Source organism: Sphingomonas sp. A2-49 (assembly GCF_025548555.1).
Taxonomy (GTDB): Bacteria; Pseudomonadota; Alphaproteobacteria; order Sphingomonadales; family Sphingomonadaceae; genus Sphingomonas.
The window spans coordinates 1-43,407 of the sequence record NZ_JAJLPA010000029.1 but is presented as its reverse complement, the minus strand read 5'-3'; the positions used below and the strand labels follow the sequence as shown (position 1 = coordinate 43,407).

The following is a 43,407-nucleotide window of genomic DNA, read 5'->3' as shown; positions in this document are numbered from 1 at the left end:
GGTCGACGACGCGCTGGTCGACGCGCTCCACGCCGCCGGCTTTACCATCGCGATCGAAACCAACGGCACCCTGCCGGCGCATCCGGGGATCGACTGGATCTGCGTCAGTCCCAAGGCGGGCAGTGTCGTCGTCCAGCGGACGGGCGACGAACTGAAGCTGGTATGGCCGCAGCCGGGTACCGATATTGACGACGTCGAACGGTGGGATTTCACCCACCGGCTGCTCCAGCCGATGGACGATGCGCGGGGGACTGCGAATGTCGAGGCGGCGATCGCGCTGGTGATGGAACGCCCGCACTGGCGGCTGTCGCTCCAGACGCACAAGCTGCTCGGCCTGCGCTGAGGCGCTCTCCCGCCGCAGGGCGGGAGAGCGCGGACGGCGTCAGCGCAGCGCGGTTTCGGTCGGTGCCGGCGGGGTCGCGGCGACCGCGACGGCGGCGGTCGGGGCGACGGGCGGCCAGGCGAAGGCGCCACACTTCTTGGTGACCCACTCGCCCTTCTTGTTCCAGCAGATCGGATCGAACCGCGGCTTGGACGCATAGTCGCGGCCGAGCACGCGGGTGAAATGCTGCTCGCCATAGGGCGTCAGGCTGTTGCGCAATTCGCGGATGCGGGAAAGCGCCAGATCGCCGAAGCCGCCACGCGGCGCGAAGATGGCGTCGCGGCCGATCTCGCTGGCGGTCTGGCAGAAGTTGAACTGCGCCGCCACGGTTGCGAACGTCGAATAGGTGCGCGTGCCGAACTGATCGAGCGCGTTCTGGCCGGCCTTCACGGTCTTGTTCGTGCGGGTGAAATATTTGGTCAGCGTGGTGAAGACGTTGGCCAGCTCGTCCTTGTGGTCGAGCAGGATGGCGTTGTAATTCTCGCGGGTCAGCAGCGTCGGTTCGAACTGGCATTGCAGCGCGGCGACGTTGAGCGCGGCGCGCATGTTCCACGCCATCGCGGCGCGCAGTTCGGCGGGGGTCGCATCGGGCAGCGTCTGGCCCAGGTTGGCCTCGACACCGGTCACCGCGTCGCCGCGGAAATCGTGCGACCGCAGGAAGAACTGGGCCGAGGCGGGCGCCGTCGCCGCCATCAGGCCGATCGCCGCGCCGCCAAGCGCCAGCGCGGTACGCAACAGGGTCATGTCACCAAATCCTCCCGGAAGGCCGTTTATCGGTCGATTCTAGATCGTTTTGGCCGGCGACCCAATCCCCGATTAAGCACGATCGGGGCGAAACCGCCAGAAATGCGCCGAAGCGTTGGCCCGCCGGGCACACGCCGGGAACCAAAAAGAAAAGGCCGCCCGGTCGCCCGGACGGCCATTTCGCGATCGCAACGACCCGACGGGCCGTTACGGCCGATTACATGGCGTTGGTGGTCGCCGTGTCGTTCGACATCATGGTGTCGTTCGACATCATCGTGTCGTTCGCCATCATGCCACCGTTCATGCTGCCGTCGACGGCAGTCATGTTGTCGCTCATGGTGCCCATGTCGTCGGTGGTGTTGAGGTCGGTGACCATCGTGTTGTCGGTGGTGGTCTCGGTCTTCGGACCACAAGCCGAGACGGCGAGGGCGGCGCCGGCGATCAGCGAGCCGGTCAGGACCTTGGAGATGAGTGCACGCATTGGAAGCTCCCTAGATAAAGGATTTGGACGGCTTGCTGGCCCTTTTAATACCCAAATCGCAGTGGACATTAATCGCATAACGCCCCGCCCTCAAGCCTCGTTTTCCCCCGGGGCGGTTCCGACGGGCAGGAAAGAGACGAAAGGAGCGCCGGCGCGCTCTCCGCAAGGGCCGCGTCGAACGTCGCGAGGCGCGTATCGCGGCCCAGCGCGGCGAGGCTGGTGACCGGATAATCGGGCAGGCCGCACGGCACGATACCGCCGAAATGCGTCAGATCGGGGGCGACGTTGACCGCGAGGCCGTGCATCGTGATCCAGCGGCGGACGCGGACCCCGATCGCGCCGATCTTCGCCTCCGGCCCGCCATCGCGCGTCCAGATCCCCACCCGCCCCTCGGCGCGAAAGGCGGCGACGCCCATCCGGTCGAGCGCGGCGATCACCCAGCCCTCGACGCCATGGACGAAACAGCGCACGTCGCGCCCGCGGGCGTTGAGATCGAGGACGAGGTAGACGATCCGCTGCCCCGGACCGTGATAGGTGTATTTGCCGCCGCGCCCGGTCGAAACCACCGGGAAGCGCGGGTCGATCAGGTCGCCTGCCTGCGCGCTGGTTCCCGCGGTGTAGATCGGCGGATGTTCCAGCAGCCAGATCAGTTCGCGCGCCTCGCCCGCGAGCACCGCCGCCGCGCGCGCTTCCATCGCCGCCAGCGCCTCGTCATAGGGGGTCAGCCCCGGCGACACCCGCCATTCGATCCCGTCGATGTCCGTCATGCCCGCCATGTGCGCGCGCCGCCGCGGGCTTGCAAGGTGGCGGGCCGCCGGGCGCCAAGGCGATGGCCAAGCCGCGACGCTTGGGCTAACCGGGCGCAAGGGGCGACGGACGGGCGCCGCGAACGGGGTTGCAGATGGTCAAGATGGGCAATGTGTGGGACCGCACGGTCGAGGTGCTCAACGGACGGGGCGGCATGCTCGCCGGGCTCGCACTGGTGTCGCTCTTCGCCCCTGCCGCACTCGCCGCGGCATTCAAATCTTTTGCCGCGCCGTCCACGGCGACGCTGCTCGCCAGCGGGCTGCTGACGCTGGGCGTGACGATCGCCGCTTTGTGGGGACAGCTGGCGATCATCGCGGCGTCGAGCGATCCCGCGACCGACCGGCCCGCCGCGATCGATGCGGCGAACCGCCGGGTGGGCCCGGCGATCGGCATCGCGCTGCTGCTGGCACTGATCTTCATGATCGCGCTGCTGCCCGCCTTCTTCCTGTTCCTGGGCGCCGGGTTCGACTGGACCGCGATCAGCAACGGCACACCACCGGCCGCGACGGCGCCGGGGATCGCCGGCGTGGGCGTGCTCTACGTCCTGGCGCTCGGCATCGCTCTGCTGTTCGTCGGTGCGCGGCTGCTGCCCTTCTATGCGGTGATTCTGCACGAACGCTGCGGGATCGGCACGATCGCGCGCTGCTGGCGGCTGACGCGGCGGCACACCTGGCGGCTGGTCGGGGTCGTGCTGTTGTTCGTGCTCGTCGCGGGGATCGCGACGCTGGCCGCGCAGACGGTGATCGGCCTCCTGTTCCGGCTGATGCTCGGGGCCGGTGCGGCGCAGGCGGTCGCGTTCGCGGCGGCGATCGCCGGTCAGGCGGTATCGACCGCGCTGACGCTGGTCGCCATCGTCTTCTCCGCGCAATTGTACCTCGCGCTGGTCGATCGCGAGCGGCGGCTGCGCGAGCGGGCGGCGACACCGGTTGCCGCGGACGATGCGTGGCGGGATCCGGCATGAAGGTGACGCTCGCGGCGCTGCTCGGCGATGCCTGGGCGCTGTTCCGGCGCGACGCCGACCTGCTGCTGCGCGTCGCCGGGCTGTTCCTGTTCGTCCCCACCTACGCCATGCTGTTGCTCGTCGGGCCGTTGCCGCTGCCCGATTCGCGCATCGTCGATACGCAGGCGCGGGCGCAGGCGTGGATGAACGGGCTCGACGCCTGGGTGGGCGATTATGGCCTGGGATCGGCGGGCGCCTATGCGATCACCTATTTCGGGCTGGCGGTGGTGTTCTGCCTGTTGCTCGACCCGATGCGGCCGACCGTCGGCGAGGCGTTGGGCCGCGGCGCGACGCTGTTCCCGCGCTTCATCCTTGCGACGGTGATCGTCTCGATCCCTGCGGGAGCGGGCATGTACATCCTGCTGCTGCCCGGATTGTGGCTGATGAGCCGCTTCATGCTCGCCGGCCCGATCGTGTTTGCGCAGGCGCCGATCGGCGCGGTCGCGGCGATCGGCCGGTCGTGGCAGGCGACGCGCCGGGCGCAGCTGTCGCTGCTCGGTGCGATCGTCACCGTCTACCTCGGCGGGCTGCTCGCGGGCCAGCCGTTCATGCTGCTCGCCCGCTGGCTAGGCAGCGAGACGGGCGGCAATCCGATCGGCATCGCGCTGGCGCATGCCGTCGCCGCGGGCGTCGCGATGCTGAGCCAGCTCGCCGGCGCGCTGATCGCGGTCGCCGCCTATCGCCGGTTGGCGGCGGCGCGCTAGAGCCGCGGCACGTGTGCGCCCGCGGTGTCGGGCAGCAGGCCGAGCGCGCGCGGGTCGGGAAACGTCTCGATCGTCCGCCGCACCGGCGTGAACCCCTGCGCCCGATAGAAGCCGAGCGCGGACGGGTGGTCGAGCGTGCAGGTGTTGACGCAGACGCGCGCAACGCCGGGACGCCATGCGCGCGCCATCGCCTCCGCCATCAGCCAGCGACCGTGCCCCCTGCCGGTCAGTTCGGGGACCAGCCCGACATAGGCCAAGGTGCAGAGCCCCGGCTGCCGCAGGTCGAGTTCCAGCATCCCGATCTCGATCCCCGCGCGGTCGATCGCGGCATGCACCTGCACGCACGGATCGTGGACGATCGCGGCCAGCGCCGCATCGTCCATCGCGAGCCGCGAATACCACAGCCACGGCCCGCCGACGCGGCGGAACAGCATGCGATACCGGTCGGGGTCGGGCCGTTCCCAGCGGACGAGGCGCAGCGGCGAGGCGGGCAGGGGGCGCAGCGGTGGCCGGCGCGTCATCTCCAGCGTGGTGACGATCGTCGCGAGTTCGGCCGGATCGACCGGGATCAGCGCCATCGCGTCATTCCCACGTCGCCAGCGGCGGCAGGCTCATCAGGATCGCGTCGATGTTGCCCCCGGTCTTCAGCCCGAACAGCGTGCCGCGGTCGTAGACCAGGTTGAATTCGGCGTAGCGCCCGCGCCACGCGAGCATCTGTGCGATGTCGGCGGCGTCGAACGGCGTCTCCATCCGCCGCCGCACGATCCGCGGATAGACGTCGAGGAACGCTTCACCGACCGCGCGGGTGAAGGCGAAGTCGCGTTCGAAGTCGCCTTCGAGGTGATCGTAGAAGATCCCGCCGACGCCGCGGTGCACCTTGCGGTGCGGAATGTAGAAATACTCGTCGGCCCAGGCGCGGAAGCGCGGATAGTAGGCGGGATCGTGCGCGTCGCACGCGGCCTTCAGCGTCGCATGGAAATCGTCGGTGTCCGCCGCCACCGGCAGCGGTGGGTTGAGGTCGGCGCCGCCGCCGAACCAGCGTTTCGTCGTCGCCAGGAAACGCGTGTTCATGTGCACCGCGGGCACGTGCGGATTGGCCATGTGCGCGACCAGGCTGATCCCCGTCGCGAAGAAGCGCGGATCGTCGCCGGCACCGTGGATCGTCTTGCCGAAGTCGCCGTCGAGCATGCCGCCGACGGTGGAGACGTTGACGCCGACCCTCTCGAACACCTTGCCCTTCATCACGCCGCGGACGCCGCCGCCGCCGGGCGCACCGGAGGGATCGGTCCGGTCCCAGGACACATAGTCGAAGGCCGCATCGGAGCCCGCCTCGCGTTCGATCGCCTCGAACGTGGTGCAGATGCGGGTGCGCAGCGCTTCGAACCAGCTGCGGGCGGCGGTCTGTTGGTCGTCGAGGGTCAGCATGCCCGCGCTGTAGCGAATGCGGCGCGGTCAAGTCGAGCATCGCGCTGGCATTCGCTGCCGCCGGCTGGCAAGCGCGCCGGCATGCGCCGCCCGACCCGCCGATCGCTGTTCCGTGGCCTGCGCGTCACCGCAGTCAGTTCGGCGTTCGTCTGCGCCTTCGTCGCGGCGGCGGGCTATTTCGATCGCGACCCCGTCCACGTCTATCCCGCCGTGCCGCCCACCGCGGACGTGGCGGTGGTCAACGTGTCGGGCGACATGGGGCTGCGCTTCCTGCTCGGCGCCTCGACGTCGCGCGGGCTGACCGGGCATCACCTGCCGGTCGTCGGCATCGCCTCTCCCGCGGTCTTCCGCCAGCGGCGGACGCGGGCGGAGGTCGACGCGTTCATGGTCGACGTGGTGCGCACGGCGCTGGCGCGGACCGGCAAGCGCCGGATCGTCGTGATGGGGCAATCCTATGGCGCGGACATCGTCCAGACCGGTCTTGCGCGCCTGCCCGCCGCGCTGCGGGCGAACGTGGCGGCGATCGTCCTCGTCCTGCCGGGCGATTCGGTCTGGTTCCGCGCCGACCCGACCGGCTGGTCCTATCGCGGCACGCCCGACAGCGTCGCCACCACCACCGCCGACACGCTGACCTGGGCACCGCTGACCTGCATCTACGGGGTCGAGGAGGACGACAGCCTTTGCCCGCGGCTGCGGGTGCCGGGCGCGCGGATCGTCGGCATGCCGGGCGGGCACAACATCCACCACGACGAGGATGCGTTGCTGACCCATGTGCTGGAGGCGATCCGGGTCGCTTCGCGATAAAGGGCGCACTCAGGCGCGGAGAGGAAATGGGTTGGCGCGGAGGTGCCGTGGGCGGCGCAGCCTCTCGAACCGCATCCAGGGTGCAATTCGGCGGTGTTCGGGGATGGCCTTGTCCGGAACGAACGCCTCCGCGTCTGATCCCTAGCCCGGCCATCCGCCCGTCTGCCGCAGCGCCTCGGCCGCGACGATCGCCGCGGACACCGACAGGTTGAGCGAGCGCAACGGCGGCGCCATCGGGATCACGACGCGCGCATCGGCGCGGGCATGGACGTCCTCCGGCACCCCCGCGCTCTCGCGCCCGAACAGCAGCACGTCGTCGCCGCGAAAGGCGAAGTCGTGCAGCGGCGTCGCGCCCCGCGTCGTCAGCAGCACCAGCCGCCCCGCCGCCTGTCCGGCGAAGGCGTCCCAGTCGGCGTGGCGGGTCAGCGCGACATGATCGATATAGTCCATCGCGGCGCGCGCGACGCGTTTGTCGTCCCACTGGAACCCCATCGGCTCGATCAGGTCGAGCGCGATGCCGAGACACGCGCAGGTGCGCATCACCGCGCCGACATTGCCGGCGATATCGGGCTGGTAGAGGGCGATGCGCAGGCCGGTGGTCATGGCGGCCGTCTAGCCCGGCCGCCGCCCGCGGTAAAATGCTGTTGGCAAAGCGCGGGCGTGCCGTCTATCAGGCCAGCAGCCCGCCGTGGGGATGGTAGGGCTCGGTGGGTGCGCGATTTCGACTCCTCACGGCGGTGAGGCGTTCCTCCGCGAATAAAAAGGTTAGGGCAGAGACGAATGGCGACTGACAGCATGGTTCCTCCCGGTGAATCGCCGGAACCGTTCCACGAGGAAGTCCACGATCCCCGCCGCCGCGATTTCATCAATATCGCCGCCGTGTCCTTCGCCGGCGTGGGTGCGCTGGCCATCGTGCTGCCGCTCATCAACCAGATGAACCCGTCGGCCGACGTGCTCGCGCAGTCGACGACCGAGGTCGATCTTTCCAAGATCCAGCCGGGACAGGCGATCAAGTCGCAGTTCCGCAAGCAGCCGCTGTTCGTCCGCAACCTGACGCCCGCGGAAATCGTCGAGGCGAACAAGGTCGACGTCGCCTCGCTGCGCGATCCCCAGACGCTCGCCGACCGCACCAAGCCCGGCAAGGAGAACTGGCTCATCACGCTCGGCGTGTGCACGCACCTGGGCTGCGTGCCGCTGGGCGCGGGCGAGGGCGAGAACAAGGGCCCGTTCGGTGGCTATTTCTGTCCGTGCCACGGGTCGGCCTACGACACCGCGGCGCGCATTCGCCAGGGGCCGGCGCCCAAGAACCTTGCCGTTCCGAATTACACGTTCAATTCCGACACCGTCGTGACGGTGGGTTGAGGTAGCAGCAGATGAGCTTTCCCTGGGCCAAGCACTACGAGCCGAAACAGCCGCTGATGCGGTGGCTCGACGAGAAGCTGCCGCTGCCGCGCCTCGTCTACAACGCGGTCGGCGCGGGCTATCCCGTGCCGCGCAACCTCAATTACTTCTGGAACTTCGGCGTCCTCGCCGGCGCGGCGCTCGCGATCCAGATCATCACCGGCGTCGTGCTGGCGATGCATTATGCCGCCAACGCCGGCGTCGCCTTCGGCTCCGTCGAAAGCATCATGCGCGACGTCAACGCCGGCTGGTTCCTGCGCTACGCGCACGCCAACGGCGCCTCGATGTTCCTGCTGGTCGTCTACATCCACATCGGCCGCGGCCTCTATTACGGGTCGTACAAGGCCCCGCGCGAGATGGTGTGGCTGCTCGGCGTCGTCATCTTCCTGCTGATGATGGCGACCGCGTTCATGGGCTACGTGCTGCCCTGGGGCCAGATGAGCTTCTGGGGCGCGCAGGTCATCACCGGCTTCTTCTCGGCGATACCGCTGGTCGGCGAGACGATCCGCATCTGGCTGCTGGGCGGCTTCGCGCCGGACAATGCCGCGCTCAACCGCTTCTTCTCGCTCCACTATCTGCTGCCGTTCGTCACCGCGGGCGTCATCATCCTGCACATCTGGGCGCTGCACATCCCGGGGTCGAACAACCCGACCGGGGTCGAGGTGAAGGGCGAGCAGGACACGGTGCCGTTCCACCCCTATTACACCGCGAAGGACGCGGTCGGGCTGGGCGTGTTCCTGCTGATCTTCGCTAGCCTCATCTTCTTCAGCCCGAACCTGCTCGGCCATCCGGACAATTACATCGAGGCGAACCCGCTCTCGACGCCGGCGCACATCGTTCCCGAATGGTATTTCCTGCCGTTCTACGCGATCCTCAAGAGCTTCACCGCGGACTTCATCCTGCCGGCCAAGCTGTGGGGGGTGCTGGCGATGTTCGGGTCGATCCTGCTGCTGTTCTTCCTGCCGTGGCTCGACACGTCGCCGGTCCGCTCGGCCAACTTCCGGCCGAAGTACCGCGTCTTCCTGGGCGTGCTGCTGTTCGACGTGCTGGTGCTGGGCTATGTCGGCGGGGCGGAGGCGAATGCGCGCAACGTCATCCTGGGGCAGATCGCCTCGGCCTATTATTTCGCGCACTTCCTCATCATCCTGCCGTGGGTCGCCCGTTCGGAGCGTCCGCGCCCGTTGCCGAACTCGATCACCGAGGCGGTGCTGGCGAAGCATGGCGGCACCAGCCCGGCGCACAGCGCCGTCACCGCCTCGGCGCACGCCTGAACCGACTGGGGACCTTCAGACATCATGCCTCGCATCATCGCATCCCTGGTCGGCGCAGCCTTCGTCTTCGTGCTCGCGATTGCGCTCTTCGGCACTGCCAAGACCGCGATCCAGGAGCCCGCGGCGGAAAGCGCCGAGCACGTCTTCCACCTTCACCCCGAGGATATCGGGCTGCCCTCCAACGGCTTCTTCGGCAAGTTCGACAACCAGCAGCTGCAGCGCGGCTTCCAGGTGTACAAGGAGGTCTGCTCGGCCTGCCACAGCCTGAAGTACGTCGCGTTCCGCGACCTCTCGAAGATCGGCTACACCGATCCCGAGATCAAGGCGATCGCCAACCAGTGGGTGATCGAGCAGCCGAGCGTCAACCCGGAGACGGGCGAGGCGGCGACGCGCAAGAACGTGGCCAGCGATCACTTCCCGTCGCCCTTCGCCAACGAGGTCGCCGCCCGCGCCGCCAACAACAATGCGCTGCCGCCCGACCTGTCGCTGATGTCGAAGGCACGCCACGACGGATCGAACTACATCCACGCGCTGCTGACCGGCTATCGTGCGCAGCCCGCCGCGCTCATCAAGGAATTCCCCGGCGCCAAGACGCCCGAGGGGCTTCACTACAATCCGTATTTCGCGAACCTCAACATCGCGATGCCGCCGCCACTGACGTCGGATGGTCAGGTGACCTATTCGGACGGGACCAAGGCCACAAAGGACCAGATGGCGCGCGACGTCGCCGCCTTCCTGACGTGGACGGCGGAGCCCAACCTCAACGCCCGTCATGCGGCCGGTGTCGCCGCCGGGATCTTCCTGCTGATCTTCTGCTTCCTCGCCTGGGGCGCCTATCAGAACGTCTGGCGCGACGTGAAGCATTGATCGACCGCCGCCCCGTCGCGAAAGGCGGGGCGTAGGATCGTGTGACCTGAAGGGGGGAGTGCCATGCGGCGCTCCCCCCTTTTGCTTGCCCGCGTCGCGGAACCAGGGCCCGGCCTTCCGTCAAGGCCGGAAGGCTGGCGCATTCGCTTACTGCTACGGCGCGGCGTTGCGGGGGCCGGTAAACATCAAGCGGTCGGCAGGCCGCGCCAGCCCTGACGCCCACCGCGCTGTGGACCGCAGACCCGGTGCAGCGTGACGGTGCGGATGATGGAGGCGCGGCATGCCCGCATGCCGATCGATGCGTGCAAGGGGCGAGGGTACACCCCGTCGGCCATGTCGGCGAAGGCGCGGCGCGGACCGTCGTGCATGCTGCTTGCTCCGCCATCGAAAGGGTTGATTAACCGGAAACGCTCCGCAGACTCGTCGTTCGCTGACCTGGCAGCTCGCCCGGAGATAGTCGACGATCTCCTGAGCTCGAGCACGCCCTACATTTTTCGGCGGATGACGTCGTGGCAAGCATCTCCTCGTTCGGGCTGAGGTTCGCCACCAGCCGCCTCTGCCTAACGTGCTCCTCCTCCAGAATTTCAGGCGCTTCATCGCCGACGGCATTAGCCCCGCCCGTACTTGCTACGCTATCGGTAATAAGTCCGGATCGACATGCCGGGCTTCCGGCACACCTCTTCTACGGTCGTACCATCCTCAGCCTGCTTGAGGATCAACGTTATCTGCTGTGCGCTGAACCTCGACTTCTTCATCGGCGGCTTCCGTCGTCCGGCGCCTGCCAAACCTAACCGGGAATTGCTCACAAAGAATGGACTAATCCGAAGGGCTTAGGTCACCAGCAAAGTACAGGGTTTCAAGCAATCACAAAAACGCCATCGACTATCGCGCCGCTCTCGATCGCGCAGCTCTTGCAAACGGCGCGTGCGCATAAATGCGATTCCGTTCCGTCTATATTTCAAGTATTTATGATGATCTGAACGATATCTCCATGTCAACGACATAATCTGCGAGTTACGTCCATATCGACGCGAGTTATCTGTTGCGAAGATGGGTTATTTTGACTAAATTATAACCAAAGAATTATTGAAAAGGGGGAAATTCGATGAGAGCGTATAAGATTACTTAAGCTATCCTCGTACATTCTATACCTTTTTGTACGTCGAATGCGGGCGCCCAGTCGACCAAAGCTAAGGCGTGTCAAGATGTTGAAAAAATGGCATTTTCCGATGCATGTCGCGCAATGGGAATGACTCGCAGCATCAGCAACTATGCGTCGGCGAGGCAGCACAAGCATACTATAGCTGCTTTTTTGACAATGAGCCGGCCGCTTTTTACGCCTCGAGAAACGAATATAATACATTCAAAATTAGTAATTTGTAATTTGCGGGTGATAGCAGGTTAATGACTTTCGTTCGCCAATGATTCTTATCACAGAGTATCATATAGGGCGCAGCAGTGGCCGGATATGCGCGATCAAAGAAACATTCAAGCGTCCCAACGCTTACTGCTACATCGTCTTATGCCGTCGATAGGAAGCATAACCGGCTATCGTCGAGATCGATTGAAGTAGTCACGTCGCTAAAGACCTAGAGGCAACCTATCGGATCGCCCGAAGTGTGTTCCTCACCAATTTTGTTAAACAGTTGACGCGGTTCCCGGCAACGCTTGAGCTTTGAATCGGACTTTCAAAATCCCGCTGCGGTTACGCGAGGCATTGGAGCGTCAGCTCTTGTAAGTAAGCACCCGCATTCCCGCGGGTGCATTCAGGAGGAAGGCTGGATGCGGTTCTGGATTTTGAGCTTGATCACGCTGGCGGCAACCGGCGCGACGGCGCAATCCACGCCTTCGACGAAGCAGGAGAGCGAGGTGACCATCATCGGGCGGCGTGCGCCCGACGGCGCCGAACTGCTCCGGCAGGTAGACGCAATTGCTGGCCATCCAAGCTTCGACAAACCACTAGCCCGCTTCACCGATCCCGTCTGCCTGGGCACGATGGGCCTCGACTCGAAGTCCGGTGCGTTGCTCTTGGACCGCATGGTGCAGGTGGCGGAGGCGGCGCACGTGCCGATGAATGGCAAGGCCAAGTGCATCCCCAACGTGCTGGTGTTATTCATCGACGACAGCCAATCCGCGATCAAACATATTGCCAAGCGCATGTCAGGCCTCTTGCGCAGCCTGTCGTATTCCGAGATCAAGGCGCTGATCAAAGAGCCTGGGCCGGCCTATGCATGGAGCGCGGTGGAAACCCGATCTCGCGACGGAGACAGGCTGGGCATGGGGATGCCGGGAGAGGTTGCCGGGCCGGGCGAGGTGCCTACGCTGCGCGTTCCCACAGCAACACGCACCGCGCTGTCCATCCGGCAGGATATGCTGTCCTCGGTCGTAATCATCGAGCGCAAGGCGGTGCAGGGCAAGCTGATAATACAGATCGCAGACTACGCCGCAATGCGAGCCTTCGTCGAAACGAAGCCGCAACGCAATGCGGGCGCGCCGACGATTTTGACGTTATTCGACGAAGGCGTTGTGGCGCCGACCGAAATGACCGCCTTTGACCGCGGCTATCTGCTCGGAACATATCAGGGTGAGGGGAACAACCTACCCAGCTTTCAGATGGGTGACATGGCGCGGGCAATCGGTGCGGAACTAGCCAAACAGGAGCCGAGCCCCTGAATGAGATTGAGTCCAATCGTGATTGCTGGCGAAGGGACACGCGATCAGTCCCGCATGGCCGCGCCCACGTCCTGCGGAACCACCACCAGAACCGCGAAAGAACGTTTTATTTTTGTTCGAACTAGGAAACAAAGCGTCTCCTGACAGCACGATGGTTGCCGGCGCAAGCTGTTGCCATGGCGCCATTTATGGGCAGCGTGTATACGTATGGTGCAAGCGCGGTTTTGCGCGTGGCGTGGCATGCCCGCATGCCGATCGATCCTGCGGGGCGATGCGTGCAACGGGCGGGGGTACACCCCGTCGGCCATGTCGGCGAAGGCGCGGCGCTGGCCGTCGTGCATGTCGCGCATCGCCGGGTGTCGATCGCCGGCATTGACCGCATACCGCCGCCGGGCGACACGCGCGGGCATGAACGACGATCTCAGGGCGCTGGTCCGCACGATCCCGGACTTCCCCAGTCCCGGCATCCAATTCCGTGACATCACGACGTTGCTGCTCGATCCCGCCGGCCTCGCCACGACGGTCGAACGGATGGTGGCCGCCACGCATGGCCCGGTCGATCTGGTCGCCGGGATCGAGGCGCGGGGCTTTCTGTTCGCCGCGGCGCTCGCGATCCCGCTCGGCGCCGGCGTTCTCCTGATGAGTAAGGACGGCAAGCTGCCCGGCGCGACGATCGCGGAGGATTATACGCTGGAATACGGGCAGGACCGGATCGCGATGCATGCGGACGCGCTCGTTCCCGGGCAGCGCGTGCTGCTGGTCGACGATCTCATCGCGACCGGGGGTACGGCCCGCGCGGCGGTACGGCTGCTGCGCAAGGCGGGCGCAGAGGTGGCGCAGGCACAATTCGTCATCGACCTCCCCGATCTGGGCGGGGCGGCGGCATTGCGCGCGGAGGGCTTGCGCGTCGATGCGCTGTTCGCCTTCGCCGGTCATTGATGGTTCAGTCGGAACTTGCGACGATCCGCCCTCGTTGAACGACGATCGGCGCGTTTTGCCTGTGTCCCCCGCGCCCCTCGATGATGGGAGAGCGTGTATGTTTCTCAAGCGTCTGGCGATCGCCGGCCTGATCTTCGGTGCCGGTATCGGCACCTCCGCCTGCACCGATGGCTATGGCTATAGCGGCGTCGCGGTCGGTTACGGCGGTGGCGGCTATTACGGCGACGGCTATGGCTACGGCGATCCGTATGGCGGCGGCTATGGCTACGGATATGGCGGCTATCCCAGCTATTTCGGCTGGTATGGCGATTATTATTATCCCGGCACCGGCATCTACGTCTACGACCAGTATCGGCGGCCCTACCGGTGGAACGACGGTCAGCGGCGCTATTGGGAGGGGCGGCGCAACGGCTGGCGCGGCGACCGGAATTTCCGCAACGACTGGAACGGTTTCGACCGGCGCGGGCAGGGGGTGCGTCCCGATGGCGGCGGCGCGCCATATGGTCGCGGGGATGGCTATCGGGGCGGGGATCGCACGCCCGGCTATCGCGGCGACGGCATCCGTGGCGATCGCGGCGGCTGGCGCGGCAACCGGCAGAATTTTTCGGGCCAGCCCGCCGTGACGCCGCAGTCCGCGGTGCCGCCTTCGGCCACGCCGCAGCGGTCGCCCGGCATGGGCCAGCGCAGCTGGGGCGGCAACCGGGGCTGGAGCGGCGGTGGCCGCGAGGGGCGCGGCGGCGGGCGCGGTCGCCGCTGACGGCGACGCATGCCGGCGGCGGGTGGCGCCCGGTCAGTCCGGCCGGGTCGCCACCAGACCGTTGGACACGAAGGTCATCACCATGACGTCGTCCTGATTGAACACCGCCATCCGGCTCTTGAAGATGCCCATCTCCGGCCGGCTGGCCGACCGGCGCTTTTCGAGCACTTCGGTTTCGCAGCGCAGCCGGTCGCCCGGATAGACGGGCTTCAGCCAGCGCAGTTCGTCGATGCCCGGCGATCCCAGCCCCGCCTGCCGGTTCGCCTTCAGATGCTCGACCAGCATCGCCATCGTCATCGCGCAGGTGTGCCAGCCGCTCGCCGACAGCCGGCCGAAATGGGTGGTGGCGGCGGCCTCGTCGGAGAGATGGAAGGGCTGCGGATCATATTTCGCGGCGAAGGCGACGACGTCCTCGCGCGTGACGGGATAATCGCCGAAACGTGCCGTCGACCCGACGACGATGTCCTCGAAATATTGCACCGCTTCGCTCTCCTATCGTTTGAGCACCTGCGTAAACGGTGCGTCGTCGCCGTCCAGCCCCGTGCCGCGCGGCAGGCCGATCAGGTCGCGCAACAGCGGATTGATGTCGGTGTTGTCGAAGCGCGCCAGCCGCTTGCCGGCGGCGAACGCGGGCCCGTTGGCGATGAATAGCGCCGCCATGTCGGGCGCCCGGTTGTCGTAGCCGTGCGCGCCGCCGTGGATCGGATCGCGGCTCGCGGTCTTGAGGATCAGCCACCCCGTCTCCGCCAGGCAGACATAGGGCGGGATGCGCGCGTTGGTGCCGTAGCGGAAGCGCGCCGGAACCGCCGCCTTGCGCCAGCAGGTCATGTGCGGATGCGGCTTCAGCAACGCCGCCTCCAGCGCCGCGGCGCGGCCGGCGACGGGGAACAGCGTGGCATAGGGGCCGCTTTCGAGGAGCCGGTAATCGGCGGGGTCGGCGATCCGGTCCAGCGCGATCGTGCGGCTGGCGTCGGTCGCGGCCATGCCGTGATCGGCGACGATCACGAGGTTCGCGGGCTGGCGCAATTCGCGCAGGCCCCGGACCAGCCGCCCGATCTGAACGTCGACCTCGGCGACCGCCTGCGTCGTCGCTGCCGCCTGTGGCCCGTTGGCATGGCCGGCGCTGTCCACCGTGTCGAAATACAGGGTGACGAAGCGCGGGTGGGTGGCGGCGGGCCGCCGCATCCAGTCGATCACGGCATCGACCCGCTGCGCGCCCGTGACCGCCTGGTTGAACTGCTGCCAGTCGTCCGGTCGGGTGGCGTTGGCGACCGCGCCGTGGCTGTCGGGCAGGATCGTGCCGCCCCAGCCGACGTTCGCGCCCGGCCAGAACATCGTGGCGCTGCGCACCCCGGCCCGCTGCGCGGTCACCCAGATCGGCTCGGCGGCGTTCCACCAGAACGGATCGTCGCTCGCCATCGTGAAGGTTTCGCCGGGACGGGCGGGATCCTCCATCCGGTTGCCGACGATGCCGTGATGGTCGGGCACCTTGCCGGTGACGAGCGTCCAATGGTTGGGGAAGGTGACCGACGGGAAGGACGGGCGCATCGACGCGGCCACGCCGCCGGCGGCGAGCGCGACGAGGTTCGGCGTCACGCCCCGGTCGAGATAGTCGGGGCGGAAGCCGTCGATCGACACGAGGATGGTGACCGGTGCGGCCCCGGCCGTCATCGTCGACGCGGACACCGGTGCAGCGAGGACGGCGCCGGTCGCCGGCGGGGCCGGCCGCGTCACCGGCGCCAGCGCGCGCGGCGTGTAGGGAAGCGTGCAGCCGGCGAGCGCCAGTGCGGACAAAACGAGCGGAATCAGTCTCACAGGCGGATCGTCCCGTACAGGATGGCTGTATCCCTCCTACCCGGCGCATCGTGACCGCAACAAGACGGCGGACGAAATTTGAACCCACCCCCGTTGTGCGTTAGAGCGCGGCGCTTTTGCCGAACGGACGCTGATGACGCTTTACACCCGCTTTGCCGCGCATGTCGCGACGGCCCTCGACACGCTGGTCCAGTCCGGCACGCTGCCCGGCGGCCTCGATCGGCGCAACGTCACGGTCGAGCCGCCGCGCGACGTCACGCACGGCGATCTCGCGACCAATGCCGCGATGGTGCTCGCCAAGCCTGCGGGCATGAACCCGCGCGTGCTGGGCGAGGCGCTGGCGGCGGAACTGGCGCGGCTGGACGAGGTCGCCGGGGCCAGCGTCGCGGGGCCCGGCTTCATCAACCTGCGGCTGACCGATGCCGCATGGCGGAACGAACTGGCGCAGATCGCGGTGGCGGGCGACGATTACGGCCGCTCGGCGACCGGCGCCGGCATCACCGTCAACGTCGAATATGTCAGCGCCAACCCGACCGGCCCGATGCACATGGGGCATTGCCGCGGCGCGGTGGTCGGCGATGCGCTCGCCAGCCTGCTCGAATTCGCCGGCCATACCGTCATCCGCGAATATTACGTCAACGACGCCGGCGGCCAGGTCGACGTGCTCGCCCGCTCGGTCCACCTGCGCTACCGCGAGGCGCTGGGCGAGACGGTGGCAATCCCCGAAGGCCTGTATCCCGGCGACTATCTGGTGCCGGTGGCGCAGCAGCTCGCCGGGGAATTCGGTGACCGCTACGTCGGCGCGCCGGAGAGCGAATGGCTGGCGCTGTTCCGGACCCGCGCGGTCGCCGCGATGCTGGTGATGATCCGCGACGATCTGGCGCTGCTCGGCATCCACCACGACCTGTTCTCGTCGGAGGCGGAATTGCAGGCGGCGGGCAAGCCGGAGGCGGCGGAGGCGGAGCTGCGCGCGCGCGGCCTGGTCTACGACGGGGTGCTCGAGGCGCCCAAGGGCGAAACGCCCGAGGATTGGGAGCCCGTCGAGCTGCCGCTGTTCCGCTCGTCGCAGTTCGGCGACGATCAGGACCGGCCGATCAGGAAGTCGAACGGGCAGTGGACCTATTTCGGCGCCGACCTCGCCTATCATTTCCAGAAGAGCCAGTCGGCGGACCAGCTGATCGACATCTGGGGCGCGGACCATGCCGGGACCGTCAAGCGGATCGTCGCGGCGGTCGCGGCGCTGACCGGCGGCAAGACCCGGTTCGACGTGAAGCTCGTCCAGATGGTGCGGCTGCTGCGCGGTGGCGAGCCGGTGAAGATGTCGAAGCGGGCGGGCAATTTCGTCACGCTCGCCGACGTCGTGCGCGAGGTCGGCAAGGACGTGGTGCGCTTTACCATGCTCACCCGCCGGTCCGACGCGCAGATGGACTTCGATTTCGCCAAGGTGGTGGAGGCATCGAAGGACAATCCGGTCTTCTACGTCCAGTACGCCCACGCCCGCATCGCCTCGCTGCACCGGCGCGCCGAGGAGGCCGGCATCGCGGGCGGCGCGGCCGACCTGTCCCGGCTTGATACGGAGGAGCTGGCGCTGGTGAAGCTGGCGGCGCAGTTCCCGCGCGTCGTGGAAACCGCGGCGACGGCACGCGAACCGCATAGAATTGCTTTCTATCTCTATGACTTGGCTGCCGCGTTCCATGCCCTGTGGAACGTCGGCAACGACCGTCCCGACCGGCGTTTCCTGGTGGTGGAGGATCACGACGCCACCCGCGCACGTCTGTCCTTGGCGACGGCGGTCGCGCAGATTATTCGTAACGGGCTCAGCATCATGGGTGTGGTCGCGGTTTCGGAGATGAAGTGATGGCGGACGACATGGACCTGCGCGAGGAGGACCGCCTGCCGTGGCTCGAAACCGTCGAGCCCGACGAGGATCGCGGTGCGCCGGTCGGCAAGGTCGTCGCGCTGGTCGTGCTCGGCCTCGCGGTGCTCGCGGCGATCATCTACGGCCTCTACGCGATCCAGTCGCGCCAGTCCGCCGACGGCCAGCTGATCGCGGCGCAGTCCGGTGCCTACAAGGTCCGCCCCGACGAACCGGGCGGGCTGAAGGTGAAGGGCGAGGGCGACGCCGCGATCGCGACGAGCGCCGGCAAGGCGGGCAACGGCTCGATCGACCTCAACGCGGTGCCCGAAAAGCCGATCGACGGTCGCCGCGTCGCGCCGGTCAGCAAGCCCGTCACCGGCGGCGGCAGCAACGCGGTCGCGCAGGTTCCCGCATCCGGCGGCAAGCTGGTCGCGGCCCAGCCGGTGACCGTGCAGCGTGCTCCCGCGGCGGGGGCGGCGGGCAACGGTTCGCTGGTGCAGCTCGGCGCGTACCCGAACGAGGCGACCGCCAACGCGGCCTGGACGACCTTTTCGAAGCGGTTCAGCTATCTAGCGCCGCTCGGCAAGTCGGTGCAGTCGGTCGCGACCGGCGGCCGGACGCTGTATCGCCTGCGCGTCAATGCCGGCAGCGCGAACCAGGCCGCCGACATCTGCGGGCGGCTGCGCGTCGCGGGCGAAAGCTGCTTCGTCGCCAGCTGACGCGGGGGGGGGAAGGCGCCCCCCTCGCATCTTGTGCGTACCCGCGCTAACCCGGCGCATATGAAGCCCGTCATCTTCGGTATCGCCGGCCCGTCGCTCACGCCCGACGAGCGCGCCTTTTTCGCGGACGTCGAGCCGGCGGGGTACATCCTGTTCCGGCGCAACATCGTCGATCGGGCGCAGGTGCGCGCGCTGACGGATTCGTTGCGCACGCTGTCGGGGCGCGCGGACCTGCCGATCCTGATCGATCAGGAGGGCGGGCGCGTCGCGCGGATGGGGCCGCCCGAATGGCCGGCCTTTCCGGCGGGCCCGGCGTTCGCCGCGCTCTACCAACGGGCGCCGATGTCGGCGATCCAGGCGATGCGCGCCAACGGGCAGGCGCTGGGGCTGATGCTGGCGGAGGTCGGCATCACCGTCGACTGCGCGCCGATCGTCGACGTGGCGCAGCCCGACACGACCGAGGCGATCGCCTGCCGCGCCTATGGCAGCGATCCGATGCAGGTCGCCGCGCTCGGTCGTGCGATGCTCGAAGGGCTGGCGGCGGGCGGCGTCGTCGGGGTGGTGAAGCACATGCCGGGCCATGGCCGTGCCGTCGTCGACAGCCATCACCTGCTGCCGACCGTCACCGCATCCGCGGAAGAGCTGGCCGTGGATCTGGAACCGTTCCGTACGCTTGCGCATGCCACGATGGGCATGACCTCGCACATCGTGTTCGAGGCGTGGGATCGCGAGCGGCCCGCAACGCTGTCGCCGACCGTCATCGCCGACGTCATCCGCGGGGCGATCGGCTTCGACGGCCTGCTGATGACCGACGACATCGACATGAAGGCCCTGTCCGGGACCGCGGGAGAGAAGGCGGCGGGGGCGATCGCCGCCGGGTGCGACCTGGTGCTCGATTGCTGGGCGCGGATGGACGAGATGATGGATATCGCGGCGCGGCTGGGCCCGATCGCGGCGTCGGCGCGGGCGCGGCTCGACCGCGCGATGGCATCCGTCGGTGCGCCGCAGGGCGATGTCGACGAACAGATCGCCCGCCGCGACGCCTTCCTGGCGCTGGCCTGACGCGCGCGGCGCGATGGGCGAGCCCGAACAGCTGACGCTGGACCTCGAAGGGTGGGAAGGGCCGCTCGACCTGCTGCTGACGCTCGCGCGCTCGCAAAAGGTCGACCTGCGCCGGGTGTCGATCCTGGCGCTGGTCGAGCAATATCTGCGCTACATCCGGCAGCGCCAGACGCTGAAGCTCGAGGTGGCGGCGGATTATCTCGTGATGGCCGCATGGCTCGCCTATCTGAAATCGGCGCTGCTGCTGCCGCGCGATCCCGCGGTGGAGCCCGATCCCGAAGAGCTCGCGCTGCGGCTGCAATTGCGGCTGGAGCGGCTGGATGCGATGCGCGAGGCGGGGGCGCGGCTGATGGCGCGCGATCGGCTGGGCCGCGACGTGTTCGCGCGGGGGACGCCGGACGGGCTGCACGTCGTTCGCGCCACCCACTGGCAGGCCGAAATCTACGATCTCATCGCCGCCTACGGCCGGATCAGCGCACGCACCCGCCCGGTGATGCACGTCGTCGCGGACCGCGAGGTGATGACGCTGGAGGCGGCGCTGGCGCGCGTGTCGCAGCTCGTCGGCAGCCGGATCGACTGGGCGACGCTGGACAGCTTCCTGCCCGACGGATCGGGACGGCTGCGCCGGTCGGCACTGGCCTCGTCGTTCCTCGCCGCACTCGAACTCGCCAAGCAGGGCCGGGTGGAATTGCGCCAGCACGCGCCCTTCGCGCCGCTCTACCTGCGGGCGCTGGCGTGAGCCCGCCGGACGATGCGGTGCGCGCGGTCGAAGCAATCCTGTTCGCCGCATCGGGACCGATCGGCATCGCCGCGATCCGCGCGCACGTCGGCGACGTCGACGTCGCCGCCGCGCTGGCGCGACTGGAGGCGGATTACGCCGGGCGCGGCATCGTGCTGGTCCGGCGCGGCGATCGCTGGCATTTCGAGACGGCGCCCGACCTGGCGCATGTGTTGCGCCGCGATCGCGACGAGGTGCGGCGCCTGAGCCGCGCGGGGATCGAGACGCTGGCGATCATCGCCTATCACGAACCCGTCACCCGCGCCGAGATCGAGGCGATCCGCGGCGTCCAGATCAGCAAGGGCACGCTCGACGTGCTGATGGAGGCGGGCTGGGTCCGGCCGGCGGGGCGGCGCGAGGTGCCGGGGCGCCCGCTCACCTTCGCCACGACGCCCGGATTCCTGGCGCATTTCGGCCTCGCCAGCCGCCGCGACCTGCCCGGCATCGACGACCTGCGCGCGGCGGGTCTGCTCGACCCCGTCGACGTCGCGCCCGACGAAGCTTTGGAGGTGGAAACCGGGACCGATAGCGACTAGATAGGCACGCATTCTAGGAGATACGCCATGGGCAGCTTCAGCCCGATCCATCTGCTCGTTCTCGCCGTCGTCGCGATCCTGTTGCTCGGTGGCGGACGATTCTCCAACCTGATGGGCGACGTCGCCAAGGGTGTGAAAAACTTCAAGAAGGGCATGGCCGAGCACGACGACGAGGTTCCGGCGAAGCCCGCGCCGCGTATCGAAGCGCAGAAGACCGCCGAGCCCGCGTTCGATCGCGACGGCGAGCGCGTCCGCGACGACCGTTAAGTCCATCCCGATGCATGGCTGCGGCGCCCGATGTTCGGGGTAGATTCGTCCGAATTCCTGCTGATCGCCGTCGTCGCGCTGGTGGTGATCGGACCGAAAGACCTCCCCAAGGCGATGCGCGTCGTCGGCTATTGGGTCGGCAAGGCGCGCGGCGTCAGCCGGTCGTTCCGTCAGGGCTTCGACAACATGGTCCGCGAGGCCGAGCTGGAAGAGATGGAAAAGCGCTGGGCCGCCGAGAATGCGCGGATCATGGCGGAACATCCCGCCAGTGCGGATGCGGAATCGATCGCTGCCGGCGAACCGGTGGCCGATGTCGGCGGGCCTGTGCATGACGCACCGGCGACGGATACGGCCGGTCACCCGCATGACGGGCATGGCGAACCGGTGATGGTCGAGAAACCGGTCGTCGCGCCGGCCAGCGAGCATCGCCCCGCCCCGCAGCCCGACAGCACCCCGTCATGAGCGAACCCGCGATCGATAACGAGATCGACGCCAGCCGCGCGCCGTTGCTCGATCATCTGATCGAACTGCGCCGGCGGCTGCTCTATTGCATCGCGGCGGTCGTGGTCGCGTTCGGCGTCAGCTATTATTTCGCCGAGGACATCTTCGCCTTCCTCGTCCAGCCGCTGCTCCACGCTGGGCAGAAGACGGTGATCTATACCCAGCTGTTCGAAGCGTTCCTGGTGAAGGTGAAGGTCGCCTTCTTCGCGGCGATGATGATCTCGTTCCCGGTGATCGCCAACCAGCTGTGGCAATTCGTCGCCCCTGGCCTCTATCGCAAGGAAAAGCGGGCGCTGCTGCCCTTCCTGCTGGCGACGCCGCTGCTGTTCATCTGTGGCGCGGCGCTGGCCTATTACATGGCGATCCCGATGGCGCTCCACTTCCTGCTGGGGTTCCAGGGGGATGTCGGCGGCGTGCACCAGCAGGCGCTGCCGGCGATCGGCAATTACCTGTCGATCGTGATGCAGTTCCTGTTCGCGTTCGGCATCGCGTTCCTGCTGCCGGTGCTGCTGATGCTGCTGGAGCGCGCGGGCATCGTGACCCGCAAGCAGCTGATCGGGGCGCGGCGCTACGCGATCGTCGGCGCCACCGCGATCGCGGCGGTGCTGACGCCGCCCGACCTGATGAGCCAGGTGCTGCTCGCGATCCCGCTGATCCTGCTTTACGAAATCGCGATCATCGGAATCTGGTTCACCGAGCGCAAGCGCGCGAAGGATGCCGGGACCGACATCGTCGAGGCCTGACCCACCGCTCCCACGACCTGCCGCATCACGAAAAAAGGCCCCCGCTCGGGAGAGCGGGGGCCTTTCGTCAGCCGGGTGAGGCTGTATCGCGTGCTTACTTGGCGTCGTCCGCGGTCTTGGCGACGGTGTTGCCTGCCGACTTCACGTCCTTGCCCACGCCTTCGACCGTGTTGCAGGCGCTGACCATGAGCGCACCGGCGACGACGACCAATCCGAGAACCTTACGCATAGAACCTCCTGAAGCATGAATGCCACCAACGGAATGATCGACCGCGCCATTCGTTCCGGTTGCGCAACTCATCGCATCCACGGGTGCGGCAGGCCATCGGTGGCGCCGAAAAGTTAAAGGCCCGAAAGCGTCACCGGGGGGGGGAGGGTGATAGCTTCCGGGCCTATGTCGTGGACCGCGAGAGCGGGGGGGCATAAGGTCGCGATCCGTATTGCATAACTCCGCGATTTTCGTCCGGTTCCGCGGCGCGCCATTTTTTTGGGCGCCATCGTCGCTGGCGGGATTCGCGTCAGTCGCGGCCGAGGATCGCGATGGCGATCTCATAGGCGCCGGTCATCGGATCGTGGTGCAGCGGCGCCCGCAACTGGCGCGACAGGCCCTCGATCACGCGCCCGTAGCGGGTCGACAACAGCGTCTCCAGCGTCTCGCTCGCAACGAAGGCGCGCGACACGACGCGCAGCCGCGCCTTCTTGTCGTCGTCGCCCGCCTTCACCGCGACGCGGATCTGTGCCGCCGGATCGCAGTTCATCGCGAGCTCGATCGTTTCGGTGACGAGGAAGGCGACGGCAACCGCCACGTCCTGGTTGACCATATAGGGATCGATATCGAGCGCGATCGACAGGCTACTCGCACCCTCGGGCGCGGTCGCGCGGATGTTGGAGGCGAGCTCGCCGATCACCGAGCGCAGGTTGAGCCCGCGGTTGTCCTCCATTTCGGCAAAATGGTTGCGATGCACGACGGCCAGCGCATCCACGCGGCGCTGGATCGACGCATAGGCGGCGGTCGCGTCGGGGCTAGGGGCGCCGCGCGCGTGGAAGTTGATGAGGCTGGAGATGACCTGGAGGTTGTTCTTGACGCGGTGATGCACCTCGCGGGTCAGCTTGGTCTGGCGTACCACCGCCTCCGCCAGCCCCGCCTCGTGCAGCGCCACCGTGCGGCTGATCGCGCGGAAGGTGTCGCCGAGTTCGCGGATTTCCTGCGCGGGGAGCGGCCCCAGCCGGCCCGGATCGATCACCTCGCCCGGCGTGTAGGAGGCGACGCTGGCCCGCAGCAGCCGCAGCGGCCGGATCAGCAGCCGGTCGACGATGAACCACGACAGCCCCGCCGCGGCCGCCCACATCAGCAGCGGCAACATCAGGGCGACGAGGAAGGACGAGGTGATCGGCGCGCTGCGGATGCTGGTGCGCAGGGTCAGGCCGCCGAGCGCCAGATCGTTCTGCACCGTCTCGATCCGGTCGAGCGGTCCGAGATCGGGGATCGTCGCCAGTTCGAGCATGTCGTCGTCGTGCACCAGCGCGCTGGCGAGCGGCATCGCGCGACTGGCGGGGGCGGTGAGATGGGCGAGGAAGCGTTGCGGGAAGAAGGCACGGGCGCTCGGCCCGCGAGCGGGGCCCACCACCGACAGGATCAGGCCGCGCCCCGGGATGATCGCCGCGCCGACCGGTGTGGTCGTATCGACCGCGATGTCGCTGTCGAGGGGCTCACCGCAGAGTAACCGGCCGCTGCGGTCGACGATCGAAAAGCGGGTGCCGGTGGTCGCCTGCTGCGCGAAGACGCCTTGTGCGCGCGCGCAGCTCGGGGCGTCCGCGGCATCGGCGCGCAAGGCGCCGACCGCGACGCGCAGCGCGTTCATGTCGCCGACGAGCTCGATCGCGATGCTGCGCGCGCTTTCGTTGGCTGCGATCCGCAGCCGCGCCCGCGCCTCGGCATCGGAGGTCCGGCCGGTCTGCAACGTCGCACCGATCGCGATGAGCGCGAGCAACAACAACGCGACACTGAGCGTGATGAACAGCTTGGCGCCGGTCGGCAGGCGGGACAGGGCCGATACGGGCGCCATGGCGGCGCGGCGGGTGGAAGAGGCGGCGTCGAAGGTGGAGGCCATGCCCCCTGCTAGGCGAGCTTGTTCAGCAGGTCGAGCATTTCGTCAGGAACGCTTTCCTCGATCGTCCGCTGATAGGCGGAGCGCAGGGCCGCGCCCATGTCGCGATCCTTGCTCTGAACCTTGGCAGGAGACTTCTTGGAAGACGTTTTCCTATCCTTGTCGCTGGGCAGTTCCAACATGTCCCCCTGGGTGGCCCGCATGGTCCGGGCAGTCGACGCAATACCAAAGGGGCCGCTTTCAGCGAAGCGGTTTGCCCATTCAATCGCCGATGAAACCAAAGCGGCCTTCGTTGGTTCCCTTGCCGCGCGAAAATTCCGCAGGTCCGAGGGGGCGGGTGGGTTCTTCGACAAACACCGTTGCAAAGCCGCGGACGCACGCACAGATCAGGCGTCCGCTCAGTATCTTCAGGGAGTGAACACGACCCATGTCGCTTGGACAGCAACTCGCACCGCATCTTCCCTTCCTGCGGCGCTACGGCCGGGCCCTGACCGGCAGCCAGAATCAAGGCGACAAATATGTGCGCGCCACGCTGGAAGCCATCGTCGCCGCGCCCGACCAGTTTCCGCGCGACGTCGATCCGCGGCTGGGCCTCTATCGCATGTTCCAGGGCATCTGGGCGTCGGCCAACGCCGACGGCGAAGAGCAGACGTCGCAGAGCGATGCCGAGGGGACGGAGGCGGTCGCCCGCGCGCGGCTCGCCCGCATGACGCCGCTGTCGCGGCAGGCGCTGCTGCTGACCGCGATGGAAGGCTTCACGCCCGAGGATGCGGCCTATCTGATCGAGGTCGACACGAGCGAGGTCGACAGCCTGGTCGCCGAGGCGCTCGCGGAGATCGAGAAGCAGACCCGCGCGCGCGTCCTCATCATCGAGGACGAACCGATCATCGCGATGGATATCGAGACGATCGTTCGCGACCTCGGCCATGAGGTCACCGGCGTCGCGGTGACGCGCGACGAGGCGGTGGCGCTGGCGATGGAGGACCGTCCGGGTCTGGTGCTGGCCGACATCCAGCTCGCCGACGACAGTTCGGGGATCGACGCGGTGAAGGACATCCTCGCCGAATTCGAGGTTCCCGTCATCTTCATCACCGCCTTCCCCGAGCGCCTGCTCACCGGCGAGCGGCCGGAGCCGACGTTCCTCATCACCAAGCCGTTCCAGCGGTCGACGGTGAAGGCGGCGATCAGCCAGGCGCTGTTCTTCGACCAGGCGACGATCCCGGCCGCGGTGGCCTGACCCGCCACGCCGCGGGAAAAGTTACGGACCCAAAACGGACTTCGGGGGTTTCACGATCATGGCTGATCCGAATGAAACGGTCCATGTGACCACCACCGAGGCCCGTGCGGGCGCAACGCCGGGCGTCATGCGCTACGTGCTCGGCATTTCCATGGTGCTCATCATCGCGATCTTCGCCTTCCTGCTCCTGCGATAGGCCCGCATCAGCCGTATCACTGGCAATTGCCGGCGTGGACTCCTATCTTGCCGCATCAGGCGGCATCGATGTCCCCGGCTTCGAACGGATTTGCATGACCCAGACCGCTCCGCGTGACGACGATTACGAACCTAACGACGCGCCCGTGGAGCCCGTCGAGCACGTTGCCCTGTCCGATCCCGAATTCAAGAAGCAGCTGGCGCAGGTCATTCCGCACTTGCGCGCCTTCGGGCGCTCGCTGTCCGGCAGCCGCGACCTCGCCGACGATCTCGTGCAGGAAACCTTGCTGAAGGCATGGGCGGCGCGCCAGCGGTTCCAGGCCGGCACCAACATGCGCGCCTGGACCTTCATCATCCTGCGCAACCTGTATCTGTCGCAGATGCGCCGTGCGCGCTTCAAGGGCGAGTGGGACGATCTGGTCGCCGACCGCATCCTCGCGGCGCCCGCGAGCCAGGATCGCCATGTCGAACTGGGTGACATGCAGCGCGCGCTGCTGCATCTGCCGCAGCCGCAGCGCGAGGCTTTGATCCTCGTCGGTGCCGGCGGCTTCGCCTATGAGGAAGCCGCGGAAATCTGTCAGGTCGCCGTCGGCACGATCAAGAGCCGCGTCGCGCGCGGCCGGGTCGCGCTGGAGAATATCCTCAACGACGGTTCGCTGCCGTCGCGGCGCGAGCATGAAACCGACGTCAACAAGACGGCGCTCGATACGATCATGGGCGAAGTCGACGAACTCAGCCGCGGCCACTAGGCGCCGCGGCGGGCGATCAATGCGCTACCCGGTCCAGCCGCCGCACCAAGACAGCGATATCCTCGGGCATGTGCGTGCAGCCGAAGGCATTCCGCAGCGCGTGGCCGAGCGTATCGGTCGCGCGCGGCCCGCGGACGACGTAACCCCCGGGGCGGGTCGTGGTGGCGGGATGCGTGTCGGCGGTCATGATGCTGTCAACGACCGTCCGGGCGAAACGTTGCGCCGGCCGTGACGATGCGAATCCCGATGCTGCACGCCGCGATCGACCGGGCCCGCGCCCACGCCCCCTTTCTCGCGATGCTGCTCGATCGGGAACCCGCGCTCGCCGAGCGCCTTGCGGCGGGCGTGCTCGACCCGGCCTACACGCTTGCGACGCCCGACATGCCGGTTGCGCGCCAGTTGCGGCTCGACCGGCGCGCGCTGGCGCTGACCGTGGCGATCGGCGACCTTGCCGGCGTGATGGACCTGACCGCGGTGACGCACGCGCTCACCGATTTCGCGGACCGCGCGCTCGACCGGGCGATCCGCGCCGCGATCGAGGAGCGCACGCCGGGCGCCGAACCGCAGGGGTTCGCCGGAATCGCGCTGGGCAAGCAGGGCAGCCGCGAACTCAATTATTCGTCCGACATCGACCCCATCCTGATCTTCGACCCGCGAACGCTGCCGCACCGGGCGCGCGAGGAACCCGAAGAGGCGGCGGTGCGGATCGCGCGGCGTGTCGTGGAACTGCTCCAGGCGCGCGACGGCGACGGATATGTGCTGCGCGTCGACCTGCGGCTGCGGCCATCGCCGGAGGTGACGCCGATCGCGCTGCCGGTCGGCGGCGCGATCGGCTATTACGAAAGCCAGGCGCTGCCATGGGAGCGCGCGGCGTTCATCCGCGCCCGCGCCGCGGCGGGCGACCGGGCGCTGGGTGCATATTTCCTGGACGCCGTACGCCCGTTCGTGTGGCGGCGGGGGCTCGATTTCGGCGCGGTGCGCGAAATCCGCGACCTCTCCCACCGCATCCGCGATCATTACGCGAGCGGTCAGGCGTTCGGTCCCGGATACGACCTGAAGCGGGGACGCGGCGGCATCCGCGAGGCGGAGTTCTTCGCGCAGATCCACCAGCTGATCCACGGCGGCCGCGATCCCGCGCTGCGGGCGCCCGCCACGCGCGACGCGCTGGCGCGACTGGCCGCGGCCGGCTGGATTGCCGATGCGCCGGCGGAGGCGCTGATCGAATCCTACACGCTGCTGCGCACGATCGAGCACCGCGTCCAGATGGTGGACGATCGCCAGACGCACACGCTGCCGACCGGGGCGGCGCTCGACGGGGTGGCGCGGCTGCATGGACTGGAGGACGGTCCGGCGTTGCTCGCTCTGCTGCGTGCGCCGGTGGCGCGCGCCGGCGGGATCTACGACGCGCTCGACGAGGGGCGATCCGCGGGGTTGCCGCAGGAGACGGGGGCGCTCGCCACGACGCTGCACGCCGCGGGTTTTGCCGACGGCGAGGGTGCGGCGGCGCGGATCGCGGGGTGGCGGACGGGCCGCTACCCCGCGTTGCGCAGCCAGGCGGCGCGCGACGCGCTGGAGGCGGTGCTGCCGGTGCTGATGCCCGCGCTGGCCGGCGCGCCCGATCCCGCCGCGGCGCTGCTGCGGCTCGACCGGCTGCTCGAACGGCTGTCGAGCGCGATCAACATCCTGCGGCTGCTGGAGGCGCGGCCGGCGCTCGCCGCATTGCTGGCGACGATCCTCAGCCACGCCGCCCCGCTCGCCGATGCGCTCGCCACGCGGCCCGAACTGATCGACTGGCTGATCGACGCGAGCGCGTTCGAACCCCTCGGCAGCATCGACGGTCTCGTCGCCGAGATGCGCGCCGGCGACGCGCGCGACTATCAGGCGACGCTGGACCATGTCCGGCGGCTGGTCGGCGAGAAGCGGTTCGCGCTCGGATCGCAGATCGTCGCCGGCGCCGCCGATCCGCTGGAGGCCGCGGCCGGCTATGCGCGGCTGGCGGAGTCGGCGATCGAGGTCCTCGCGGCGGCGACCGTCGCCGAATTCGCGCAGGCGCATGGACGGGTGCCGGACAGCGAGCTGGTGATCGTCGCGTTCGGCCGGCTGGGCGGCGGCGCACTGACGCATGCCAGCGACCTCGACCTCGTCTACCTGTTCACCGGCGATTTCGCGGCGGAGTCGGACGGCGCGAGACCCCTGGGGGCGACGCTCTACTACAACCGGCTGGCGCAGCGGATCACCGCCGCGCTGTCGGTGGCGACCGCGGCGGGGCCGCTCTATCCGGTCGATACCCGGCTGCGACCATCGGGTGCGCAAGGACCGATGGTCGTGTCGGTCGAGTCCTTCGCCCGCTACCAGCGCGCAGAAGCCTGGACGTGGGAGCATATGGCGCTGACCCGCGCGCGGCCGGTCTTCGGGTCGGCGGGGGCGCGGGCGGCGGTGGCGGGAGAGATCGCGGCGGTGCTGGCCGGCGCGCGGCCGGAGCGCGACCTGACCGCGGATGCCGCGACGATGCGGGCCGAAATGGCGCGACACAAGCCGCCGACCGGGCCGCTCGATGCGAAACTGTCCGCCGGCGGGCTCGTCGACCTCGAATTCACCGTCCATCTCGCACAGTTGCGCCACCGCACCGGGTTCGATCCGGACCTTGCCGGCGCGATCCGGGCGCTGGTCGATGCGGCGCTGCTGCCCCCCGGTCTGGCGGCGGCGCACGACCTGCTGACGCGGCTGCTCGTGGTGCTGCGCCTCGTCGCCCCCGATGCCGCCGAGCCGCCGGCGGCGACCCGCGCACTGATCGCACGGGCGTTGCGGCTGGCCGACTGGCCGGCGGTGCTTGCCGCCTTCGCCGCGACCCGGCAGGAGGTCGAGGCCGCCTGGGCGGCGATGACGGGAGAGTGAGATGGACGTTGGTGCGCGCATTCCGCCGGTGACGGTGACCCTGCCGGACGGCGACGCGCTGGGGCTGGCCGACCTGTCGTTCCCCGCGGTGATCTATTTCTATCCCAAGGACGACACGTCGGGTTGCACGCGCGAGGCGCAGGACTTTTCCGCGCTGGCGGACGCCTTCGCCGCGGCGGGCGCCACCGTGCTGGGGATCAGCAAGGATTCGCCCGCGAGCCACGGCAAGTTCGCCGCCAAACACGCGCTGACCGTGCGTCTTGCCAGCGACACGGACGGCAGCGCTTGCGACGCGTTCGGCGTCTGGGGCGAAAAGCAAATGTACGGCAAGACCTATATGGGAATCGAGCGCGCGACCTTCCTGTTCGGCGCCGACGGAACGCTGGTCGAAGCGTGGCGCAAGGTGCGCGTTCCCGGCCATGCCGATGCGGTGCTGGCGGCGGTGCGCGTGCTGTAGGACCGGAGTAGGCCGCGCGATCAGTTGCCGAGGACGATGCTTCCCTTCGCATGCGTCGGGTCCGCCGCGGTCAGGTCGAGGCGGAAGGGCTTGTGCTCGTCGGTCGTGCCGCTCAGGCCCGCTCCGTCGCGGTGCAGCGCGAAGCCCGCCTTGCCGAGGCGCCGTTCGAACCAGTCGCGGACCTGTTCGGGGGTGGCGGGGCTGGTGAAGCGGACGCGCAGCCCGGCCCGGCTGCGGTCCGCCGCCCCCACGTCGACGGCTTCGATCGTCGATCCGGGATACAGGTGGACGCCGTTGAGATCGAAATCGTTCGCGTCGAGCTGGAGCCGGGGCAGCTTGATCTGGCCCGAAAAACCCGGAACCGCGATCTTGACCTCGCCCGACCGGCCGTCGACCGCCGCCAGCGTATTGCCGCCATCGGTGTTGATCGACACCGACGTCCCCGTCCCCGACCGGTCGCAGGCGGCAAGCGGCAGGGCGAGCGTGGCGGCGGCGAACAGGAGCGTGCGGGTCATCGGCCATCCCATCGTGTATTGATCGTACAATACACGTAGGCGCTTGCGATCCCTGGCACAAGCGGGGTTACGGATGCGGACGCTTGACGGTAGGACGGCCGGATCGTGACCCGTCCAGCTTCCCTTTCCGCGTCGGCGCCGTCCGCCGTCTCGCCCGACCATGCCTCCGGGCCGGCCGGCGCGCCGATCGGCTTTGCCGAATTCGTCGCACTGGTCGCCGCGCTGATGTCGCTCGCCGCGCTCGGCATCGATTCGATGCTGCCCGCGCTCCCCGCGATGGGTGCCGCCCTGGGCGTCGCGACGGAGAACCAGCGGCAGTTCATCATCACCGCCTTCGTCCTCGGCTTCGGCATCGCGCAGCTCGTCCACGGACCGCTTGCGGATCGCTACGGGCGGCGGACGGTGCTGCTGTTCGCGATCGGCGGCTATGCGATCGCCAACGTCGCCTGCGCGGTGTCGGCGAGCTTCACGCTGCTGCTCGCCGCGCGGGTGTTCGGCGGCGCGATGGTCGCCGCGACGCGCGTCGCGACGGTGGCGATGGTGCGCGACTGCTATCACGGCCGGGCGATGGCGCGGGTGATGTCGATCGCGTTCATGGTGTTCATGATCGTCCCCGTGCTCGCTCCCGCCTTCGGCCAGACCGTGCTGCTGTTCGCCGACTGGCGCGGCATCTTCTGGGTGATCGGCGGGATCAGCATGGGGATGTGGGCGTGGCTGTACCTGCGCATGCCCGAAACGCTGCATGCGGACGCGCAGCAGCCGCTGTCGGTGGCGCGGATCCTGTCGGGCTGGCGACAGACGCTCGGCGACCGCTGGTCGCTCGGCTACACGCTGGCGTCGACGTCGCTGATGGGCGCGCTCTACGGCTATCTCAACTCGGTGCAGCAGATCATGTTCGACACGTTCGGCAAGCCGCGCCTGCTGGCCGTGATGTTCGCGCTGACCGCGATGCTGATGGCGGCGGCGAACCTGACCAACGCCCGGCTGGTGATGCGGCTGGGCACGCGGCTCATCAGCCACAGCGCGCTGACGCTGCTGGTCGTGCTGAGCGCGCTGCACCTGTCGCTTGCGCTTGCCGGGTTCGAGACGCTGGTCGGCTTCGTCGTGTTGCAGGCGCTGACGATGGGGTGCTTCGGTCTCGCCACGTCCAACTTCTCGTCGATGGCGATGGAGAACATGGGCGCGATCGCCGGCACCGCGTCGAGCGTGCAGGGCTTTACCAGCGTCACCTTCGGCGCGGTGATCGGCGTCGTCATCGGCCAGGCGTTCGACGGCAGCACCGCGCCGCTCGCCGCGGGGTTCCTGATCTGTGGCGTCGTCGCGCTCGCGATCGTCGCGGTGACCGAGCGTGGTCGCCTGTTCCACCCGGTCTGACGCACCGCGACGGAACCGCCGCCGCCATCCCGCCGTTCGCATGCCACACTAATGGAGGTTGTGATGGGTGGACATCAGGTCATGGGCCACGGGTCCGGCGACGACGGCTACGACGAGGAAGGTTATGACGAGAGCCAGCGCGCCGAGATCCTGGAGGCGACGCGCAACGGCCCCAGCGACGGGCTGGTGCTGACCGACCTCGACCCCGATCTGGGCGATGCCGACGTCGAGGAGGACTCGATCGACGAACTCGACATGGATTCGGAGGAGGTCGGCGACACCGACGCCAGCGTGACCATGGACGAGGACGACATGGACGAGGACGATGCGCAGGACGATTTCGACGGCGGCACGACCGACGACGAGACGCTGCGTGACGCGGACGATGCGGCGCTGCGCCCCTGACGCGCGGGCGGACGGGATGACGGGGGCGGGGCGGCATCACCGCTGCGCCTCCCGACGCGCGTGATGACGGTGCCGCCGTTGCGGACGGTGCTGCTGTCCCTGTGTCTGGCCGGCTGTTCCGATGGTCGGACCGATGATGCCGGGAACGCTGCGAGCGATTCATCGCCTGCGCCTGTTCGCGCCGCCGGTCGTGCTCCGGTTGCCGTACCGCCCGCGGTGGCACCGGCTCGCACGATGGCGACCGCGCCGGCCGAGACGGCCGACCCCGCGGACGTGGTGCGCCGCTATGCCGCCGCCATCTCGGCGCAGCGCTACGCCGATGCCTGGGCGTTGTGGGAGGGGCAGGGCCGCGCCTCCGGCATGACGGAGGCGGCGTTCGCGGCGAGTTTCAGGAAATATGCGGCCTTCAATGCTGCCGTCGGGACTCCTTATGATGCCGATGCCGGCGCGGGACAGCGCTACGTCACCGTCCCGGTCGTCGTCACGGGCACGCTCGTATCCGGCGCACCGTTCCGCATGCAGGGGCCGATCGTCCTGCACCGCGTCGCCGACGGGATCGACAGCGACGATCCCGAGGCACACGCATGGCGTATTCGCAGCAGCGATATGAAACCACGGCCTTCGGTTCCCAAACCGTCCGGGCAATGAATGGCGGTTTTGCGCCGTTCCGTTCATCGGGGCGACAGGAACTGTGACCGGAAAAGCACAGGTTCAACCCATTCCGGACAATTGAACGCGTGCGGTGCAACAAAGCCGCGAATGCGCGGTTTGGACGGGCCTGGGCTGATCGACGATGCGTCGTCGTCGCCCCTGTTGAGGCAATACAAGGTAATCACACATGCGTAAGCTCGCCCTCGCGGCCGCCGTTGCGGCCGCGTCCTTCGCCGTCCCCGCCGTCGCCCAGGACATGTCGACCACCGGCACGACCGACGCCGCCGTCGCCGCACCGGCGCCCGCCGAAGCGCCCGCCGACACCGGTCCGCGCGCACCCGACGGCACCCGCGCCTTCGGCATCGAGCCCTATGTGGCGGTGATGGGCGGCTGGGAGCAGTTCGATCGCCAGGCGGTCGCCGGTATCCCTGCGCAGCCCAAGGGCTACAACCTCGACGGCGCGCTGGTCGAAGGCATCGTCGGCTTCAACGTGCCGCTCGGCCCCGTGTTCGTCGGCGCCGAAGGCGCGGTCGCCAAGGGCGTGTCGGGTGACATCGACTGGCAGTACGGCGCCTATGGCCGCTTCGGCCTTCGCGCCGGCGAGAGCGGCCTGTTCTACGGCAAGGTCGGCTACCGCTGGAACAACTTCAACAACTTCGCGCCGGGCGTGTCGGGTGACCTGAACCGTGACTATCACGCGACCGTCTATGGCATCGGCGCCGAAGTCGGCCCGAGGGACATCGGTCTCGGCGGCCTGACCGGCAATTCCGGCCTGCGCCTGCGCATGGAAGTGTCGACCTTCGACGACGCGCACAGCTTCCGCCCGATGGCGGGTGTCGTCGCGCACTTCTGATCGGTTCCCGTCAGGGCAACAGGGAAGGGCGGGTCCGCGCAAGCGGCCCGCCCTTTTCGTTGGGACCGCGTGCCGGGGCTTCCTATATCGGCCGCGATGGTCGGACGGGTGAAGCGCAAGGCCGGGCTGGCGGAGGCGGCGGCGCGCGCGGCACGGGAGTTGCCCCCGGCGACCTGCGCATTGTGCGGGCGGCCGCTCGGCACGAGGGTGGAATGGCACCATCTGGTCCCGAAGTCCGAAGGCGGGCGCGTAACCGCGCCGGTGCATCCGATCTGCCACCGCACCATCCACGCGACGGTGCCGAACGCGCTGCTGGCCCGCGACTACGCCGATCCTGCGGCGCTGCGCGCGCATCCCGACATCGCGCGCTTCCTCGCCTGGATCGCGGACAAGCCCGCGGACTTCCATGTCCCGGTGCGGCGGCGGCGCTGACCCGGCGGCGGATCGGGACGCATATCGGAAGGTCGCGGACGTCGCAGCGTCACGGAGCGCGCCCGGGCGGCGGTGTGGGGCGGGCGCCGAGCGCCGCGGCCGGATCAGCCGTCGATCAAATTGGCGACCGTCGCGAGATCTGCGGCATCGGCGGCGCCGCCGTCGGCGTCGGTCGTCGCGCCGCCGTTGCCGGCGGGCGCCGATACGGCTACGTCGTGGGCGAACCAGAGGATGCCCCCGGCCCAGAGCAGCGCCGCCCAGCGGCTGCGGAAGAGGCGGGGGTTGGGCAGCATCGCGGCGAACCTTGCACGGCCCGCGTTGCCGGTGCGTTGCGGGGGATGGTTAAGCGCGCGATCGGCGGGCTTGACGGGAGATCGATCAGGTGATGTGATACCGTTACATATCGAGGAGACGATCGATGCCACGCCAGCGTGCCTTTGCTCCCGCCGCCGCCCGCCTTGCCGGGGCGGACGATTCCCACGCGCCTTTGTCGCAGCTCAACATCACGCCGCTGATCGACGTGTTGCTGGTGTTGCTGGTGATGATGATCCTGACGCTGCCGACCGTCCTGCACAAGGTGACGGTCGACCTGCCGCAGGGCAGCGCGCCGCCGTCGGAGACGGTGACGCACCCGCTGGTGCTGGCGCGCGACGGCGGCGTGACGCTGGACGGCGCGGCGCTGGGCGACGCGGCAATGCCGGCGCGCTTCCGCGCGCTGAAGGCCGACCCGGCGGCGCTGCTGGTCGTGCGAACCGACCCGGAGGCGCGCTACGACCGCTTCGACCGCGTGCTCGCCGAGGTAAAGCGCGCGGGGATCACGCGGCTGGGGTTCGCGGGGAATGAGGCGATGGTGGAGTGAGGGTGACTGCTATGCCGCCGACCGGATCAGCGCGCCGGCCTCGTCGAGCCGACGGTAGAGGCTGTCGGCGGACAGTTCGAACCCGTTGGGCCAGGCCAAGGCCCCGGCTTCGATAAAGGCGCGTTTGAAATAGGCCGGGTCGCCGAGCGGACGTGTCATGCTGGTATCGCGGGCGATAAGGTCCGCTGCCGACCAGGCCGCCGCGGACCCATCCGAGAAGACGAGTGACACGGTCGAAGGACCGGCCACGGCAAGGTACACGATCTTAATCATCGAGGTCCGCTCCTGCGATCATCTCCAGCGGTTCAAGCGCCACGCCGCGCTGCCAGTTTGCCATAAGCTCGGCCCTATGGTCGAGCGCCCATTGGCTTACGATCTTGGCGGCTTTGCGAGGCAAGTTCCCCTGCGTGATCTCACCGTCCGCGATCCGCACGAACGCCTCGAAGCCTTGGTAGCTGGCGTGGAAATGCGGCGGGGGGTGATCGTCGAAATACATCCGGATCACGATGCCGAAGAAGAGGGAGATGACGGGCATCGGTTACGTCAGATTTCCATTGGGGATCATTGTATGATTACACCAAGCCAAAGACGTGCGCTAATTTCGTTCCGGCTGCCGGGCCGGAGCAATCTAGTGGCTTGGGGTTATCGGCGTCTGGGTGGCGGTGGAGGCATGGGTAGAGCTGCCGATCTTTGAATATTCGTATAGCAGCCCTCTCTCCGTTTCGGCGGCCAAGGCGAAGACTAGGGATTTGCGACCAGCTTCAATAAGGTATGTCTGGTCCGCCATCATCGTCTTGTAGCACTCGTCTGGATCACGTCCATCCAACATGTGCCATGCTGGATGGACGTGATCGTCAGACGCGATCATGGTCGTTACTCCGCCGCCACGCCGGCCCGCGAGAACATGTCGCCGCTGTCCATCCCCAGATCCTGCGCCACGGGGCGGACGATCTTCGCCTTCTGGCGCTTGTCGAACGAATCCCAGACGTCGTTCCACTGGCCCTTGGTCGCGGCCTTCGAATATTCGGTGGCGCGCTGTTCGAAGAAATTGGCGTGCTCGACGCCGTTCAGCATCGGCGCGAGCCAGGGCAGCGGGTGCTCGTCGATCATGTAGATCGGCTTCAGGCCCAACTGGCCCATCCGCCAGTCGGCGATGTAGCGGATGTACTTCTTGATCTCCTTGGGCGTCATGCCGTTGACCGGGCCCATCTCGAACGCGAGGTCGATGAAATTGTCCTCGAGCCGGATCGTGGTCTGGCAGACGTCGGCGATGTCGTCTTTCACCGCCTTGGTCAGGCACTGGCGCTCCTGACAGAAGGTGTGGAACATCTTGATGATGCCCTCGCAATGCAGGGATTCGTCACGGATCGACCAGGTGACGATCTGGCCCATGCCCTTCATCTTGTTGAAGCGCGGGAAGTTCATCAGCATCGCGAAGCTGGCGAACAGCTGCACCCCCTCGGTGAAGCCGCCGAACATGGCGAGCGTGCGGGCGATGTCCTCGTCGCTGTCGACGCCGAAGTTCTGCATATAGTCATGCTTTTCCTTCATCTCGGCATATTCGAGGAAGGCGCCGTACTCGCTCTCGGGCATGCCGATCGTGTCGAGCAGGTGGCTGTAGGCGGCGATGTGCACCGTCTCCATGTTGCTGAACGCGGTCAGCATCATCTTGATCTCGGTCGGCTTGAACACGCGGCCGTATTTCTCGTGGTAGCAATCCTGCACCTCGACGTCCGCCTGGGTGAAGAAGCGGAAGATCTGGGTCAGCAAATTGCGTTCGTGGTCGCTGAGCTTCTGCGCCCAGTCGCGGCAATCCTCGCCCAGCGGCACCTCTTCGGGGAGCCAGTGGAGCTGCTGCTGACGCTTCCAGAATTCGAATGCCCAGGGGTATTCGAACGGCTTGTACTGCTTGGAGGCTTGGAGGAGGGACATGGGGATTACTCCGGGTGGATATCAGGAAAGGGGGGGAGACGGGACGCTCCACTGCCACATGGCGTGGGCGGAGAAGGCGAGGACGATGGCGAGGCTGACCGCCATGATGCCGACCATGCGATAGACGTAGACGCGCGCGGGCGGCTGCGGCCGGCGCAATTGCAGCAGCAGCCACGCGCCGCCGAGCCCGAAGACCGCGGCGACCGCGAACATGACGAGGCTCTGCCACGGCATCAGCCGACGCGCCCCGTATCGCTGCGTGCATCCATTTGGCAGGCGGCTCGTTTCACCGCCGAACCCATTACAGGAGACGCAGCATGCACGACCATAGCAACATCAAGGAGCATATGACGGTCATCGGCGCCGACGGCGTCCATGTCGGCACCGTCGACCATGTCGATGGCGAGCGCATCAAGCTCACCAAGACCGATTCGCCCAGCACCCAGGACGGGCAGGGCGGCAAGCACCATTACCTGCCCGCCGGCCTGGTCGCGGAAATCGAGGGCGATACGGTGCGCCTCAGCGCCACCGCGCAGAACGCCGTCGACATGTTCGAAGAGGCGGAGTGATCCGTCCTTTCCCTCTCCCCCTGGGAGAGGGAGGGAGCGCCCGTCAGGGCGCGGAAGGGTGAGGGTGAGTTGGTTCACGCCAGCTCGCCCTTTTTCTGTTCGTGGTCGCCCTTATCCTTCCCACACGGCTTTGCCGTGCGGGCCCCTGCCTTCTCCCCAAGAGAGAAGGAGATTTGTGCGATGACGCCTTCCAGATTCGTCATCACGTCATTGTTGGCGAAGCGGATCACGGAAAAGCCTTGACGGTGGATGAAGCGGGTGCGGGCGGCGTCGTGTTCGGAGGTGGCGGCGTGGGTGTCGCCGTCGACCTCAATGACGAGGCGTTCGGAGAAGCAGAGGATGTCGGCGCGATATGGGCCGACGGGAGCCTGGTGGCGCCATTTCAGGGTCGGAAAGGATTCGCGGAGGGCGCGGAGCAGGCGGCGTTCTGGTTCCGGGGCGTTCTTGCGAAGCGTGCGCGCATGCTGGACGGTGCCCGAGGGTTGGTCCTGATAGAGCCGCATGTCACCCTCACCCTTCCGCCGCTGCGCGGCTCCCTCCCTCTCCCGATGGGAGAGGGATTGGGTCGACCATTCCCTCTCCCATTGGGAGAGGGAGGGAGGCCCGCAGGACCGGAAGGACGAGGGCGACCCGACCCGTCACCTCACTGGCACGCCAGACATTCGTCATAGTCCGTCGTCTCGCCGATCTCGAATTTGGGCGCGCTGATCGTATTGTCCGCCTCGACGCCGCCGCTGCCGGCGAAACCGGCACGCTGCACCGACTTGGACCGCAGGTAGTAGAGCGACTTGATGCCCAGTTCCCACGCGCGGAAGTGGAGCATCAGCAGGTCCCACTTCTCGACGTCCGCCGGGATGAACAGGTTCAGCGACTGCGCCTGGTCGATATAGGGCGTGCGGTCGCCGGCGAGTTCGAGCAGCCAGCGCTGGTCGATCTCGAAGCTGGTCTTGTAGCAGTCCTTTTCCTCGGTCGAGAGGAAGTCGAGGTGCTGGACCGAGCCGCCATGTTCGAGGATCGAGCTCCACACCGCCTCGCTGTTCTTCGACTTTTCGTTGAGCAGCTTTTCGAGATACGGGTTCTTGACCGAGAAGCTGCCCGACAGCGTCTTGTGCGTGTAGATGTTGGCCGGGATCGGCTCGATGCAGGCGCTGGTGCCGCCGCAGATGATGCTGATCGACGCGGTCGGCGCGATCGCCATCTTGCAGCTGAACCGCTCCATCGCGCCGGTGTCGGCGGCGTCGGGGCAGGGGCCGCGCTCGATCGCGAGCTGCATCGACGCCTCGTCCGCCTGGCTCTTGATGTGCTTGAACATGCGCAGGTTCCACGACTTGGCCATCGCCCCCTCGAACGGCAGCCCGCGCGCCTGGAGGAAGGAGTGGAAGCCCATGACGCCGAGGCCGACCGAGCGCTCGCGGCCCGCGCTGTAGGCGGCGCGCTCCATGCCCGGCTCGTGGCGGTCGATGTAATCCTGCAGGACGTTGTCGAGGAAGCGCATCACGTCCTCGATGAACCCCTTCTCGTCCTTCCACTGGTCCCACGTCTCGAGATTGAGGCTCGACAGGCAGCAGACCGCGGTCCGGTCGTTGCCCAGATGGTCGACGCCGGTCGGCAGCGTGATCTCGCTGCACAGGTTCGAGGTCGACACCTTCAGCCCCAGCTCGCGATGATGCTTGGGCATGTTCGAATTCACGTGGTCGGCGAAGACGATGTACGGTTCGCCGGTCTGGAGCCGGGTCTCGACCAGCTTCTGGAACAGCGAGCGCGCATCGACCGTCTGGCGGATCGCCTGGTCCTTGGGGCTGCGCAGGTGCCATTCCTCGCCGTTGCGGACGGCTTCCATGAACGCATCGGTGACGAGCACGCCGTGGTGGAGGTTCAGCGCCTTGCGGTTGAAATCGCCCGAGGGTTTGCGGATTTCGAGGAATTCCTCGATCTCGGGATGGCTGATGTCGAGATAGCAGGCGGCCGAGCCGCGACGCAGCGACCCCTGCGAAATCGCGAGGGTGAGCGAATCCATGACGCGGACGAAGGGGATGATGCCGCTGGTCTTGCCGTTGAGGCCGACCGGCTCACCGATCCCGCGCACGTTGCCCCAATAGGTGCCGATGCCGCCGCCGCGCGAGGCCAGCCAGACGTTCTCGTTCCAGGTGTCGACGATGCCGTTGAGGCTGTCGGGCACCGAATTGAGGTAGCAGCTGATCGGCAGGCCGCGGCCGGTACCGCCGTTGGACAGCACCGGCGTCGCCGGCATGAACCACAATTGCGAGATATAGTCGTACAGGCGCTGCGCATGCGCGGCATCGTCGGCATAGGCCGAGGCGACGCGGACGAACAGGTCCTGATAGCCTTCGCCGGGCAGCAGGTAGCGATCGTTCAGCGTCTCCTTGCCGAAATCGGTGAGCAGCGCGTCGCGGCTGTGGTCGACCTCGACCGGATAGGGGCGCGCGCGGACCGCCTTGCTGCCGGTGCCGACGGCTTCCGTCGCTGCGCTGGTGGTGCTCGCCTCGCCGGTGGTGGCTTCGATCGTATCGCTCATTGCTGCACCCTGCGTGTCCCTGAAGTCCATCGAAACCGCTCCTTCGTTCTCTAAGTGTTCGAATCGGCGGCGTAATTCATACTACCACCGCGGCGGCCCGGCCGGGAGAACAAAATGAGCACATCGCGGTGTCGCGCCATGCCCGGCGACGATGACCCATATGGGGATCGCGCCCGTCCACTACCAGCAATTGGGTCCGCCCCCGAACTCAACCCCCACAAATTGTGGCAAAGCGCTGCGGCAGGCAAGCGGTTAATCGTGTGGCGGGGGTGCGGGTGGCGGTCGCCCGACGGCCGATCCGGCGGCGGCCCGCGAACGACGCGCGGACTTCTGCGGGTTACGCAAAGCGCAAGGGAACAGCGCGGGAACGAAAATTTTTTGGACGGGCGCCGGCGCGGTGCGGGTCGATCCGAAAGGGACGTGTCTGCGGTCCGATCGCGTCGCCGTCAGGCGCTGCGGCGCTGGACCCGGCCCGGCTGGTGATTGAGGCGGTCGAGGTTGAACGGGTGGTCGAACTGCAACCCGGCCTTGCCGTCGTGCGCCCAGGCGATCCGCGCCGCGAACATCTGGTCCTCGACCAGTTCGATGAGCACGTCGAGCCCCACCGCCTCGCCGTCGACGTCGATGCCGTCGACCATCACGCCGCTGGTCGAGATGTTGCGGATCCGCACGTCGCCCTCGTTGTGGCCGATCGCCATCCGTGCCGACCGCAGCATCTTGGTGCGCGGCGACCGGCTGACCTTGTGGCCGACCGGCAGCGCCTGGACGCCGCCCAGCTGGACCAGCACGTCGGCGGCGGCGACGCCGCGGCCGTAGACGAACCCCTGGATATGGCTGCACCCCAGGTCGCGGACCAGGTCGATCTCGTCCTGGATCTCGACGCCCTCCGCGGTCGTCTCCATCCCCAGCGTATCGGCGAGCGTGACGATGGCGCGGACGATCGCGGCATTGCGGTTGCCCGGCTGCGCGGCGCCGCGCACGAAGCTCTGGTCGATCTTGATCTTGTCGAACGGCGCGGTGCGCAGATAGCCGAGCGAGGAATAGCCCGTCCCGAAGTCGTCGAGCGCGAGGCGGACGCCGAGGCCCTTCAGCGCCCTGAACATCGCGTCGGTCGATCCCGATTCGTCGAGGAACACGCCTTCGGTGATCTCCAGCTCCAGCCGTTGCGGGGCGAGGCCGCTGTGCGCGAGCGCGGAGGCGACGATCGTCGGAAAGGCGGGATTGGCGAACTGGATCGGCGACACGTTGACCGCGACGCGGACGCCGTGCGGCCACCCTGCCGCCGCGTCGCAGGCGGTGCGCAGCACCCATTCGCCGATCGCCTCGATCAGCCCGCAATCCTCGGCGACCGGGATGAAGTCGCCGGGCGAGATCATGCCGCGCGTCGGATGCTCCCAGCGCAGCAGCGCCTCGTAGCCGACGATCCGCGCATCCGCGGTCGACACGACCGGCTGGTAGACGAGCGCGAACCCGCCTTCGCCGAGCGTCGCGCGCATGTCGTCCTCGAGCACCTTGCGGCTCTTCGCCCCGGCGAGCATCTCGTCCGAATAGAAGCGATGGACGCCGCGCCCGTCGGCCTTGGCGGCATAGAGCGCGAGGTCGGCGTTGCGGATCAGCTCCTCGGCGTCCTCGCCGTGGTGTGGTGCGATCGCGATGCCGATCGAACAGCCGATCGATACCGACGCGCCGGCGATGAAATAGGGCTGCGACAGGCCGGCGATCAGTTCGCGGGCGAGGCCGGCCAGCGTGTCGCGATTGTCGAGGCCGGGCAACAGCACCTGGAATTCGTCGCCACCCAGTCGCCCGACGAGGCCGGCATCGCCGACCACCCGCTCCAGCCGCTGCGCGACCTGCTTGAGCAGGGCGTCGCCGGCCTGGTGGCCGAGCGTGTCGTTGACCGCCTTGAACCGGTCGAGGTCCATCAGGAACAGCGATGCGGGGCGATAGGGGCCGGACTGCTGCTGTTGCAGCGTCTTGTCGAGGCTGTGGCGCATCCGCTGGCGATTGGCGAGGCCGGTCAGCCCGTCGAACAGCGCGAGCCGGGTGATCTCCGCATCCGACTTGCGCTTTTCGGTGAGGTCGCTGCCCGAACCGATGAACCCCTGGAACCGGCCGAGCTCGTCGACCACCGGACGGCCCGAAATCGACCACCAGCGATCGGGCTCGACGTCGGGCGCGGCGGTATCGGCGGCGCACACCGTATAGTCGGAAAAGGACGTCCGCGACGACAGGTGAAAGGCGAGGGTGCGCTCGGTGCCCGGCGTGACGCTGTCCATGCGGAACAGGTCGGTCAGCGGCCGGCCGACCGGCTCGACGCCGCCCGACCGCAGCGCGACCGCGACCTTGCCCGAGATATACGACAGCCGGCCGTGGCGATCCGATTCCCAGAACCAGCCGGTGCCATGGCCTTCGAATTCGGCGATCATCTTGGCCGCGAGCCGGCCTTCGCTCGCCTCCTGCGCCAGCGCGCGCGCGGCGTCCGCGTCGCGGCGCGCGAGGCGCAGCGTCGCGACGGCGAGCCCGGCGAGAAACAAAGCGGCGATCAGCGACGGCAGCATGCCACCGGACAGGATCGGCAGGATCAGGACGAGCCCGACTGCGAAGCCGAACGTGGCGATGCGGATCGGATTGAGCGCGACGACGGTCAGGCCGATCGCGCCGGCGGCGGCGACGAAACATCCGATCTGCAACGGTCCGACCGGCAGTTCAATCGATTGCCATACCAGCGACAGCAAGGCGGCGGCGATCCCGCTCGCCGCCAGCGTCAAGAGCCGGATGCGGACGTGCGGCGGCTGTCCGCGCAGCCGCGCGGTCGCCAGCGCGGCGTAGGACACGAGCGCAGGCAGCGTGGCGATCGCCGCGACGATCGCCATGTGGATCGGCGAGGCGGCGGCAGGCATCGCGCAGGCGGCGGCGAACAGGATGGCACCGGCTAGCGCCTGCGCCGCGAGGGCCAGTGGCCAGATCGCCGCGACCTCGGCCAGCCGCGCGGCATGTGCCTGCGCGTCGACCTCGCCCTCGTTTTCGCGCAGGCCGAGAACCGGCAATATCGCCCGCCGGGCGATGTCCGCGTTCGTCGGCGTGCGTGCGACCCTCTGCGTCATGG

The 43,407-nt window shown here is 67.9% G+C and carries 51 protein-coding genes and 2 pseudogenes; 30 read left to right on the top strand and 23 right to left on the bottom strand.

Features of this window, described 5'->3' with window-relative positions; genetic code table 11:
• A pseudogene (locus tag LPN01_RS17195) lies at positions 1–343 on the top strand (7-carboxy-7-deazaguanine synthase QueE); the annotation flags it as partial.
• A gap of 39 nt (positions 344–382) precedes the next feature.
• Here the strand turns inward: LPN01_RS17195 and LPN01_RS17190 are convergent.
• From LPN01_RS17190 to lipB, 3 genes are all read right to left on the bottom strand, one after another.
• The gene (locus LPN01_RS17190; protein ID WP_262829648.1) at positions 383–1,126 is read right to left on the bottom strand and encodes a hypothetical protein; all 744 of its coding nucleotides are present in this window, start codon (positions 1,124–1,126) and stop codon (positions 383–385) included.
• A gap of 217 nt (positions 1,127–1,343) precedes the next feature.
• Positions 1,344–1,607, bottom strand: a complete 264-nt coding sequence (locus LPN01_RS17185; protein WP_262829647.1) for a hypothetical protein — start codon at positions 1,605–1,607, stop codon at positions 1,344–1,346.
• A gap of 68 nt (positions 1,608–1,675) precedes the next feature.
• Positions 1,676–2,374 carry a lipoyl(octanoyl) transferase LipB gene (gene lipB, locus LPN01_RS17180; RefSeq protein ID WP_262829652.1) on the bottom strand — a complete coding sequence of 233 codons (699 nt, stop codon included), beginning with the start codon at positions 2,372–2,374 and terminating at the stop codon, positions 1,676–1,678.
• A 134-nt stretch (positions 2,375–2,508) separates the two neighbouring features.
• Here lipB and LPN01_RS17175 point away from each other — a divergent pair, with 134 nt between their 5' ends.
• Both LPN01_RS17175 and LPN01_RS17170 read left to right on the top strand, forming a co-directional pair.
• On the top strand, positions 2,509–3,375 hold the full coding sequence (locus LPN01_RS17175) for a hypothetical protein (protein WP_262829646.1): 867 nt from the start codon (positions 2,509–2,511) through the stop codon (positions 3,373–3,375).
• Positions 3,372–4,118 carry a hypothetical protein gene (locus tag LPN01_RS17170; RefSeq protein ID WP_262829645.1) on the top strand — a complete coding sequence of 249 codons (747 nt, stop codon included), beginning with the start codon at positions 3,372–3,374 and terminating at the stop codon, positions 4,116–4,118. Before LPN01_RS17175 ends, LPN01_RS17170 begins: the two co-directional genes overlap by 4 nt.
• Here LPN01_RS17170 and LPN01_RS17165 read toward each other — a convergent pair.
• Together LPN01_RS17165 and hemF are read right to left on the bottom strand one after the other, a co-directional pair.
• Positions 4,115–4,696 (bottom strand): GNAT family N-acetyltransferase, encoded by a 582-nt coding sequence (locus tag LPN01_RS17165; protein ID WP_262829644.1) that lies wholly within the window; start codon positions 4,694–4,696, stop codon positions 4,115–4,117. The genes LPN01_RS17170 and LPN01_RS17165 overlap by 4 nt on opposite strands.
• A gap of 4 nt (positions 4,697–4,700) precedes the next feature.
• The gene (gene hemF, locus LPN01_RS17160) at positions 4,701–5,543 is read right to left on the bottom strand and encodes an oxygen-dependent coproporphyrinogen oxidase (protein WP_262829643.1); all 843 of its coding nucleotides are present in this window, start codon (positions 5,541–5,543) and stop codon (positions 4,701–4,703) included.
• 81 nt (positions 5,544–5,624) lie between these two features.
• Between hemF and LPN01_RS17155 the strand changes: the two genes are divergently transcribed.
• Positions 5,625–6,347: an AcvB/VirJ family lysyl-phosphatidylglycerol hydrolase gene (locus LPN01_RS17155; protein WP_262829642.1), complete on the top strand. Its 723-nt coding sequence runs from the start codon at positions 5,625–5,627 to the stop codon at positions 6,345–6,347.
• A gap of 141 nt (positions 6,348–6,488) precedes the next feature.
• On the opposite strand, the gene LPN01_RS17150 is transcribed toward LPN01_RS17155, so the two are convergent.
• The gene (locus LPN01_RS17150) at positions 6,489–6,950 is read right to left on the bottom strand and encodes a tRNA (cytidine(34)-2'-O)-methyltransferase (protein ID WP_262829641.1); all 462 of its coding nucleotides are present in this window, start codon (positions 6,948–6,950) and stop codon (positions 6,489–6,491) included.
• 192 nt (positions 6,951–7,142) lie between these two features.
• Between LPN01_RS17150 and petA the strand changes: the two genes are divergently transcribed.
• Genes petA through LPN01_RS17135 form a run of 3 tightly spaced genes read left to right on the top strand, consistent with a single transcriptional unit; the run spans position 7,143 to position 9,886 of the window.
• Positions 7,143–7,709, top strand: coding sequence for a ubiquinol-cytochrome c reductase iron-sulfur subunit (petA, locus tag LPN01_RS17145; RefSeq protein ID WP_262829640.1), 567 nt, complete (start codon positions 7,143–7,145; stop codon positions 7,707–7,709).
• 11 nt (positions 7,710–7,720) lie between these two features.
• The gene (locus LPN01_RS17140) at positions 7,721–9,019 is read left to right on the top strand and encodes a cytochrome b (RefSeq protein ID WP_262829639.1); all 1,299 of its coding nucleotides are present in this window, start codon (positions 7,721–7,723) and stop codon (positions 9,017–9,019) included.
• A 24-nt stretch (positions 9,020–9,043) separates the two neighbouring features.
• A complete protein-coding gene (locus LPN01_RS17135; protein WP_262829638.1) occupies positions 9,044–9,886 on the top strand; it encodes a cytochrome c1 in 843 nt (280 codons plus the stop codon).
• Positions 9,887–10,071: 185 nt separating this feature from the next.
• On the opposite strand, the gene LPN01_RS17130 is transcribed toward LPN01_RS17135, so the two are convergent.
• On the bottom strand, positions 10,072–10,254 hold the full coding sequence (locus LPN01_RS17130) for a hypothetical protein (RefSeq protein ID WP_262829637.1): 183 nt from the start codon (positions 10,252–10,254) through the stop codon (positions 10,072–10,074).
• A 264-nt stretch (positions 10,255–10,518) separates the two neighbouring features.
• Positions 10,519–10,641 (bottom strand): transposase, encoded by a 123-nt coding sequence (locus LPN01_RS19165; protein WP_410482848.1) that lies wholly within the window; start codon positions 10,639–10,641, stop codon positions 10,519–10,521.
• 1,027 nt (positions 10,642–11,668) lie between these two features.
• Between LPN01_RS19165 and LPN01_RS17125 the strand changes: the two genes are divergently transcribed.
• The 3 genes from LPN01_RS17125 (at position 11,669) to LPN01_RS17115 (ending at position 14,255) form a co-directional block, all read left to right on the top strand.
• A complete protein-coding gene (locus tag LPN01_RS17125) occupies positions 11,669–12,559 on the top strand; it encodes a hypothetical protein (protein WP_262829636.1) in 891 nt (296 codons plus the stop codon).
• A 408-nt stretch (positions 12,560–12,967) separates the two neighbouring features.
• Entirely contained in the window at positions 12,968–13,498 is a 531-nt protein-coding gene (locus LPN01_RS17120; protein WP_262829635.1) for an adenine phosphoribosyltransferase, read from the top strand.
• Positions 13,499–13,595: 97 nt separating this feature from the next.
• On the top strand, positions 13,596–14,255 hold the full coding sequence (locus LPN01_RS17115) for a hypothetical protein (RefSeq protein ID WP_262829634.1): 660 nt from the start codon (positions 13,596–13,598) through the stop codon (positions 14,253–14,255).
• Positions 14,256–14,288: 33 nt separating this feature from the next.
• Here LPN01_RS17115 and LPN01_RS17110 read toward each other — a convergent pair whose 3' ends face one another.
• Both LPN01_RS17110 and LPN01_RS17105 read right to left on the bottom strand, forming a co-directional pair.
• Positions 14,289–14,735: a MaoC family dehydratase gene (locus tag LPN01_RS17110; protein WP_262829633.1), complete on the bottom strand. Its 447-nt coding sequence runs from the start codon at positions 14,733–14,735 to the stop codon at positions 14,289–14,291.
• Between the two features lie 12 nt (positions 14,736–14,747).
• Positions 14,748–15,926 carry an ectonucleotide pyrophosphatase/phosphodiesterase gene (locus tag LPN01_RS17105; RefSeq protein ID WP_262829651.1) on the bottom strand — a complete coding sequence of 393 codons (1,179 nt, stop codon included), beginning with the start codon at positions 15,924–15,926 and terminating at the stop codon, positions 14,748–14,750.
• A gap of 277 nt (positions 15,927–16,203) precedes the next feature.
• On the opposite strand from LPN01_RS17105, the gene argS reads away from it, so the two are divergent.
• Genes argS through tatC form a run of 8 tightly spaced genes read left to right on the top strand, consistent with a single transcriptional unit; the run spans position 16,204 to position 22,534 of the window.
• Entirely contained in the window at positions 16,204–17,928 is a 1,725-nt protein-coding gene (gene argS / locus LPN01_RS17100) for an arginine--tRNA ligase (RefSeq protein ID WP_262829632.1), read from the top strand.
• Complete coding sequence (locus LPN01_RS17095; RefSeq protein WP_262829631.1) at positions 17,928–18,647, top strand: SPOR domain-containing protein; 720 nt, start codon at positions 17,928–17,930, stop codon at positions 18,645–18,647. Before argS ends, LPN01_RS17095 begins: the two co-directional genes overlap by 1 nt.
• Before the next feature lie 60 nt (positions 18,648–18,707).
• Entirely contained in the window at positions 18,708–19,709 is a 1,002-nt protein-coding gene (locus LPN01_RS17090) for a glycoside hydrolase family 3 N-terminal domain-containing protein (RefSeq protein ID WP_262829630.1), read from the top strand.
• Positions 19,710–19,722: 13 nt separating this feature from the next.
• On the top strand, positions 19,723–20,448 hold the full coding sequence (locus LPN01_RS17085) for a segregation and condensation protein A (RefSeq protein ID WP_262829629.1): 726 nt from the start codon (positions 19,723–19,725) through the stop codon (positions 20,446–20,448).
• Positions 20,445–21,023, top strand: coding sequence for an SMC-Scp complex subunit ScpB (scpB, locus tag LPN01_RS17080; RefSeq protein WP_262829628.1), 579 nt, complete (start codon positions 20,445–20,447; stop codon positions 21,021–21,023). Before LPN01_RS17085 ends, scpB begins: the two co-directional genes overlap by 4 nt.
• Positions 21,024–21,050: 27 nt before the next feature.
• Positions 21,051–21,290 (top strand): twin-arginine translocase TatA/TatE family subunit, encoded by a 240-nt coding sequence (locus tag LPN01_RS17075; protein ID WP_262829627.1) that lies wholly within the window; start codon positions 21,051–21,053, stop codon positions 21,288–21,290.
• Between the two features lie 30 nt (positions 21,291–21,320).
• The gene (tatB, locus tag LPN01_RS17070) at positions 21,321–21,752 is read left to right on the top strand and encodes a Sec-independent protein translocase protein TatB (RefSeq protein ID WP_262829626.1); all 432 of its coding nucleotides are present in this window, start codon (positions 21,321–21,323) and stop codon (positions 21,750–21,752) included.
• A complete protein-coding gene (gene tatC, locus LPN01_RS17065; RefSeq protein WP_262829625.1) occupies positions 21,749–22,534 on the top strand; it encodes a twin-arginine translocase subunit TatC in 786 nt (261 codons plus the stop codon). Before tatB ends, tatC begins: the two co-directional genes overlap by 4 nt.
• Before the next feature lie 94 nt (positions 22,535–22,628).
• Here the strand turns inward: tatC and LPN01_RS17060 are convergent, their stop codons facing one another.
• From LPN01_RS17060 to LPN01_RS17050, 3 genes are all read right to left on the bottom strand, one after another.
• Positions 22,629–22,763: an entericidin A/B family lipoprotein gene (locus LPN01_RS17060; RefSeq protein ID WP_262829624.1), complete on the bottom strand. Its 135-nt coding sequence runs from the start codon at positions 22,761–22,763 to the stop codon at positions 22,629–22,631.
• 289 nt (positions 22,764–23,052) lie between these two features.
• Positions 23,053–24,600 (bottom strand): sensor histidine kinase, encoded by a 1,548-nt coding sequence (locus LPN01_RS17055; protein WP_262829650.1) that lies wholly within the window; start codon positions 24,598–24,600, stop codon positions 23,053–23,055.
• A gap of 53 nt (positions 24,601–24,653) precedes the next feature.
• Positions 24,654–24,923, bottom strand: coding sequence for a NepR family anti-sigma factor (locus LPN01_RS17050; RefSeq protein ID WP_262829623.1), 270 nt, complete (start codon positions 24,921–24,923; stop codon positions 24,654–24,656).
• 146 nt (positions 24,924–25,069) lie between these two features.
• Here LPN01_RS17050 and LPN01_RS17045 point away from each other — a divergent pair, with 146 nt between their 5' ends.
• The 3 genes from LPN01_RS17045 (at position 25,070) to LPN01_RS17035 (ending at position 26,823) form a co-directional block, all read left to right on the top strand.
• Positions 25,070–25,879, top strand: a complete 810-nt coding sequence (locus LPN01_RS17045) for a response regulator (RefSeq protein ID WP_262829622.1) — start codon at positions 25,070–25,072, stop codon at positions 25,877–25,879.
• A 58-nt stretch (positions 25,880–25,937) separates the two neighbouring features.
• Positions 25,938–26,075 carry a hypothetical protein gene (locus LPN01_RS17040; protein ID WP_262829621.1) on the top strand — a complete coding sequence of 46 codons (138 nt, stop codon included), beginning with the start codon at positions 25,938–25,940 and terminating at the stop codon, positions 26,073–26,075.
• Between the two features lie 94 nt (positions 26,076–26,169).
• Positions 26,170–26,823 carry a sigma-70 family RNA polymerase sigma factor gene (locus LPN01_RS17035; RefSeq protein ID WP_262829620.1) on the top strand — a complete coding sequence of 218 codons (654 nt, stop codon included), beginning with the start codon at positions 26,170–26,172 and terminating at the stop codon, positions 26,821–26,823.
• A 16-nt stretch (positions 26,824–26,839) separates the two neighbouring features.
• On the opposite strand, the gene LPN01_RS17030 is transcribed toward LPN01_RS17035, so the two are convergent.
• Positions 26,840–27,010 carry a hypothetical protein gene (locus LPN01_RS17030; protein ID WP_262829619.1) on the bottom strand — a complete coding sequence of 57 codons (171 nt, stop codon included), beginning with the start codon at positions 27,008–27,010 and terminating at the stop codon, positions 26,840–26,842.
• Positions 27,011–27,048: 38 nt separating this feature from the next.
• Here LPN01_RS17030 and LPN01_RS17025 point away from each other — a divergent pair.
• Positions 27,049–29,718, top strand: a pseudogene (locus LPN01_RS17025) (bifunctional [glutamine synthetase] adenylyltransferase/[glutamine synthetase]-adenylyl-L-tyrosine phosphorylase); the annotation flags it as partial.
• Position 29,719: 1 nt separating this feature from the next.
• Complete coding sequence (locus LPN01_RS17020; RefSeq protein ID WP_262829617.1) at positions 29,720–30,175, top strand: peroxiredoxin; 456 nt, start codon at positions 29,720–29,722, stop codon at positions 30,173–30,175.
• A 20-nt stretch (positions 30,176–30,195) separates the two neighbouring features.
• Here LPN01_RS17020 and LPN01_RS17015 read toward each other — a convergent pair whose 3' ends face one another.
• Positions 30,196–30,690 carry a hypothetical protein gene (locus LPN01_RS17015; RefSeq protein WP_262829616.1) on the bottom strand — a complete coding sequence of 165 codons (495 nt, stop codon included), beginning with the start codon at positions 30,688–30,690 and terminating at the stop codon, positions 30,196–30,198.
• 105 nt (positions 30,691–30,795) lie between these two features.
• Between LPN01_RS17015 and LPN01_RS17010 the strand changes: the two genes are divergently transcribed.
• The 5 genes from LPN01_RS17010 (at position 30,796) to LPN01_RS16990 (ending at position 34,405) form a co-directional block, all read left to right on the top strand.
• Entirely contained in the window at positions 30,796–32,064 is a 1,269-nt protein-coding gene (locus LPN01_RS17010) for a multidrug effflux MFS transporter (protein ID WP_262829615.1), read from the top strand.
• Positions 32,065–32,127: 63 nt separating this feature from the next.
• Positions 32,128–32,469: a DNA primase gene (locus tag LPN01_RS17005; protein ID WP_262829614.1), complete on the top strand. Its 342-nt coding sequence runs from the start codon at positions 32,128–32,130 to the stop codon at positions 32,467–32,469.
• A 234-nt stretch (positions 32,470–32,703) separates the two neighbouring features.
• Entirely contained in the window at positions 32,704–33,117 is a 414-nt protein-coding gene (locus LPN01_RS17000) for a hypothetical protein (protein ID WP_262829613.1), read from the top strand.
• Between the two features lie 190 nt (positions 33,118–33,307).
• On the top strand, positions 33,308–33,973 hold the full coding sequence (locus tag LPN01_RS16995; RefSeq protein ID WP_262829612.1) for an opacity protein: 666 nt from the start codon (positions 33,308–33,310) through the stop codon (positions 33,971–33,973).
• A 108-nt stretch (positions 33,974–34,081) separates the two neighbouring features.
• Positions 34,082–34,405: an HNH endonuclease gene (locus tag LPN01_RS16990; protein WP_262829611.1), complete on the top strand. Its 324-nt coding sequence runs from the start codon at positions 34,082–34,084 to the stop codon at positions 34,403–34,405.
• A gap of 104 nt (positions 34,406–34,509) precedes the next feature.
• On the opposite strand, the gene LPN01_RS16985 is transcribed toward LPN01_RS16990, so the two are convergent.
• Entirely contained in the window at positions 34,510–34,698 is a 189-nt protein-coding gene (locus LPN01_RS16985) for a hypothetical protein (RefSeq protein WP_262829610.1), read from the bottom strand.
• Between the two features lie 125 nt (positions 34,699–34,823).
• On the opposite strand from LPN01_RS16985, the gene LPN01_RS16980 reads away from it, so the two are divergent.
• The gene (locus LPN01_RS16980) at positions 34,824–35,264 is read left to right on the top strand and encodes an ExbD/TolR family protein (RefSeq protein ID WP_262829609.1); all 441 of its coding nucleotides are present in this window, start codon (positions 34,824–34,826) and stop codon (positions 35,262–35,264) included.
• Between the two features lie 9 nt (positions 35,265–35,273).
• Here LPN01_RS16980 and LPN01_RS16975 read toward each other — a convergent pair whose 3' ends face one another.
• The 4 genes from LPN01_RS16975 to LPN01_RS16960 form a co-directional block, all read right to left on the bottom strand.
• On the bottom strand, positions 35,274–35,537 hold the full coding sequence (locus LPN01_RS16975; RefSeq protein ID WP_262829608.1) for a DUF2442 domain-containing protein: 264 nt from the start codon (positions 35,535–35,537) through the stop codon (positions 35,274–35,276).
• Positions 35,530–35,799, bottom strand: coding sequence for a DUF4160 domain-containing protein (locus LPN01_RS16970; protein ID WP_262829607.1), 270 nt, complete (start codon positions 35,797–35,799; stop codon positions 35,530–35,532). The genes LPN01_RS16975 and LPN01_RS16970 overlap by 8 nt, the downstream gene beginning before the upstream one ends.
• A 338-nt stretch (positions 35,800–36,137) precedes the next feature.
• Complete coding sequence (locus LPN01_RS16965; protein ID WP_262829606.1) at positions 36,138–37,196, bottom strand: ribonucleotide-diphosphate reductase subunit beta; 1,059 nt, start codon at positions 37,194–37,196, stop codon at positions 36,138–36,140.
• Between the two features lie 21 nt (positions 37,197–37,217).
• Positions 37,218–37,430 carry a hypothetical protein gene (locus LPN01_RS16960; protein ID WP_262829605.1) on the bottom strand — a complete coding sequence of 71 codons (213 nt, stop codon included), beginning with the start codon at positions 37,428–37,430 and terminating at the stop codon, positions 37,218–37,220.
• Positions 37,431–37,513: 83 nt separating this feature from the next.
• On the opposite strand from LPN01_RS16960, the gene LPN01_RS16955 reads away from it, so the two are divergent.
• Positions 37,514–37,765 carry a DUF2171 domain-containing protein gene (locus LPN01_RS16955; protein ID WP_262829604.1) on the top strand — a complete coding sequence of 84 codons (252 nt, stop codon included), beginning with the start codon at positions 37,514–37,516 and terminating at the stop codon, positions 37,763–37,765.
• A 74-nt stretch (positions 37,766–37,839) separates the two neighbouring features.
• Here the strand turns inward: LPN01_RS16955 and LPN01_RS16950 are convergent, their stop codons facing one another.
• The 3 genes from LPN01_RS16950 to LPN01_RS16940 all read right to left on the bottom strand — a co-directional run bounded on the left by LPN01_RS16950 (position 37,840) and on the right by LPN01_RS16940 (position 43,405).
• Positions 37,840–38,268 carry an endonuclease domain-containing protein gene (locus LPN01_RS16950; RefSeq protein ID WP_262829603.1) on the bottom strand — a complete coding sequence of 143 codons (429 nt, stop codon included), beginning with the start codon at positions 38,266–38,268 and terminating at the stop codon, positions 37,840–37,842.
• A gap of 140 nt (positions 38,269–38,408) precedes the next feature.
• A complete protein-coding gene (locus LPN01_RS16945; protein ID WP_262829602.1) occupies positions 38,409–40,331 on the bottom strand; it encodes a ribonucleoside-diphosphate reductase subunit alpha in 1,923 nt (640 codons plus the stop codon).
• Between the two features lie 416 nt (positions 40,332–40,747).
• Complete coding sequence (locus tag LPN01_RS16940; RefSeq protein WP_262829601.1) at positions 40,748–43,405, bottom strand: putative bifunctional diguanylate cyclase/phosphodiesterase; 2,658 nt, start codon at positions 43,403–43,405, stop codon at positions 40,748–40,750.
• Positions 43,406–43,407: the final 2 nt, after the last annotated feature.

Bases quoted from the DNA above. Each gene is read 5' to 3' on its own strand.
- LPN01_RS17190 (WP_262829648.1), bottom strand. From the start codon at position 1,126: ATGACCCTGTTGCGTACCGCGCTGGCGCTTGGCGGCGCGGCGATCGGC.
- LPN01_RS17185 (WP_262829647.1), bottom strand. From the start codon at position 1,607: ATGCGTGCACTCATCTCCAAGGTCCTGACCGGCTCGCTGATCGCCGGC.
- lipB (WP_262829652.1), bottom strand. From the start codon at position 2,374: ATGACGGACATCGACGGGATCGAATGGCGGGTGTCGCCGGGGCTGACC.
- LPN01_RS17175 (WP_262829646.1), top strand. From the start codon at position 2,509: ATGGTCAAGATGGGCAATGTGTGGGACCGCACGGTCGAGGTGCTCAAC.
- LPN01_RS17170 (WP_262829645.1), top strand. From the start codon at position 3,372: ATGAAGGTGACGCTCGCGGCGCTGCTCGGCGATGCCTGGGCGCTGTTC.
- LPN01_RS17165 (WP_262829644.1), bottom strand. From the start codon at position 4,696: ATGGCGCTGATCCCGGTCGATCCGGCCGAACTCGCGACGATCGTCACC.
- hemF (WP_262829643.1), bottom strand. From the start codon at position 5,543: ATGCTGACCCTCGACGACCAACAGACCGCCGCCCGCAGCTGGTTCGAA.
- LPN01_RS17155 (WP_262829642.1), top strand. From the start codon at position 5,625: ATGCGCCGCCCGACCCGCCGATCGCTGTTCCGTGGCCTGCGCGTCACC.
- LPN01_RS17150 (WP_262829641.1), bottom strand. From the start codon at position 6,950: ATGACCACCGGCCTGCGCATCGCCCTCTACCAGCCCGATATCGCCGGC.
- petA (WP_262829640.1), top strand. From the start codon at position 7,143: ATGGTTCCTCCCGGTGAATCGCCGGAACCGTTCCACGAGGAAGTCCAC.
- LPN01_RS17140 (WP_262829639.1), top strand. From the start codon at position 7,721: ATGAGCTTTCCCTGGGCCAAGCACTACGAGCCGAAACAGCCGCTGATG.
- LPN01_RS17135 (WP_262829638.1), top strand. From the start codon at position 9,044: ATGCCTCGCATCATCGCATCCCTGGTCGGCGCAGCCTTCGTCTTCGTG.
- LPN01_RS17130 (WP_262829637.1), bottom strand. From the start codon at position 10,254: ATGCACGACGGTCCGCGCCGCGCCTTCGCCGACATGGCCGACGGGGTG.
- LPN01_RS19165 (WP_410482848.1), bottom strand. From the start codon at position 10,641: ATGAAGAAGTCGAGGTTCAGCGCACAGCAGATAACGTTGATCCTCAAG.
- LPN01_RS17125 (WP_262829636.1), top strand. From the start codon at position 11,669: ATGCGGTTCTGGATTTTGAGCTTGATCACGCTGGCGGCAACCGGCGCG.
- LPN01_RS17120 (WP_262829635.1), top strand. From the start codon at position 12,968: ATGAACGACGATCTCAGGGCGCTGGTCCGCACGATCCCGGACTTCCCC.
- LPN01_RS17115 (WP_262829634.1), top strand. From the start codon at position 13,596: ATGTTTCTCAAGCGTCTGGCGATCGCCGGCCTGATCTTCGGTGCCGGT.
- LPN01_RS17105 (WP_262829651.1), bottom strand. From the start codon at position 15,926: ATGACGGCCGGGGCCGCACCGGTCACCATCCTCGTGTCGATCGACGGC.
- argS (WP_262829632.1), top strand. From the start codon at position 16,204: ATGACGCTTTACACCCGCTTTGCCGCGCATGTCGCGACGGCCCTCGAC.
- LPN01_RS17095 (WP_262829631.1), top strand. From the start codon at position 17,928: ATGGCGGACGACATGGACCTGCGCGAGGAGGACCGCCTGCCGTGGCTC.
- LPN01_RS17090 (WP_262829630.1), top strand. From the start codon at position 18,708: ATGAAGCCCGTCATCTTCGGTATCGCCGGCCCGTCGCTCACGCCCGAC.
- LPN01_RS17085 (WP_262829629.1), top strand. From the start codon at position 19,723: ATGGGCGAGCCCGAACAGCTGACGCTGGACCTCGAAGGGTGGGAAGGG.
- LPN01_RS17075 (WP_262829627.1), top strand. From the start codon at position 21,051: ATGGGCAGCTTCAGCCCGATCCATCTGCTCGTTCTCGCCGTCGTCGCG.
- tatB (WP_262829626.1), top strand. From the start codon at position 21,321: ATGTTCGGGGTAGATTCGTCCGAATTCCTGCTGATCGCCGTCGTCGCG.
- tatC (WP_262829625.1), top strand. From the start codon at position 21,749: ATGAGCGAACCCGCGATCGATAACGAGATCGACGCCAGCCGCGCGCCG.
- LPN01_RS17060 (WP_262829624.1), bottom strand. From the start codon at position 22,763: ATGCGTAAGGTTCTCGGATTGGTCGTCGTCGCCGGTGCGCTCATGGTC.
- LPN01_RS17055 (WP_262829650.1), bottom strand. From the start codon at position 24,600: ATGGCGCCCGTATCGGCCCTGTCCCGCCTGCCGACCGGCGCCAAGCTG.
- LPN01_RS17045 (WP_262829622.1), top strand. From the start codon at position 25,070: ATGTCGCTTGGACAGCAACTCGCACCGCATCTTCCCTTCCTGCGGCGC.
- LPN01_RS17040 (WP_262829621.1), top strand. From the start codon at position 25,938: ATGGCTGATCCGAATGAAACGGTCCATGTGACCACCACCGAGGCCCGT.
- LPN01_RS17035 (WP_262829620.1), top strand. From the start codon at position 26,170: ATGACCCAGACCGCTCCGCGTGACGACGATTACGAACCTAACGACGCG.
- LPN01_RS17030 (WP_262829619.1), bottom strand. From the start codon at position 27,010: ATGACCGCCGACACGCATCCCGCCACCACGACCCGCCCCGGGGGTTAC.
- LPN01_RS17020 (WP_262829617.1), top strand. From the start codon at position 29,720: ATGGACGTTGGTGCGCGCATTCCGCCGGTGACGGTGACCCTGCCGGAC.
- LPN01_RS17015 (WP_262829616.1), bottom strand. From the start codon at position 30,690: ATGACCCGCACGCTCCTGTTCGCCGCCGCCACGCTCGCCCTGCCGCTT.
- LPN01_RS17005 (WP_262829614.1), top strand. From the start codon at position 32,128: ATGGGTGGACATCAGGTCATGGGCCACGGGTCCGGCGACGACGGCTAC.
- LPN01_RS17000 (WP_262829613.1), top strand. From the start codon at position 32,704: ATGGCGACCGCGCCGGCCGAGACGGCCGACCCCGCGGACGTGGTGCGC.
- LPN01_RS16995 (WP_262829612.1), top strand. From the start codon at position 33,308: ATGCGTAAGCTCGCCCTCGCGGCCGCCGTTGCGGCCGCGTCCTTCGCC.
- LPN01_RS16985 (WP_262829610.1), bottom strand. From the start codon at position 34,698: ATGCTGCCCAACCCCCGCCTCTTCCGCAGCCGCTGGGCGGCGCTGCTC.
- LPN01_RS16980 (WP_262829609.1), top strand. From the start codon at position 34,824: ATGCCACGCCAGCGTGCCTTTGCTCCCGCCGCCGCCCGCCTTGCCGGG.
- LPN01_RS16975 (WP_262829608.1), bottom strand. From the start codon at position 35,537: ATGATTAAGATCGTGTACCTTGCCGTGGCCGGTCCTTCGACCGTGTCA.
- LPN01_RS16970 (WP_262829607.1), bottom strand. From the start codon at position 35,799: ATGCCCGTCATCTCCCTCTTCTTCGGCATCGTGATCCGGATGTATTTC.
- LPN01_RS16965 (WP_262829606.1), bottom strand. From the start codon at position 37,196: ATGTCCCTCCTCCAAGCCTCCAAGCAGTACAAGCCGTTCGAATACCCC.
- LPN01_RS16960 (WP_262829605.1), bottom strand. From the start codon at position 37,430: ATGCCGTGGCAGAGCCTCGTCATGTTCGCGGTCGCCGCGGTCTTCGGG.
- LPN01_RS16955 (WP_262829604.1), top strand. From the start codon at position 37,514: ATGCACGACCATAGCAACATCAAGGAGCATATGACGGTCATCGGCGCC.
- LPN01_RS16950 (WP_262829603.1), bottom strand. From the start codon at position 38,268: ATGCGGCTCTATCAGGACCAACCCTCGGGCACCGTCCAGCATGCGCGC.
- LPN01_RS16945 (WP_262829602.1), bottom strand. From the start codon at position 40,331: ATGGACTTCAGGGACACGCAGGGTGCAGCAATGAGCGATACGATCGAA.
- LPN01_RS16940 (WP_262829601.1), bottom strand. From the start codon at position 43,405: ATGACGCAGAGGGTCGCACGCACGCCGACGAACGCGGACATCGCCCGG.